The organism is Variovorax boronicumulans (genome assembly GCF_019352895.1).
Lineage (GTDB): Bacteria > Pseudomonadota > Gammaproteobacteria > Burkholderiales > Burkholderiaceae_C > Variovorax > Variovorax boronicumulans_A.
Genome location: NZ_JAAAFX010000005.1, coordinates 117288 through 172268, shown reverse-complemented (window position 1 = coordinate 172268; position 54981 = coordinate 117288). Strand labels below are relative to the sequence as shown.

General features: G+C 70.3%; 54 protein-coding genes, 1 tRNA gene and 1 pseudogene (2 of these 56 running past the window's edge). 21 read left to right on the top strand and 35 right to left on the bottom strand.

Translation table 11 applies throughout. The features are described from left to right. The 5 genes in view from K0H49_RS14540 to rbsD are tightly spaced (at most 15 nt apart) and all read left to right on the top strand, a layout consistent with a single transcriptional unit that may run on beyond the window. Positions 1–453, top strand: the 3' end of a protein-coding gene (locus K0H49_RS14540) for a sugar ABC transporter ATP-binding protein (RefSeq protein WP_219213721.1). It extends 1128 nt beyond the left edge of the window; only the last 453 of its 1581 coding nucleotides appear in the window; the start codon falls outside the window, past its left edge; its stop codon occupies positions 451–453. Beyond that, positions 450–1442 (top strand): ABC transporter permease, encoded by a 993-nt coding sequence (locus K0H49_RS14535; RefSeq protein ID WP_219213718.1) that lies wholly within the window; start codon positions 450–452, stop codon positions 1440–1442. The genes K0H49_RS14540 and K0H49_RS14535 overlap by 4 nt, the downstream gene beginning before the upstream one ends. A gap of 15 nt (positions 1443–1457) precedes the next feature. Then, on the top strand, positions 1458–2552 hold the full coding sequence (locus K0H49_RS14530; RefSeq protein ID WP_219213715.1) for a LacI family DNA-binding transcriptional regulator: 1095 nt from the start codon (positions 1458–1460) through the stop codon (positions 2550–2552). Next, positions 2549–3517: a ribokinase gene (gene rbsK, locus K0H49_RS14525; protein WP_219213712.1), complete on the top strand. Its 969-nt coding sequence runs from the start codon at positions 2549–2551 to the stop codon at positions 3515–3517. The genes K0H49_RS14530 and rbsK overlap by 4 nt, the downstream gene beginning before the upstream one ends. Continuing rightward, on the top strand, positions 3514–3909 hold the full coding sequence (gene rbsD / locus K0H49_RS14520) for a D-ribose pyranase (RefSeq protein ID WP_219213709.1): 396 nt from the start codon (positions 3514–3516) through the stop codon (positions 3907–3909). Before rbsK ends, rbsD begins: the two co-directional genes overlap by 4 nt. A gap of 102 nt (positions 3910–4011) precedes the next feature. Here the strand turns inward: rbsD and K0H49_RS14515 are convergent, their stop codons facing one another. Beyond that, positions 4012–4893 (bottom strand): MOSC domain-containing protein, encoded by an 882-nt coding sequence (locus tag K0H49_RS14515; protein ID WP_219213707.1) that lies wholly within the window; start codon positions 4891–4893, stop codon positions 4012–4014. A gap of 79 nt (positions 4894–4972) precedes the next feature. On the opposite strand from K0H49_RS14515, the gene K0H49_RS14510 reads away from it, so the two are divergent. Genes K0H49_RS14510 through K0H49_RS14500 form a run of 3 tightly spaced genes read left to right on the top strand, consistent with a single transcriptional unit; the run spans position 4973 to position 8666 of the window. After that, complete coding sequence (locus tag K0H49_RS14510; protein ID WP_219213704.1) at positions 4973–6109, top strand: FAD-dependent monooxygenase; 1137 nt, start codon at positions 4973–4975, stop codon at positions 6107–6109. A 53-nt stretch (positions 6110–6162) separates the two neighbouring features. Then, the gene (locus tag K0H49_RS14505; RefSeq protein ID WP_219213701.1) at positions 6163–6873 is read left to right on the top strand and encodes a DsbC family protein; all 711 of its coding nucleotides are present in this window, start codon (positions 6163–6165) and stop codon (positions 6871–6873) included. Then, positions 6873–8666 (top strand): M61 family metallopeptidase, encoded by a 1794-nt coding sequence (locus K0H49_RS14500; protein ID WP_219213699.1) that lies wholly within the window; start codon positions 6873–6875, stop codon positions 8664–8666. The genes K0H49_RS14505 and K0H49_RS14500 overlap by 1 nt, the downstream gene beginning before the upstream one ends. A gap of 199 nt (positions 8667–8865) precedes the next feature. Here the strand turns inward: K0H49_RS14500 and K0H49_RS14495 are convergent, their stop codons facing one another. Further along, complete coding sequence (locus tag K0H49_RS14495; protein WP_219213697.1) at positions 8866–9417, bottom strand: DUF2325 domain-containing protein; 552 nt, start codon at positions 9415–9417, stop codon at positions 8866–8868. Positions 9418–9544: 127 nt separating this feature from the next. Between K0H49_RS14495 and K0H49_RS14490 the strand changes: the two genes are divergently transcribed. Further along, entirely contained in the window at positions 9545–10324 is a 780-nt protein-coding gene (locus K0H49_RS14490; RefSeq protein WP_219213695.1) for an enoyl-CoA hydratase, read from the top strand. Positions 10325–10398: 74 nt separating this feature from the next. Here K0H49_RS14490 and K0H49_RS14485 read toward each other — a convergent pair whose 3' ends face one another. Then, complete coding sequence (locus tag K0H49_RS14485) at positions 10399–11649, bottom strand: hypothetical protein (RefSeq protein WP_219213691.1); 1251 nt, start codon at positions 11647–11649, stop codon at positions 10399–10401. Between the two features lie 61 nt (positions 11650–11710). Further along, on the bottom strand, positions 11711–12382 hold the full coding sequence (locus tag K0H49_RS14480; protein WP_219213689.1) for a sigma-70 family RNA polymerase sigma factor: 672 nt from the start codon (positions 12380–12382) through the stop codon (positions 11711–11713). Between the two features lie 135 nt (positions 12383–12517). On the opposite strand from K0H49_RS14480, the gene K0H49_RS14475 reads away from it, so the two are divergent. The 3 genes from K0H49_RS14475 to K0H49_RS14465 all read left to right on the top strand — a co-directional run bounded on the left by K0H49_RS14475 (position 12518) and on the right by K0H49_RS14465 (position 15315). Next, the gene (locus tag K0H49_RS14475) at positions 12518–14116 is read left to right on the top strand and encodes a vWA domain-containing protein (protein WP_219213685.1); all 1599 of its coding nucleotides are present in this window, start codon (positions 12518–12520) and stop codon (positions 14114–14116) included. A 36-nt stretch (positions 14117–14152) separates the two neighbouring features. Beyond that, positions 14153–14229: transfer RNA gene (locus tag K0H49_RS14470), tRNA-Met, on the top strand. Positions 14230–14289: 60 nt separating this feature from the next. Continuing rightward, a complete protein-coding gene (locus K0H49_RS14465) occupies positions 14290–15315 on the top strand; it encodes an RNA methyltransferase (protein WP_219213683.1) in 1026 nt (341 codons plus the stop codon). Between the two features lie 19 nt (positions 15316–15334). Here K0H49_RS14465 and K0H49_RS14460 read toward each other — a convergent pair whose 3' ends face one another. After that, positions 15335–15742 carry a hypothetical protein gene (locus tag K0H49_RS14460; protein ID WP_219213680.1) on the bottom strand — a complete coding sequence of 136 codons (408 nt, stop codon included), beginning with the start codon at positions 15740–15742 and terminating at the stop codon, positions 15335–15337. Further along, the gene (locus K0H49_RS14455) at positions 15742–16020 is read right to left on the bottom strand and encodes a hypothetical protein (protein WP_219213677.1); all 279 of its coding nucleotides are present in this window, start codon (positions 16018–16020) and stop codon (positions 15742–15744) included. The genes K0H49_RS14460 and K0H49_RS14455 overlap by 1 nt, the downstream gene beginning before the upstream one ends. Positions 16021–16111: 91 nt before the next feature. Between K0H49_RS14455 and K0H49_RS14450 the strand changes: the two genes are divergently transcribed. Next, on the top strand, positions 16112–16897 hold the full coding sequence (locus tag K0H49_RS14450) for an AraC family transcriptional regulator (protein ID WP_219213673.1): 786 nt from the start codon (positions 16112–16114) through the stop codon (positions 16895–16897). A gap of 31 nt (positions 16898–16928) precedes the next feature. Here the strand turns inward: K0H49_RS14450 and K0H49_RS14445 are convergent, their stop codons facing one another. Further along, entirely contained in the window at positions 16929–17747 is an 819-nt protein-coding gene (locus tag K0H49_RS14445; protein ID WP_219213670.1) for an NAD(P)H-dependent oxidoreductase, read from the bottom strand. A gap of 59 nt (positions 17748–17806) precedes the next feature. On the opposite strand from K0H49_RS14445, the gene K0H49_RS14440 reads away from it, so the two are divergent. Beyond that, positions 17807–18745, top strand: a complete 939-nt coding sequence (locus tag K0H49_RS14440; RefSeq protein ID WP_374122359.1) for a LysR family transcriptional regulator — start codon at positions 17807–17809, stop codon at positions 18743–18745. Between the two features lie 32 nt (positions 18746–18777). On the opposite strand, the gene K0H49_RS14435 is transcribed toward K0H49_RS14440, so the two are convergent. The 11 genes from K0H49_RS14435 to K0H49_RS14385 form a co-directional block, all read right to left on the bottom strand. Then, positions 18778–20457 (bottom strand): ABC transporter ATP-binding protein, encoded by a 1680-nt coding sequence (locus K0H49_RS14435; protein WP_219213666.1) that lies wholly within the window; start codon positions 20455–20457, stop codon positions 18778–18780. Beyond that, complete coding sequence (locus tag K0H49_RS14430) at positions 20454–21329, bottom strand: ABC transporter permease (RefSeq protein ID WP_219213663.1); 876 nt, start codon at positions 21327–21329, stop codon at positions 20454–20456. The genes K0H49_RS14435 and K0H49_RS14430 overlap by 4 nt, the downstream gene beginning before the upstream one ends. Positions 21330–21337: 8 nt before the next feature. Beyond that, positions 21338–22336 (bottom strand): ABC transporter permease, encoded by a 999-nt coding sequence (locus K0H49_RS14425; protein ID WP_219213660.1) that lies wholly within the window; start codon positions 22334–22336, stop codon positions 21338–21340. Between the two features lie 13 nt (positions 22337–22349). Then, entirely contained in the window at positions 22350–23939 is a 1590-nt protein-coding gene (locus K0H49_RS14420; RefSeq protein WP_219213658.1) for an ABC transporter substrate-binding protein, read from the bottom strand. A 41-nt stretch (positions 23940–23980) separates the two neighbouring features. Then, on the bottom strand, positions 23981–25360 hold the full coding sequence (locus K0H49_RS14415; RefSeq protein ID WP_219213655.1) for an LLM class flavin-dependent oxidoreductase: 1380 nt from the start codon (positions 25358–25360) through the stop codon (positions 23981–23983). A gap of 40 nt (positions 25361–25400) precedes the next feature. Further along, complete coding sequence (locus K0H49_RS14410) at positions 25401–26216, bottom strand: MetQ/NlpA family ABC transporter substrate-binding protein (RefSeq protein ID WP_257624867.1); 816 nt, start codon at positions 26214–26216, stop codon at positions 25401–25403. A gap of 258 nt (positions 26217–26474) precedes the next feature. Next, positions 26475–27677 (bottom strand): serine hydrolase domain-containing protein, encoded by a 1203-nt coding sequence (locus K0H49_RS14405; protein ID WP_219213654.1) that lies wholly within the window; start codon positions 27675–27677, stop codon positions 26475–26477. A 164-nt stretch (positions 27678–27841) separates the two neighbouring features. Next, on the bottom strand, positions 27842–29164 hold the full coding sequence (locus K0H49_RS14400) for an NAD(P)/FAD-dependent oxidoreductase (RefSeq protein ID WP_257624866.1): 1323 nt from the start codon (positions 29162–29164) through the stop codon (positions 27842–27844). A gap of 15 nt (positions 29165–29179) precedes the next feature. After that, positions 29180–30607 carry an efflux transporter outer membrane subunit gene (locus K0H49_RS14395; RefSeq protein WP_219213652.1) on the bottom strand — a complete coding sequence of 476 codons (1428 nt, stop codon included), beginning with the start codon at positions 30605–30607 and terminating at the stop codon, positions 29180–29182. After that, entirely contained in the window at positions 30600–33764 is a 3165-nt protein-coding gene (locus K0H49_RS14390) for an efflux RND transporter permease subunit (RefSeq protein WP_219213651.1), read from the bottom strand. Before K0H49_RS14390 ends, K0H49_RS14395 begins: the two co-directional genes overlap by 8 nt. A 13-nt stretch (positions 33765–33777) precedes the next feature. Further along, positions 33778–35016 (bottom strand): efflux RND transporter periplasmic adaptor subunit, encoded by a 1239-nt coding sequence (locus tag K0H49_RS14385; RefSeq protein ID WP_219213649.1) that lies wholly within the window; start codon positions 35014–35016, stop codon positions 33778–33780. 171 nt (positions 35017–35187) lie between these two features. Here K0H49_RS14385 and K0H49_RS14380 point away from each other — a divergent pair, with 171 nt between their 5' ends. Then, positions 35188–35799: a TetR/AcrR family transcriptional regulator gene (locus K0H49_RS14380; RefSeq protein WP_219213646.1), complete on the top strand. Its 612-nt coding sequence runs from the start codon at positions 35188–35190 to the stop codon at positions 35797–35799. A 4-nt stretch (positions 35800–35803) separates the two neighbouring features. Beyond that, positions 35804–36496, top strand: coding sequence for a TetR family transcriptional regulator (locus K0H49_RS14375; protein WP_219213644.1), 693 nt, complete (start codon positions 35804–35806; stop codon positions 36494–36496). A gap of 155 nt (positions 36497–36651) precedes the next feature. On the opposite strand, the gene K0H49_RS14370 is transcribed toward K0H49_RS14375, so the two are convergent. Further along, the gene (locus K0H49_RS14370; RefSeq protein WP_219213642.1) at positions 36652–37518 is read right to left on the bottom strand and encodes a restriction endonuclease; all 867 of its coding nucleotides are present in this window, start codon (positions 37516–37518) and stop codon (positions 36652–36654) included. Between the two features lie 179 nt (positions 37519–37697). Here K0H49_RS14370 and K0H49_RS14365 point away from each other — a divergent pair, with 179 nt between their 5' ends. Together K0H49_RS14365 and K0H49_RS14360 are read left to right on the top strand one after the other, a co-directional pair. Continuing rightward, complete coding sequence (locus tag K0H49_RS14365) at positions 37698–38612, top strand: LysR family transcriptional regulator (protein WP_219213640.1); 915 nt, start codon at positions 37698–37700, stop codon at positions 38610–38612. Between the two features lie 94 nt (positions 38613–38706). Then, positions 38707–39483: a sulfite exporter TauE/SafE family protein gene (locus K0H49_RS14360; RefSeq protein ID WP_374122358.1), complete on the top strand. Its 777-nt coding sequence runs from the start codon at positions 38707–38709 to the stop codon at positions 39481–39483. A gap of 9 nt (positions 39484–39492) precedes the next feature. Here K0H49_RS14360 and K0H49_RS14355 read toward each other — a convergent pair whose 3' ends face one another. Beyond that, on the bottom strand, positions 39493–40767 hold the full coding sequence (locus tag K0H49_RS14355; protein WP_219213637.1) for an MFS transporter: 1275 nt from the start codon (positions 40765–40767) through the stop codon (positions 39493–39495). Between the two features lie 83 nt (positions 40768–40850). Between K0H49_RS14355 and K0H49_RS14350 the strand changes: the two genes are divergently transcribed. Then, positions 40851–41813, top strand: a complete 963-nt coding sequence (locus K0H49_RS14350) for a LysR substrate-binding domain-containing protein (protein WP_219213636.1) — start codon at positions 40851–40853, stop codon at positions 41811–41813. Positions 41814–41826: 13 nt separating this feature from the next. Here the strand turns inward: K0H49_RS14350 and K0H49_RS14345 are convergent, their stop codons facing one another. From K0H49_RS14345 to K0H49_RS14330, 4 genes and pseudogenes are all read right to left on the bottom strand, one after another. Further along, a complete protein-coding gene (locus K0H49_RS14345; protein WP_219213634.1) occupies positions 41827–42771 on the bottom strand; it encodes a sugar kinase in 945 nt (314 codons plus the stop codon). Next, on the bottom strand, positions 42758–43408 hold the full coding sequence (locus K0H49_RS14340; RefSeq protein ID WP_219213631.1) for an RraA family protein: 651 nt from the start codon (positions 43406–43408) through the stop codon (positions 42758–42760). Before K0H49_RS14340 ends, K0H49_RS14345 begins: the two co-directional genes overlap by 14 nt. A 36-nt stretch (positions 43409–43444) precedes the next feature. Further along, positions 43445–44437 (bottom strand): TRAP transporter substrate-binding protein, encoded by a 993-nt coding sequence (locus tag K0H49_RS14335; RefSeq protein WP_219213627.1) that lies wholly within the window; start codon positions 44435–44437, stop codon positions 43445–43447. Between the two features lie 28 nt (positions 44438–44465). Continuing rightward, positions 44466–44696 (bottom strand): annotated as a pseudogene (locus K0H49_RS14330) (TRAP transporter large permease subunit); the annotation flags it as partial. A gap of 32 nt (positions 44697–44728) precedes the next feature. Here K0H49_RS14330 and K0H49_RS14325 point away from each other — a divergent pair. Beyond that, entirely contained in the window at positions 44729–44950 is a 222-nt protein-coding gene (locus K0H49_RS14325; protein ID WP_219213958.1) for a hypothetical protein, read from the top strand. 4 nt (positions 44951–44954) lie between these two features. Here the strand turns inward: K0H49_RS14325 and K0H49_RS14320 are convergent, their stop codons facing one another. Continuing rightward, complete coding sequence (locus K0H49_RS14320) at positions 44955–45566, bottom strand: DUF938 domain-containing protein (protein ID WP_219213622.1); 612 nt, start codon at positions 45564–45566, stop codon at positions 44955–44957. A 179-nt stretch (positions 45567–45745) separates the two neighbouring features. On the opposite strand from K0H49_RS14320, the gene K0H49_RS14315 reads away from it, so the two are divergent. Further along, a complete protein-coding gene (locus tag K0H49_RS14315) occupies positions 45746–46348 on the top strand; it encodes a TetR/AcrR family transcriptional regulator (RefSeq protein ID WP_374122357.1) in 603 nt (200 codons plus the stop codon). Between the two features lie 18 nt (positions 46349–46366). On the opposite strand, the gene K0H49_RS14310 is transcribed toward K0H49_RS14315, so the two are convergent. The 10 genes from K0H49_RS14310 to K0H49_RS14265 all read right to left on the bottom strand — a co-directional run. Further along, positions 46367–46999 carry an isochorismatase family protein gene (locus K0H49_RS14310; RefSeq protein WP_219213618.1) on the bottom strand — a complete coding sequence of 211 codons (633 nt, stop codon included), beginning with the start codon at positions 46997–46999 and terminating at the stop codon, positions 46367–46369. Continuing rightward, complete coding sequence (locus tag K0H49_RS14305; RefSeq protein ID WP_219213616.1) at positions 46992–48068, bottom strand: 2,5-dihydroxypyridine 5,6-dioxygenase; 1077 nt, start codon at positions 48066–48068, stop codon at positions 46992–46994. Before K0H49_RS14305 ends, K0H49_RS14310 begins: the two co-directional genes overlap by 8 nt. A gap of 60 nt (positions 48069–48128) precedes the next feature. Next, positions 48129–48959, bottom strand: a complete 831-nt coding sequence (locus tag K0H49_RS14300) for an alpha/beta fold hydrolase (protein ID WP_219213613.1) — start codon at positions 48957–48959, stop codon at positions 48129–48131. After that, complete coding sequence (locus K0H49_RS14295; RefSeq protein WP_307886059.1) at positions 48956–49723, bottom strand: maleate cis-trans isomerase family protein; 768 nt, start codon at positions 49721–49723, stop codon at positions 48956–48958. The genes K0H49_RS14300 and K0H49_RS14295 overlap by 4 nt, the downstream gene beginning before the upstream one ends. Positions 49724–49737: 14 nt before the next feature. Beyond that, positions 49738–50976, bottom strand: coding sequence for an FAD-dependent monooxygenase (locus K0H49_RS14290; protein WP_219213610.1), 1239 nt, complete (start codon positions 50974–50976; stop codon positions 49738–49740). A gap of 108 nt (positions 50977–51084) precedes the next feature. Further along, positions 51085–51846, bottom strand: a complete 762-nt coding sequence (locus K0H49_RS14285) for an ABC transporter ATP-binding protein (RefSeq protein WP_219213608.1) — start codon at positions 51844–51846, stop codon at positions 51085–51087. Further along, positions 51843–52640: an ABC transporter ATP-binding protein gene (locus tag K0H49_RS14280; RefSeq protein WP_219213606.1), complete on the bottom strand. Its 798-nt coding sequence runs from the start codon at positions 52638–52640 to the stop codon at positions 51843–51845. Before K0H49_RS14280 ends, K0H49_RS14285 begins: the two co-directional genes overlap by 4 nt. Next, positions 52637–53626, bottom strand: a complete 990-nt coding sequence (locus tag K0H49_RS14275; RefSeq protein WP_219213604.1) for a branched-chain amino acid ABC transporter permease — start codon at positions 53624–53626, stop codon at positions 52637–52639. The genes K0H49_RS14280 and K0H49_RS14275 overlap by 4 nt, the downstream gene beginning before the upstream one ends. After that, positions 53623–54495, bottom strand: a complete 873-nt coding sequence (locus tag K0H49_RS14270) for a branched-chain amino acid ABC transporter permease (protein ID WP_219213601.1) — start codon at positions 54493–54495, stop codon at positions 53623–53625. The genes K0H49_RS14275 and K0H49_RS14270 overlap by 4 nt, the downstream gene beginning before the upstream one ends. A 30-nt stretch (positions 54496–54525) precedes the next feature. Beyond that, positions 54526–54981, bottom strand: the end of a protein-coding gene (locus tag K0H49_RS14265; RefSeq protein ID WP_257624865.1) for an ABC transporter substrate-binding protein. It continues 681 nt past the right edge of the window; only the last 456 of its 1137 coding nucleotides appear in the window; its start codon lies off the right edge, out of view; its stop codon occupies positions 54526–54528.

Genomic DNA, 54981 nt, shown 5'->3' with positions numbered 1-54981 from the left:
CGCGGCGGCTGGCTGCTGCGCGCCAAAGAGCGCGGCATCGCCCAGCGCCTGGTCGACCTGCTGCGCGTGCGCTCGCGCAGCATCGAACAACCGGTGGCCACGCTCAGCGGCGGCAACCAGCAGAAGGTGGTGTTCGCGCGCTGGCTGCACCGCGAATGCAAGGTGCTGCTGCTCGACGAACCCACGCGCGGCGTGGACGTGGGCGCGCGCGCCGACCTGTACGCCGAACTCGACCGCATGACCGACGCCGGCAAGGCCCTGCTGATGGTCTCGAGCGACCTGCGCGAACTGATGGCCATGTGCGACCGCATCGGCGTGATGAGCGCCGGCCGGCTGGTCGCGGTGTTCGAGCGCGGCCAGTGGAGCGAGCAGTCGCTGCTGGCCGCCGCCTTCAGCGATGCCACCGGGCACGCTGCCTCCTCTTCTTCCTCGGCCACGGCCGACACACCATGACCGCTGCCTCCCCCGCCACCGCTTCGCCCGCCGCGCCGTCCGCCCTCCGGGGCCAGCTCGGCACCTACCTGGGCCTGACGGCCGTGCTCGTGGGCATGATCGCGCTGTTCGGCTCGATGAGCGAATACTTCCTCACGCGCGACACCTTCCTCTCGATCGCCAACGAGATCCCGGCGCTGGCCGTGATGGCGGTCGGCATGACCTTCGTGCTGATCATCGCGGGCATCGACCTGTCGGTGGGCTCGGTGCTGGCGCTGAGCGCGGCCGTCACTGCCGCCGCGATCCTCGAATGGAAGCTCTCGGTGCCCGTGGCCGCGGTGCTGGGCCTGCTCACCGGCCTGCTGTGCGGCACGGTCACGGGCGCGGTGTCGGTGGCCTGGCGGCTGCCGAGCTTCATCGTCTCGCTGGGCATGCTCGAGGCCGTGCGCGGCGGCGCCTACCTGGTGACCGACTCGCGCACCCAGTACGTGGGCGATGCGATCTCCGGCCTGGCCGCGCCCTGGATCGGCGGCATCTCCGCCGCCTTCGTGCTGGCGGTGGTGCTGGTCGTGGTGGGCCAGCTGGTGCTCACGCGCACGGTGTTCGGCCGCTACGTGGTCGGTATCGGCACCAACGAGGAAGCGATGCGCCTGGCGGGCGTGGACCCGCGCCCCATCCGCATCGTCGTGTTCGCCGTGACCGGGCTGCTGGCCGGGCTCGCGGGCCTGATGCAGTCGGCGCGGCTCGAGGCGGCCGACCCGAACGCCGGCGTGGGCATCGAGCTGCAGGTGATCGCGGCCGTGGTGATCGGCGGCACCAGCCTCATGGGCGGGCGCGGCTCGGTGATCAACACCTTCTTCGGCGTGCTGATCATCGCGGTGCTCGAGGCCGGGCTGGCCCAGGTGGGCGCCAGCGAGCCGAGCAAGCGCATCATCACCGGCGCGGTGATCGTGGTGGCCGTGATCATCGACACGCTGCGCCAGCGCCGCGCCGACCGCCGCCTGGCCTGAAGGAAGCGGCACGCCATGGCCACCCTCAAGGACGTCGCGCTCGAGGCGCGGGTATCCGTCACCACCGTGTCGCACGTGGTCAACGCCACGCGCCATGTGAGCCCCGCGGTGCGCGAGCGCGTGGAGCTCGCCATCCGCGCGCTGGGCTACGTGCCCAACGCGATGGCGCGCAGCCTGAAGAGCAACACCACCTCGACGCTGGGGATGCTGATCCCCAACTGCTCGAACCCCTATTTCGCCGAGATCGTGCGCATCGTGGAAGATCGCTGCTTCGGCGCCGGCTACACGCTGGTGCTGTGCAACACCGACGACGAGCCGAACCGCCAGAGCGTCTACCTGCAGGTGCTGGCCGAGCGCCGCATCGACGGGCTGATCGTGGTGTCGACCGGCCCGGCCGACGACGACTCGCTGGTGCGCCAGCTACACGGCCTGCGCGTGCCGACCGTGCTGCTGGACCGCGAGATCGCCGACCCGGCCTGCGACCTGGTGGAAACCGCGCACATGCAGGGCGGCCTGCTCGCGGCGCGGCACCTGCTGTCGCTGGGCCACCGGCGCATCGCCTGCATCGGCGGGCCGGTGGGCGTGGCGCCCAGCGAGCAGCGCATCGAAGGCTGGCGCCTGGCGCTGGCCGAGGCCGGCGCGACGCCCGACACGGCGCATGCCGACGCGCTGCTGTGGCGCGGCAGCTTCACCAGCCAGAGCGGCTACGAGGCCATGCACGCCATCCTGCGCACCGCCGACCGGCCCTCGGCCGTGTTCGCCTGCAACGACCTGATGGCCATCGGCGCGCTGCGTGCCGCGCACGAGAGCGGGGTGCACGTGCCCGACGAGATCTCGATCGTGGGCTTCGACGACATCGAACTCTCGGCCTACACCAGCCCGCCGCTCACCACCGTGGCCCAGCCCAAGGAGCGCATCGGCGCGCTGGCGGTCGACATGCTGCTCGAGCGCGTGGGCGGCCAGCGCCGCGACGCGCGCAAGGTGGTGCTGCAACCCGAGCTGTGCGTGCGCGGCTCGACCGCGCGCCATGCGAGTTTCCGCGAGGCGGCCGTGCCCGCGCCGGTCGCCGCCCCTTCCACCACCTCTTCCCGAAAGTCCCGCATCCCGTGAGTCCGTCGCCTTCTTCCCGCCCCAGCCACCCCGCACCGCGCATCGTGGTGCTCGGCAGCCTCAACATGGACCTGGTGCTGCGTGTGCCGCACGCGCCCGCCGCGGGCGAGACCCTGCAAGGCCATTCGATCGCCAGCATCCCCGGCGGCAAGGGCGCGAACCAGGCCGTGAGCTGCGCGCGCCAGGGCGGCCAGGTGCGGATGATCGGCTGCGTGGGCGATGACGCGCATGGCGCGGCGCTGCGCGAGGCGCTCGAAGGCGACGGCATCGACACCGCCGCGCTGCGCACCGTGGCCGGCGAGGCCACGGGCACCGCGCTGATCCTGGTCGAGGACAGCGGCCAGAACCGCATCGTGATCGTGCCCGGCGCCAACGCCCGGGTCGAACTCGACGAGGCCGCGCTGCAGCCGCAGCTGCAGGGCGCCGCCTTCCTGGTGACGCAGTTCGAGACGCCGATGGCGCCGGTGCTGCGCGCCGTCGCGCTGGCGCACGAGGCAGGCTGCAAGGTGATGCTCAACCCCTCGCCCATGCAGCCGATCCCCGACGCGCTGTGGTCGCGGATCGACACGCTGGTGGTCAACGAGCTCGAGGCCGAGGCGCTGTGCGGCCTGGCCGCCGACACGCCGCAGCAAGCCGCCGCCGCCGGCCGTTCGCTGCGTGCCAAGGGCATCGCGCGCGTGGTCGTCACGCTCGGCGCGCGCGGCGCGGTGGCGATCGATGCCGAGGGCGCACGCCACCATCCTGCGCCGACCGTGCAGGCAGTCGACACCACCGCCGCGGGCGACACCTTCCTGGGGGCGCTGGCGGTGGCGCTGGGCGAGGGCCAGGCCTTCGACGACGCGGTGCGCCTGGGCATCCGCGCCGCCGCGCTGTGCATCCAGCAGCCCGGCGCCCAACCCTCCATCCCGCGGCGCGACGCCGTGCTGCGGCAAAGCCCGCTGCCCCCCGACTGGAGCACGCTGTGAAACGCTCGCCCTTGCTGCATGCCGAACTGTCCCAGCTGATCGCCTCGATGGGCCACGGCGACATGCTGGTGCTCGGCGATGCCGGCCTGCCCATTCCCGCAGGCCCGCGCCGCATCGACCTGGCCGTGGCGCGCGGCGTGCCGCGGCTGGTCGACGTGCTGGACGCGGTGCTGTCCGAGCTGCAGGTCGAAGCCATCGTGGTGGCCGAGGAGGCGCTGGGCACCGACCGGCAGCTGCCCGGCTGGTATCCGCAGGCGCTGGGCATCGCACCGCAGACCGTGTCGCACGAGGAGTTCAAGCAGCGCAGCGCCAGGGCCCGCGCCATCGTGCGCACGGGCGAGTGCACGCCCTACGCCAACATCATCCTGATTGCCGGCGTGGCATTTGGCTAACCCCCAGGCTTGCCCACTTCGTGTGGCCTCCCTCCCCCTTGCAGGGGGCAATGCCCACGACCCGGCAAAGCCGGTTCCGTGGCATTCCTGGAAAAGACGAACTCATTCGAAGCGGTAGTTCGCGTCGACGGACTGCCCCACCTTGAGCAGGTGCTCCACCCCCTCGAGCACGATGCAGTTCATGCCGAAGGTGATCGCGCCATTGACCCGCGCATGGGCGCGGTAGGTGCGCAGCATGTCGTTGACCTCGGGGCTCGAGACGGCGGTGAGCGGATCGATGTCGGGGATCGGGCAGCGCGGGCAGGGCTTGGCCGGCTGCAGCCGCGCCTGGCCTTCGGCGGTCGCCACGTGCATCGTCTCGACCCGGTCCTCGTCCTGCGCCTCGATGCCGGCCAGCACGATGTTGGGCCGGAAGCGCGCCATCGTGACCGCAGCATGCCCCGCGGCCAGCAGCTTGTCGTTGAGTTCGGCCAGCGAGGCCTCGCTCGTGACCAGCAGCGGGAAGCCGTCGGCGAACTGGTTCTCGGCCTCGACGCCATCGGTCCAGGCCATGTTCGACAGGCGCTTCTGCTCGGGGTCGAAGCGCACCAGCCGCAGCACCTGCGGGCGGCCGGGCTCCGAGAGGAAGTCGCTGAACCACTGGGCCGCGATGTCGCCCATGTCGTAGGCGGCCACTTCGTCGCGCCACACTTTCACGCGCACCGGCTTCTCGACGCGGTCGAAGGCGATGTGCAGCGCCAGCATGCCGGGCGCGCGCAGCACCATCTCCATGTGCTTCAGGGTCGGCTGGATCAGCGCCATGCGCGGCAGCTCGCGCTGGGTCACGAACCCGCCCTGCGCGTCGACCACCATCCAGGCACGGTCGAACTCCAGCCCGGTCTCGGTCAGCAGCACCTCGGGCAGCTCGACCCCGGCGCAGGACTTGATGGGATAGACGAAGAGGCGCGCGATGGTGGCGCGCAGGTCGAAAGCGGTGTCGGTCACGGTCGGAACCTCAGGGCGGCGAAGCGGCGATTGTCCCCGGTTCCCGCGGGTGCGCAGGGCGCCTGCCTACAATGCCCCGATGGCCCTTTCCCCCGAGGTTTGCATTCGCGGCGCCGGCATCGTCGGACGCACATTGGCGCTGCTGCTGGCGCGCGAACGGGTGCGCGTCGCGCTCGTCGCGCCCGAGGCAGCCACTCTCCCCGAACACCCCGCCCAGGACGTGCGCGCCTACGCGCTCAATGCGGCGTCGAAGAACCTGCTCGAGTCGCTGCGGGCCTGGCCCGATGCGGCCCATGCCACGCCGGTGCGCGAGATGCGCGTCAACGGCGACGACGGCGGCCACGTGCGCTTCGATGCCGCGGCGCAGAAGGTCGAGGCGCTGGCCTGGATCGTCGACGTGCCCGCGCTCGAACGGCAGCTGGCCGATGCGGTGCGCTTCCAGCCGCTGATCGACGTGGTGTCCGCGCCCGTGAGCGCGGCCCTGACCGTGGTCTGCGAAGGCAAGGCCAGCGCCACGCGCGAGGCGCTGGGCGTGAGCTACGAGGTCACGCGCTACCCGCAGCACGCGATCGCCGCCCGGCTCGACGCCGAGCGCCCGCACGATGGCATCGCGCGCCAGTGGTTCAACGACCGGGGCGAGGTGCTGGCCCTGCTGCCGCTGGGCGGCGCCGACGGCCGCTCGCTCGCGCTGGTGTGGTCGGTCGAACAATTGCGCGCGCCGGCACTGCTGGCGCTCGGCGCCGAGGAATTCAATGCCGCAGTGCGCGAAGCCAGCCACGATGCGCTGGGCGCGCTCACGCTGAGCAGTGAACGCGCCGCCTGGCCGCTGCAGCGCGCCATCGCCGACCGCTGGACCGGGCGCTTCGCAGGCGCCGACGGCAAGGCCTGGGCGCTGGCCGGCGACGCGGCCCACACCGTGCATCCGCTGGCGGGCCAGGGCCTGAACCTCGGACTGGCCGACGTGGCCGCGCTGGCCGACGTGCTCAAGGGCCGCGAGTACTGGCGCAGCGTGGGCGATGCGCGCCTGCTGCGCCGCTACGAACGCACGCGCCGCACCGACGTGCTCTCGATGAGCCTGGCCACCGACGGCCTGCAGCAGCTGTTCGCGCACAGCACCGACCCGCTGCCGGCGCTGCGCAACTGGGGCATGCGCGGCTTCGATCGCACGCGCCTGCTCAAACACTGGATCGCCGGCCACGCCATGGGCGCACGGTGACGACGCCCGCGCCATCTCTCTGAACTTCCGCGAACAACCTCACTCGGTCAGGCATGAAAACTATCCGCATCCTCTTCGCCGCGCTCGCGCTGGGCAGCACGCTGGCGGCCGTCGCCGGTGAAGCCGACATCCGCAAGAACCTGGCCTCGCGCATTCCGCAGTTCGCCAACATCGACGAGGTGAGCAAGACGCCGGTCGCGGGCATCTACGAAGTCCGCATCAACGGCTTCGAGATCTACTACACCGACGAGCAGGGCAACTACCTGCTGCAGGGCAACCTGATCGACGTGCAGGCGCGCCGCAACCTGACCGAGGAACGGGTCGAGAAGCTCAGCACGGTCGACTTCGACAAGCTGCCGGTCAAGGACGCCTTCAAGATCGTGCGCGGCAACGGCAAGCGCAAGCTGGCGGTGTTCGAGGACCCGAACTGCGGCTACTGCAAGCAGTTCGAGCGCGAGATGAAGAACGTCGACAACGTCACGGTCTACCTGTTCCTCTACCCGGTGCTGGGGCCGGACTCGAACGTCAAGTCGCGCGACATCTGGTGCAGCAAGGACAAGGCCAAGACCTGGGACGACTGGATGAGCACCGGCGCCAAGCCCCCCACGGGCAGCTGCGACACCGCGGCCCTGCAGCGCAACATCGAGTTCGGCCGCAAGTACAACATCACGGGCACGCCGACCGTGATCTTCGCCGACGGCACCCGCGCTCCGGGCGCGATCCCGGCCGCCCAGGTCGAGAAGATGCTCGCAGCGGCCAAGTGATGGCCGGCACCGAGGCCATCCACTACCGCGTGGAATGCGCGGACCCGCACGCGCACCTGTTCGCCGTCACGCTGACCATCGCCTCGCCCGCCGCGCTGCAGCGCGTGGCGCTGCCGGTGTGGATCCCGGGCAGCTACCTGGTGCGCGAGTTCGCCAAGAACCTGCAGCAGCTGCGCGCCACCCAGGGCCGGCGCAAGGTGGCGCTGACGCAGCTCGACAAGCACAGCTGGCAGACCGACTGCGCCGCCGGCAAGCCGCTGGTGCTGCGCTACGAGGTCTGCGCCTATGACCACTCGGTGCGTACCGCCTGGCTCGATGCCGACCGCGGCTTCTTCAACGGCACCAGCCTGTGCCTGCAGGTCGACGGCCAGACCGGCCTGCCGCATGCGCTGGAGATCGTGGCGCCGCCGACGATCGCCGGGCGCGCGCGCTGGCAGTGCGCCACCGCGCTGCGCCCAGCGAAGGCCGACGCCCACGGCTTCGGCCTCTACCGCGCCGACAACTACGACGAGCTGGCCGACAGCCCGGTCGAGCTGGGCGACTTCTGGAGCGCCAGCTTCGAGGCCGGCGGCGTGCCGCACCGCTTCGTGGTGGCGGGCGCGACCGCCTCCTTCGACGGCGAACGGCTCATCGCCGACACGCGGGCGATCTGCGAGACGCAGATGCGCTTCTGGCACGGCGGCAAGGTCGGCAAGCGCGGGGGCGGCAAGCCGCCGCACGACCGCTACGTGTTCATGCTCAACGCGGTCGACGACGGCTACGGCGGGCTCGAGCACCGCCACTCGACCGCGCTGATCTGCACCCGCCACGACCTGCCGCAGCGCGGCGCCAAGAAGCAGCCCGAGGGCTACACCACGCTGCTGGGCCTGATCAGCCACGAGTACTTCCACACCTGGAACGTCAAGCGGCTGCGGCCTTCGGAGTTCGAGCGCTACGACTACGCGCAGGAGAACTACACGCGGCTGCTGTGGTTCTTCGAGGGCTTCACGAGCTACTACGACGACCTGCTGCTGCGCCGCGCCGGCCGCATCGACGACGCGACCTACCTCAAGCTGCTCAACAAGACCATCAACCAGGTGCTGCAGGCGCCCGGCCGGCAGGTGCAGTCGGTGGCCGAGGCCAGCTTCGACGCCTGGGTCAAGTACTACCGCCAGGACGAGCAGACCGCCAACCAGACCATCAGCTACTACACCAAGGGCGCGCTGGTCGCGCTGTGCCTGGACCTCACGCTGCGGCGCGAAGGCCATGGCACGCTCGACGACGTGATGCGCCTGCTGTGGACACGCAGCGGCGGCGGCCCGATCGACGAGGCCATGGTCGCGGCGGCGCTGGAAACCGTGGGCCGGCGCGCCTTCGCGACCGAGCTCGCGCAATGGGTGCACGGCACCGACGAGCTGCCCCTGTCGGAGCTGCTGCGCGCGCATGGCGTGGCCGCGCTGGACGACCCGGCGCAGCGCGCCCAGGCGCTGGGCCTGCGCGTGGCCGAAACCAACGGCAGCGTGCAGGTGAAGGTGGTGCTGCGCGGCAGTGCCGCGGAGAAGGCCGGTTTCTCGGCCGGCGACGAATGGATCGGCATCGAACTGCCCGCCAGCAAGGGCCGACACGCCCAAGGCTGGCGCCTGGCCAAGCTCGACGACCTGGCGCTCTACCTCGGCGATGCGCAGCAGAAGGCGACGGCCCTGGTGGCGCGCGACAAGCGCCTGCTGCGGCTGGCGCTCACGCTGCCGAGCGGCGAGACGACCTGGCGGCTGTTCGCCCAGGACGCCGCCAAACTCTCGGCCTGGTTGAGCTGACCCACCCCCCGATGCAGCGCACTTCGTGTCGCTGCCTCCCCTCCTCCCTGGGCCCACCCCCGATCCAGCGCACTTCGTGTCGCTGCCTCCCCCTCAAGGGGGCGACACCTGCAGCCCGGCGAAGCCGGTTCTGCGGTGTCTCTGGTATTCGGGCCCAGCGGTTTCACGCGGTGCGGCTCTGCACCCGCAGCTTGAGACCCTAGAAATCCACCGTCTCCCCGCGCCGCACGAAGCGGATCGGCTGCTCCTGCCCCACCAGCACGCAGGGCTTGCCGGTGCGCCGGCAATGGTCCTGCACGCGCCAGTAGGCGCCGTGGCTCATGCAACCGGTCTGGCAGATCACCAGGTCGGCCGCGCGCAGGCTGGCCTCGAGGGCCGCGGCGTCGACGTCGTCCTGGCCGTCGTGGTGCAGGTAGCGGCCGCCCGCGATCTCCACCAGCTGGCGTGCCATCGCCGAGGCCTCTTCCGCCCGCCCCACGCACAGCACCGCCTTCTCGCGCAGGTCGGCCTCGGGCAGCGGCGAGCGCATGGCGCGCCGCCGCGCGGGCAGCAGCAGGTTCTGCAGGCGCTTGGGCAGCGACACGCCGGTGGCGGGCGCCGTCAGGGCTTCGCGCACCATGGCCAGCGCCGAGTCGCGCACGATCAGCGCGGCGCGCAGCCGCACGATCTGGGCGGCCTGCTCGGCCAGCAGGCGCGAACAGCGCTCCTGCGCCCGGGCATAGGCGCGCAACAGGACGGCGTTTTCTTCCATGGGCAACTCCATATCGTTGGCGCATTCTAAATGCGAATTATTCTCAACAAAGTTGACATTCCATTCACACGCCGCTGGTTATAGTGACCCGCATCCCCCCCATTCCTTTACCTCTCACGGAGACAGCATGAGCTACGAAAACATCGAAGTGCGCACCGAGGCCGGCAAGGTCGGCGTCATCACCCTGAACCGCCCCAAGGCGCTGAACGCGCTCAACGACGCGCTGATGACCGAGCTGGGCACCGCGCTCAAGGCCTTCGACGCCGACGGCGCGATCGGCTGCATCGTCATCACCGGCAGCGAACGCGCCTTTGCCGCCGGCGCCGACATCAGCGCGATGGCCAAGTACAGCTTCATCGACGCCTACAAGGGCGACTACATCACGCGCAACTGGGAAACCATCCGCAGCATCCGCAAGCCGGTGATCGCGGCCGTGTCGGGCTTTGCGCTGGGCGGTGGCTGCGAGCTGGCCATGATGTGCGACTTCATCATCGCGGCCGACAACGCCAAGTTCGGCCAGCCCGAGATCAAGCTGGGCGTGATCCCCGGTGCCGGCGGCACGCAGCGCCTGCCGCGCGCGGTGGGCAAGAGCAAGGCCATGGACATGGCGCTCACCGGCCGCATGATGGACGCCGCCGAAGCCGAACGCGCGGGCCTGGTGAGCCGCGTGGTGCCCTTCGACAAGCTGGCCGACGAGGCCCTGGGCGCGGCGCTGCAGATCGCCGACTTCTCGCAGATCGCAGTGATGGCGGCCAAGGAATCGGTCAACCGCGCCTTCGAGAGCGGCCTGAGCGACGGCGTGATGTTCGAGCGCCGGCTGTTCCACGCGCTGTTCGCCACCCACGACCAGAAGGAAGGCATGGACGCCTTCGTGGCCAAGCGCAAGGCTGACTTCAAGCACGAGTGAAGCCGGGGCCTGGCTCAGCCCACGCGATCCCCGGAAACCGGGTGACCAGGCCCTGAGCCGTCACCGGCCGCGCCTCAGCGTGACGGTGACTGCGGTTGCGATGGCGCCGGGGCGCTCGCTTCTTCCAGTGCCGCGCGCAAGCCCTTCATCGCGCCGGCGCCCGGCGTCCCGATGCCCGGCGCCACACCTTCCTCGCGCCAGCGCACCTGGCCGCCGGCCAGTTCCATCACGGCCAGTGCCTCGCCATTGCGCTCCAGCGTGATGCGCCAATCGACCTTGGCGCGCAACGGCCGGGCACTCACGCCCGCCAAGGCCGCCGAGCCGATCAGCGCGCCCAGCTCGCGCGCCTCGGCCCGCTGCAAGGTGCGCGTTTCGCCGTCGGGGCGGGTGATGTGCAGCACGGTCCATTGCGACAGCGCGGCGAAGCTCGGCGGCGCGGCCGTTGCGGCCGGCTCGGTCGCTGTAGGCGCCGGTGCCACGGCCGCCGCGCGCGGTGGCGCGGCTGCGGGGGCGGCGTCCTGCGGGGCCGCGAAGGCCCGACGCTCGGCGATCGCCGCCTGCTTGCTCGCGCGGGCGGACTGCGCATCGGCCGTCGCCGTCGCCGGTGCAGCGGGCGGTGCCGGCGCTGGCGCCGGTGCCGGTGACCGCGCGGCCTCCTTCTTGAGGACACGGGCGCGCGCTGCGGCCGCGTCGCTGTCGGCCTGGCGTTCGCGCTTCACGCGGGCTTCTTCCTGGTCGAGCGCGCGCGTGGCGGCCGCGGTGGTCTCCCGGGACTCGGCCAACTGGGCGTCGAGCGCGCTGGGTGCTGGTGCTGGTGCTGGTGCTGGTGCTGGTGCTGGTGCGGGTGCGGGTGCGGGTGCGGGTGCGGCCGCAGGCTCGGGTGCAGCGGGTGCAGGGGCAGGCGCAGGTGCAGGTGCAGGTGCAGGTGCAGGTGCACTTTGTGCGATCTCGGCCGCCGGGGGTGCCGAGGCGGAGGCTGTGGGCGCCGCTTTTTCCTGCGGGCCATCGAGCCGTGCACCCGGCACCTCTTCGCGCTGCCACATCAGCGTGACCAGCACGCCGACCAGCACGGTCGCGAAGGCCGCGTTCCATGGCACACCGCCGCCCGCGCCGATGCCGAGCAGGCGCTGCCACCAAGAGCGCTCTGCAGGCACCGGCAGTTCGGGCAACGAGGGCGCCACGGCCTCGTGCGCCATCGCGCGGATCGATTGGCCCAGGCGCCAGTCGGGCGTGGCCGCCTGATCGGGCGCGTTCTCGAGCGCGCGCTGCAGCACGGGGTCGCGCAGATCGTCTGGGTCGTCGTGGATGAGGGTCGGATCGCTCACTGGGAAACCTCCGCGCGCTGCGCTGCGGTGCACGCTGGCCCGGGACGGCCCGGCACGGCGCTCATACGCCCTCCCCCAGCGCCGTCAGATAGCGCTCCATGCAGCCGCGCAGCTTCTTCATGCCATAGCGCAGCCGGCTGCGCACCGTCTCGAAGCCGATCTCGAGCGTGGCGGCCAGGGCTTCGACCGTGAAGCCGTCTTCGTGGTGCAGCAGGAAGGCCGCGCGCTGCTCGTCGGGCAGTTCGTCGAGGCAGTTCAGCAGCCGCCGGCCGGCCGAGCGCCAGAAGGCCATGTCCTCGGCCGAGGGATGCGCCGCATCGATCGGCTGCCCCAGGTCGTTGACCAGGGCCCGCCCGAACAGCTGCGCGGCCTCGACGCCGTCGCCGTCCTCGTCGTGCGCATGGAACACCACCTGGCGCCCGCTCGCGCGCAGCCGGTCCATCGCCAGGTTGTGCGCGATGGTGAAGGCCCAGGTGCGCCACGTGGCGCCCTGCGGCGAGAAGCTGGCGCGCGCCGTGATGACGCGCACCCAGGTCTCCTGGAACACCTCGTCGACCTCGGCCGCCAGCCGCACGCCCAGCAGCCGCCGCACGAAACGGTACAGCGCGCCTTCGTGGCGCGCATAGAGCACGTCGAAGGCCGCGGTGTCGCCGCCGGCATAGGCCAGCATCAGCTGGTCGTCCGGGAGGGTGGCGTGGATCGCGGAAGCCGCGACGCTGGGGGGGGACTGCATGGACAGATTCTCACCTCAGCTTGTACGCGCGGCGACGGCGTTCGGGGTTTGCACGCTGCGTTTTCTTTGGCGCAAGCCAACCCCGAACGCCGTGGCCGGCCGTATCAAGGACATCACTCACCCTCGGAGTCCTCGATGACCCTGCCTGCTTCCACCCCTCCCGCGGCCGCGCTTTCGGCCGTTTCGGTCCTGCCTTCCGGTGCGCGACGCACTTCACGCGGTACACGCGCCGTCGTCGTGCTGCTGTGCGCGCAGTTGCTGCTCGGCGCCTGCCAGGCCCGGAGCGTGGTGGTCGAAGGCCCCACCGCCTGGCCCGAGCCCACGCCCCAACCGCAACCGCCGCGGCCCACGCCAGGCACGCCACCGCAGTGGCCCAGCGGCGCGGCCGTGCTGCGCACGCCGAACTTCCAGGCGCCGTCGGCGCTGAGCTGCGCGCGTCCGATCCAGACGCGGGAGGTGCCCGGGCGCGATCCGCAGGCCAGCGCACGCGGCGACATGCGCGAGCGTGCAGGGGTCGCCAGCAAGCGGCGCAGCGATCGCGCGGAGGCCGGCGAGGCCGTGGCCGACGGTTCGGTCGCCGAATCGGAGATCCCCGCCGCCGCGCCGCCGCCCTCGCCGGCCATCACCGCGGCGCCCTCGGCCCGCCGCATGACCGAACCGGCACTCCTGCCCATGCCGCGCCAGACACCGCAGCAAGCTCAGCAGCCCGTGACCGCCGGCATGGTCGACGACAACGCCGACTTCGGCGAGTACCTGCGCTTCCGAGACCGCACCCAGGTCACGCACCGCGCCCGCGACGTGCGCCAGCGCTACCTGCTGCAGGTGCGCAACGCGCGCGGCGCCGTCGTACCCGATGCCGAGGTGGCGGTGCGCGCCCCCGGCGGCGCCGCGATGTGGGCCCGCACCGACGCCGGTGGCCGCGCCTGGCTGCACCCCGACGCCTTCGACCCGAACGCCAGCCAGGTCTACGAGATCGCGGTGCGCAAGAACGGCCGCCAGGCCGGCGGCTTCCTGCAGCGCGGCCAGAAGAGCGCGGTCGACATCGTGCTGGCCGACGACGCGGCGCCCGCACGCGCGCGGCTGGACCTGGTCTTCCTGATCGACGCCACCGGCTCGATGGCCGACGAGATCGGTCGCCTCAAGAGCACGCTGCGCACCATCGCCAGCGAAGTGGCGCAACTGCCCAGCCGCCCCGACACCTGCTTCGGCCTGGTGGCCTACCGCGACAAGGGCGACGCCTTCCTGCTGCGCAGCCACGACTTCACCAACGACCTCGACGCCTTCCAGGGCGTGCTGAACGCGCTGCAGGCCAACGGCGGCGGCGACTACCCGGAGGCGATGAACGAAGCGCTGCACGAAACGGTGCACACGTTGAGCTGGCGCGGCAGCGGCGCGACCCGCATGGTCGTGCTGCTGGCCGACGCGCCGCCGCACCTGGACTACGGCGGCCCGCAGTACGACGACGACATGCTGGTGGCGCTGGGCAAGGGCATCAAGGTGTTCAGCGTGGGCGCCAGCGGCCTCGACAAGCAGGGCGAGTACATCCAGCGGCAGATCGCGCAGTACACCGGCGGGCGCTTCGTGTTCCTGACCTACAAGGACGCCGAACGCCCTTCGAGCGGCCCGGGCCGCGAAACCGTGCACGACGTGGGCAACTACTCGGTCCAGACCCTGGACCGGCTGATCGTGCGGCTGGTGACCGAAGAACTCGACAAATTGCCACGAGGCAGTTGACGGGGCATACAAAGCTCGGGCTATAATCTCGGGCTCGGCTCTTTAGCTCAGTCGGTTAGAGCGATGGAATCATAATCCACAGGTCCGCGGTTCGAATCCGTGAAGAGCCACCAGTCAGAAAAAGCCTTGCAAGTCAACGACTTGCAAGGCTTTTTGTTTTCCAGGGCAGCCCCATGCACATCCACGAACTGAGGCAACGGCTGCAGGACGCCGGCGCCGGCCCGCTGCACGAACACCGGATCCTGCGCATGTGGTCGCATGCGCGGCCGCAGGACAGCGGCCGGCGCCGGCCGCACACCTTCTTCCCGTCGTCCCTGCTGGCCGCGATGCCGCGCATCGAAGCCGAGCTGGCGGGACTGGCGCGCATCGACGCCGTCCATCCCGGGGCCGACGGGTCCGAACGCCTGCTGGTGGCGCTGGCCGACGGCCAGACGGTGGAAAGCGTGCTGCTGCCGCGCGGCGGCCTGTGCGTGTCGTCGCAGGTGGGCTGCGCGGTCGGCTGCCAGTTCTGCATGACCGGGCGTGACGGGCTGCTGCGCCAGGTCGGCAGCGCCGAGATCGTGGCCCAGGTCGTGCTCGCGCGCCAGCGCCGCGCCGTGACCAAGGTGGTGTTCATGGGCATGGGCGAGCCGGCCCACAACCTGGACAACGTGATGGAGGCGATCGAACTGCTGGGCACGGCCGGCAACATCGGCCACAAGAACCTGGTGTTCTCCACCGTGGGCGATCCGCGCGCCTTCGAGCGTCTGCAACGGAGCACGGTGAAGCCCGCGCTGGCGCTCTCGCTGCACACGACCGACGCCGCGCTGCGCCGCACGCTGCTGCCGCGCGCACCGCACATGTCGCCCGCGGAACTGGTCGCGGCCAGCGAAGGCTACGCGCGCGCTTCGGGCTACCCGGTGCAGTACCAGTGGACGCTGCTGGAAGGCGTCAACGACAGCGATGAGGAGATCGAGGGCATCGTCGCGCTGCTGGGTGGCAAGTACGGCGTGCTCAACATGATCCCCTTCAACACGGTGGACGGCGTGGCCTTCCGCCGCCCGCAGCGGGAGCGCTGCGAACAGATCGCCCGCACGCTGCGCCAGCGCGGCATCCTCACCAAGCTGCGCTACTCGGCCGGGCAGGATGTCGATGGCGGCTGCGGCCAGCTGAGGGCGCGGGCGATCGAGGCGCGGGTGGTGCTGCATCGGGCGACCTGAAGAGGCCTGGCAGCGCCCATCAGCCTTCCTCGCCAACCCCTTCGGCCTTGGCCAGCCACTTCTCAGCCGCCTCGGCCGCTTCGCGCTCGGTCTCGACGAACGCAATCGCCAGGCCGAGCACTTTGCCCGCGCCCTGCGCGGCCAATCGAACCGCCGCCGGGATCGCGCGGTTTCCAGTGATGAGCACCATGCCTTGGCACAGCGCGCGCAGCCACGCCTTGTGGCGCTTGAAGAACAGCGCACGCTGCTTGCGGTCCTCATGGCTCTCGTCGGCATGGTCGCCGGGCAGGTGGTCGGTGAGCAGCACGAAGCGCTCGCCGCGGTCGAGCAACGCTTCCAGCGCCTGCTCCGGCGTGCCGACCGCCGACGGCTGCTGTTCCGCCTCGCGCATGAACACCAGCGGGAACCTCGTCGTGTCGAGCCGCATCACGCCTCCGCGGGCGATGCGGCGCCGATCCGCGCCTCGACGAAAGCGCGCAGCTGCGGGTCGCGGATCTCGAACACCTCGAACAGGCCCAGCGCGCGCAGCGCGGGCAGCAAGTCTTCGAGGTCCCGCAGCGCGGCCTCGCGCGCCGCGGGCGTGAGGGCCGGATTCGCGAAGGCCGCGGCGTTGACGAGGAAGGCGCCGACCGTGCCCTTGCGCACGGTGGTGCCCTGGATCTCGATCTCGTTCTGTGTGTCCGGAAGGACGTCCTTTGCGCGCATGGGCAATCTCCTGAAGGGTTGGCCTCCAGCGTACGAAGGAACAAGTCGGCGGCTGTAGACTGGATCGGCCAACCAATAGCTCGAATCCGCCATGCTCGACCCCCTGCTCCAACTCGCCGACCATGTCGACCGCGACGACGGCCCGGTCGTGATCGCGGCCGAGGGCAGCCAGGACGGCGAGCTGGCGTCCGGCGCGCACTCCCATGCGCGCGGCCAGCTGTTCGGCTCGCTGCGCGGCCTGCTGTCAGTGGGCGTGGAAGACGGCGTCTGGATCGTGCCCGCCATCCATGCGGTGTGGCTGCCGCCGCACCAGCGGCATTCGGGCCGGTCGCATGGGCCCTTCCACGGCTGGAGCGTCTATGTGGCGGAATCGGCCTGCGCCGACCTGCCGCCGCGGCCCTGCACGATCCGCACCTCGGGGCTGCTGCGCGAGGCCGTGCTGCGGGCGACCAGCTGGCCCCTGCAGTCGCAGCCGCTCGACGGTGCCCGCGCGCACGTCGCGGCCCTGATCCTGGACGAGATCCGCCACCTGCCGGTCGAGCCCTTCGGCTTGCCGCTGCCGGCCGATCCGCGCCTGCAGCGGATCGCGAAGGCGCTGATCGCGGAGCCGGCCGACGCGCGCGACCTCGAGGCCTGGGCGGCCTGGGCCGCGGTGAGTTCGCGCACGCTGAGCCGCCGCTTCGTGGCCGAGACCGGCTTCAACTTCACGGCCTGGCGGCAGCGGGCCCGCATGATGCGTTCGCTGGAAATGCTCGCGGCCGGCATGCCGGTGACCGCCATCGCGCTGGACCTGGGCTATGCGACCGCAAGTGCGTTCATCGGCCTGTTCCGGCGCACCTTCGGGGAGACGCCGGCGGTCTATCGGACGCGGCTCTGAGCGGGCCCGCATGCCAGCCTCCAGTCGCCCGTCAGGAGGCGTCGATGTGGCATACGACGGCGCTTTCGGCGGGCGCCGATACCGTCTCTGCGATGTGCGCCATCAATCCGGTCTGCCCGACCGCGACGTGCGCCGCCAGCACATGGCGGTCCGGATAGTCCCCGCCGTTCTGCGCCCTGAAGGGAATCGGCGCGTCGTCGAAGAGCGTCTCGAGACGTGCACACCAGGCAGCCTCTGCCAGGACCAGGCCCTGCGCATTCATGCGTCCGGCGTCGTAGACCGCGTGCGTGGGCAGCACGTCGAAGCCGGGGAAATAGAGCGTGCCGTGCGTGATCGGAAACAGCAGTTGCTCGAGCGGCCCGTTGATCCCTCGCGGCGAATAGTCTTTCTCCGGCCCGCCCACGGCGACGGCCAGCAGGGCACGCTTGCCCTTGAAGGCGCCGTCGCCGTAACGGTAGGTGTTGCCGCCATCCTTGTAGCCGTAGGCGAGTCCGTAGGCCCACACGCGGTCAATCCAACCTTTCATGATGGCCGGCATGCCGTACCACCACAGCGGAAACTGGAAGATCACCGCATCGGCGGCCAGCACCTTCGCCTGTTCCGTCGCCACATCGAGGGTCTGGCCGCCGTTGGCGTAGGCATGGCCTGATTCCGCGATGAAGGACAGCCGCTCGGGATCGGCGCGCACGGGGAAATCCTCGGCATCGAAGACCGCCTTCCAGTGCATGGCGTAGAGATCCGACTGCAGCACCTCATGGCCTTGGGCCTGAAGCGTGCGCACCGACTCGGCGACGAGGCGTCGCGTCAGCGACGTGGGTTCGGGGTGCGCGTGAACGATCAGGACTTTCATCTTCTTTCCCTCTGCGGCAGAGGCCTGTGGCTTGGAAGAAAGGAAGTCTGCGCCGCCCGATGCCATCCGTGAAATCGAACAACTGCTGGTCTACCATCCATGGCATGGATACCAGGCGACTCGATCTGAACCTTCTCGTGACGCTCGAGGCCTTGCTCTCGGAGCAGAACGTGACCAAGGCCGCGGCACGCTTGCACCTGAGCCAACCCGCGGTGAGTGCGCAGCTCAGCCGGCTGAGGGATCTGTTCGGCGACGCGCTGCTGATTCCGTCCCAGCGCGGCATGACGCCGACGTCCAAGGCGCTCGAGCTGCTCGCACCGCTTCGCCAGGCGCTGGACCATGTCCGGTCCACCGTGGTCGCACAGGCCTTCGATCCGGCCACGGCAGAACTGACGGTGACGATCGCTTGCACCGACTACCTGCAGGCCGCGGTGGTGCTGCCGCTGGTCATCGCGCTCAGGGCCAGGGCGCCAGCCGTGCGGGTGGCGCTGCGCCACCTCGACCTGTCGCAGCTGGAAGCACAGATGGCACGCGGCGATGTCGACCTGGCGCTCATGACGCCATCGGTGGCACCGCAGACGCTGCGCACGCGCCCTCTTTTCGACGAACGCTATGTGCTCATCGGCCGCCGCAAGCATCCGCACCTGCGCAAGGCGATGACGGTGGCCGCGTTCGTCGACCTGGAGCATGTGATCGTGTCCCTGCGCGGCGGCGAGTTCGACACCGCGGTGGACGACACCCTGGCCTTGCTGGGACACCGCCGGAAGGTGGTGCTGTCTGCGGCATCGTTCCTGTCCGTTCCCGAGATCGTCGCCCGATCGAACCTCGTCGCCCTCGTGCCGCAGCGGTTGGTGCGCGGCCGCGCCTACCAGCTCCGGTCCGTCGAGCCTCCGCTGCCGGTCGAAGGCTTTGCCGTGGGCATGGTGTGGCACGAGCGCAATCACGGGCACAGCGGCCAGCGCTGGTTCCGCGAGGCCCTCCTGGCCTCGGCGGATTGAGGCGCCGCGCGGCCGGCGTCAGGCCACCGCCTTCATGCGACTTGCGTGCGGACCTCGGCCGGCGGTGGCCGGCCACTCACCGACAGCGCCAGGCCCGGCACCGCGGCGATCAGCTGCTGCGTGTAGGCATGCACGGGTCGGGTCAGCAGTTCCTGCGCAGGGCCTTGCTCGACGATCTGCCCGCGCTGCATCACGGCGATCCGGTGGCACAGCTGGGCGGCCACGCGCAGGTCGTGGGTGATGAACACCATGGCCAGCGACAGCCGCTGCTGCAGCGCACGCAGCAGCTCCAGTATCTGGGCCTGCACCGTGACGTCGAGCGCGGACACCGGCTCGTCGGCCACCAGCAGCTGCGGGCGCAGCGCGAGCGCGCGCGCGATCACGATGCGCTGGCGCTGGCCGCCCGAGAACTGCGCGGGGTAGCGCGCGTAGGCATTGGCGTCGAGCCCCACGTCCTCGAGCCAGCCGCGCGCCTCCTGCTGCGCCTGGGCCCGGGACATGCCGCTCGCCAGCAGGCCGCGCTCGATGCCGTGCCCCACGGTGTGGTGCGGGTTGAGCGCCGACTGCGGGTCCTGGAACACCATCTGCCAGCGTGGCCGCAACGGCCTCAGCGCACGCTCGGGCAGTGCGCCGATGTCGGTGCCGGCGATCACGATGCGCCCGGCGTCGGGCCGAAGCAGCCGCAGCAGGCAGCGCCCGAGCGTGCTCTTGCCCGAGCCCGACTCGCCCACGATGCCCAGGGTTTCGCCGCGCCGCAGTTCGAAGGAGACGCCGTCGAGCGCCTGCACGCCCGAGGCGGGCCGGCGCGATTGGCGCCATGGCAGCAGCGGCCGCGTTGCGCCCAGCCGCACCGACAGCGCGTCGACCGTGAGCAGCGGCGGTGCCGAGCGATCGACGTCGGCCGGTGGCAGGTGCGTGGTGCGAAAGGCGGCGTCGATCAGGGCGCGCGTGTAGGGATGGGCCGGCGCGCGCAGCACCGCATCGACCGTGCCCTGCTCGACGATGCGGCCATGGCGCATCACCGCCACGCGGTCGGCCATCTCCGCGACCACGCCGAAGTCGTGCGTGACGAACAGCACCGCCATGCCCATGCGGCGCTGCAGGCCGCGGATCAACGCGAGGATTTGCGCCTGCGTGGTCACGTCCAGTGCGGTGGTGGGCTCGTCGGCGATCAGCAGCGCGGGCTCCAGCGCCAGCGCCATCGCGATCACCACCCGCTGCCGCTGCCCGCCCGACAGCTGGAAGGGCAGGCGCGCGCGCAGCGTGGCCGGCTCCGGCAGGCCGACCTGCGTGAGCAGTTCGTGCACGCGCGCGTCGACCTCGGCGCGCGGGCTCACGCCGTGCACCCGCAGCACTTCCGCGATCTGTTCGCCCACCGGCATCAGCGGGTTGAGCGCCGACATCGGTTCCTGGAACACCATGGCGACGCGGTTGCCGCGCAGCGCGCGCCGCTCGCCGGGCGCGAGCGCCAGGATGTCGCGGCCCTCCAGCAGCACCCGGCCGGACTGCACGCTCAAGGCTTCGGGCAACAGGCCCAGCGCCGCGTGGGCGCAGACGGTCTTGCCGCTGCCCGACTCGCCCACCAGGCACAACACTTCGCCGGGCGCGATCGACAGGTCGACGCCCTCGACGGCCCATGCGCGGTCCGCGCCGTCGGGCAGCGCGATGCGCAGGCCCTCGATGCGCAGCACCGGCGTCGGCGTCGCGCTCATGCGGGCCTCGCCGCGCGTCTGGGCGCGCCGGTGGCGGCCGCGCCGGGATGCAGCGCGCGATGCAGCGACTCGGTCGCGACATTGATCGACAGCACCGTGCACAGCAGCGCCAGCCCGGGCCAGACGCTGAGCCACCAGGCCTCGCGCACCATCGTGCGGCCGGCGCCCAGCATGAAGCCCCAGCTCATGAGTTTCGGGTCACCCAGGCCCAGGAAGGCCAGCGCGGATTCGGTGAGCATCGCGGTCGCGACCATGAACGAGGCGCACACCACGATCGGCGACATCGCATTCGGCAGGATCTGCCCGCTCAGGATGCGCCAGGGCCGTTCACCGGCCACGCGGGCCGCGGCGACGAAGTCGCGCTCGCGCAGGCTCATGATCTCGGCGCGCACCAGCCGCGCGACCGGCGGCCACGAAACGATGGCGATGGCGCCGATGATCACCGCGAGCGAGGGCCCGGCAATGGCCACCAGCACCACCGCCATCGCGAACTGCGGCACGGTCTGGAAGCACTCGATGAAGACCGACAGCACGCGGTCGGTGCGACCGCCGGCGTAGCCCGCCAGCGCGCCCAGCGGCACGCCGATGGCCAGCGCCAGCGCGGTCGACACGAAGCCCGCGAGCAAGGAGGCGCGGGCCCCGTGCGCCAGGCCCGCGGCGATGTCCCGCCCCAGCATGTCGCTGCCCAGCGGAAAGGCCCACTGCGACAGCGGTGGCAGCAGCGGCGCGGCAACCATGCGCCAGGGCGAGCGGGTGTAGAGCCACGGCGCCGCCAGCGCCAGCACGACGACCGCGCACAGGAACAGCAGCGCCGGCAAGGCGCCCGGCTGGCGCAGGAAACGGCGCCACAGCGGCGCGAGGAGCGAAGGCATCGAAACGATCAGTGGCCCTGCCGGGCGATGCGTGGGTCGGCCAGCCGGTACAGCAGGTCGGTCAACAGGTTGAAGAGCACCACCAGCACGGCGGTGGTCAGGAAGACGCCCAGCAGCAGCGGGTAGTCGCGCTGCGTGACGGCGTCGAACATCAGCCGGCCGATGCCGGGCCAGGCGAAGACGGTCTCGATCAGGATCGCGCCGCCGGCCAGCTGGCCCAGCTGCACGCCGGCCATGCTGAGCACCGGCAGCAGCGCGTTGCGCAGCACGTGCACCCGCATCACGCGGCCGGGCGGCACGCCCTTGGCATGCGCGGTCTTCACGAAGTCGTGGTGCATCACGTCGAGCATCGCGCCGCGCGTGAGCTGCACGTAGACCGCCATGTACAGGCTGCCCAGTGCCACCGTCGGCAGCACCAGGTGGGCGGCCACGTCGACAGCATTGGCCCAGGCGCTCGTGGCGGCGCCCGAGGCCATGGCCTGCATGCCGAAGGCCGGCAGCCAGTCGAGGCCTACCGAGAAGACGATCACCAGCATCAGCGACAGCCAGAAGGTCGGCGTGGCATACAGCACCATCGCGGCGGTGAAGATCGCGCCGTCGAGCCAGCGCGTGCGCCGCGCCTGGCGCGCCCAGGCCGCGAGTGCGCCCAACGCGATTCCCGCGAGCGCCGAGAACACGAAGGCGCTCGCCAGCAGCAGCAGGGTGGCGGGCAGCCGCTCGGCGATCAGCACCGCCACGTCTTCGTGGTTGCGCGCCGAATGGCCGAGCTCGCCGCGCAGCACGCCGCCCAGGTAGTGCGCGAGCTGCTGCGGCAGCGGCTGGTCGAGCCCGAGCTGCGTGCGCAGTTGCGCCAGGTAGGCCGGATCGTCCGATTGCACCTCGCCCGCGATCACCAGCGCCGGGTCGCCGGGCGCCAGGCGGATCAGGAAGAAGTTGGCCACCAGCACGATCAGCAGCACCAGCGCGCCACGTGCCGCACGCGCGGCCAGGAAGTTCAGCCAGCCCATCCGGAGATGCGCCTCAGGGCTTCTCGATCCAGACGTTGTCGAACGATTCGTTCAGCCCGATGGCCGTGGTCACCAGGTTCTTCACGTTGCGCCGGTACAGCGTCGGGTTCTCGATCTCGAAGAGGTTTGCCACCGCGACGTCGTTGGCGATGATGCGCTGCACCGCCGAGTAGGCCTGCTTCCGCTTGGCCGTGTCGGTGGTGCCACCGCCTTCGGCCCACAGTGCATCGGCGGCCGGATTCCGGTAGCCCTCGATGTTGCCGAAGATGGTGCCCTTGGCGATGTTCGACGACAGGTACAGCGGCGCCACGCCCAACTCCGGATCGCCGTGCTGGTAGTGGAAGTTCAGCGCCAGGTCGAAGTCCCAGTCGCTCGCGCGCTTGTACCAGCCGGCCGGGTCGAGCTGCACCACGTTGACCTGGAAGCCGATCTCCTCGAGCTGCTGCTTGGTGTACTCGATCAGCCGCACCCAGGCGCCGCCGTAGGCCGCGCCCAGCAAATTCAGCGGGCGCTTGCCCACGTCCACGCCCGACTCCTTGATCAGCTGGCGCGCCTTGTCCAGGTTGTAGTCGTAGGCCGGCAGCACCGAGGCGTCGTGGTAGAGCGTGCTCGAGGCGAAGGGGCCGGTGGTCGGCTTGCCGAAGCCGAAGAAGATGTGGTCGATGATGAAGCGGCGGTCCAGTGCGTGCTGGATCGCCTGGCGCACCTTCACGTTGTCCAGCGGCGCATTGCGCAGGTTGGGCTGCAGGAACAGCACCGAGCCGAACTTCTCCCAGCCCTTGGTGGTGAACTCCACGTCGGGCAATGCGCGCAGCCGCTTGATGTCGACGTTGTCGACGTCGCCGCTGCGCAGCGCCTGCACCTGGCCCTTCTCGAAGGCGATGGCGCGCGAGGCCGAATCCGGGATCACGTGGAAGACCACCTCGTCGAGGTAGGGCTGGCCCTTGCGCCAGTAGTCGGGGTTGCGGACGAGCCGGATCGACGCGCCCTTCTTCCATTCCTTGAACACGAAGGGCCCGGTGCCGATCGGCGTCTGGTTGGCCGGGTTGGTGCGGTAGTCGGTGCCTTCGTAGATGTGGCGCGGCAAGATGGGCAGCGTGCCGACCTCGAACACCAGCAGGAAGGCCGGGAACGGCGCCTTGAGCTTGACCTCGACCTGGTCATCGCCGATGGCGCGCAGGCTCTCGATGTGCTGCTCCTTGACCAGGCGCACGCGGCCGCTGAGCGCGGGCAATGCGGTGCCCAGCGAGAACACCACGTCGGCCGCGGTGAAGGGCTTGCCGTCGTGCCAGCGCACGCCTTTCTCCAGCTCGAAGGTATAGGTGCGGCCGTCGGCCGAGACCTTCCAGCTGCGCGCCAGCTCGGGCAACGGCTTCAGGTCGGGCGAGAAGCGCAGCAGGCCCTGGTAGATCTTGCCGGCGACGTACTGCGTCGGGCCCAGCGACTGGATCGCGCTGACCAGCAGCGGCGGCTCGGGTTGCACGATCAGGTTCAGCGTGCCGCCGCGCGTCTGGGCGGAGGCGCCCAGGCACAGGCCGGCGGCGAGCGAGACGGTCAGCGCGGCGGCGCGCAGCAGCCGGGGAAGGCGAGGCAGTGAAGTCATGGCGATGAACGGTGGAAGGGATGAAGGAAATCGCGGGCGCGTCAGGTCGATGCGCCGCCGGATGCCGCACGGCGCAGCGCACCGGCCGGATGCCGCCGCGGCAGGCGGTCGCCCGCGCCGAACAGCTTGTGGCGCAGGCTGCCCTCGGCGTAGGTGGTCTTGAAGCTGCCGCGTGATTGCAGCTCGGGGATCACCAGGTCGACGAAATCGGTGAAGCCCTCGGGCACCACGGTGCGCACGAGATTGAAGCCGTCGATGTCGGTCTCGCGCACCCACGACTCGAGCGCGTCCGCCACGCGCTGCGGCGAACCGATGAGGGGCGTGTGGCGGCTGCCGAGCGTCATCTGCTCGAGCAGCTTGCGCACGGTCCAGGCCTTGCCGGCGCTCTTGGAGGTGACCGACTCGACGAAGGACTGCACCGACTCGGTCTTCACCAGGCTGATCGGCTCGTCCAGCCCATAGCGCGAGAAGTCGATGCCGGTCTGGCTGGAGAAGTGCGCCAGGCCCGCCTGCGGGCTCGCGTAGCGGCGGTACTCGGCGTCGAGTTCCTGGGCCAGCGCGTCGGTCGGTGCGACCACCACCACCACGCCGAGGAAGAAACGCAGGTCGGCCGGATCGCGCCCGAACGCGGCGGCGCGCGCACGGATGGTGCCCACGATCTCGCGCGCCTGCGCCTTGTTGCCCGACACGAACACGCACTCGGCATGCCGCGCCGCGAAGTCGATGCCACGCGCCGACGCGCCGGCCTGGAAGATCACCGGCGTGCGCTGGATCGACGGCTCGGACAGGTGCGCGCCCTGCACGCGGTAGTAAGGGCCCCGGTGGTCGATCGCATGCACCTTCTCCGGCAGCGCATAGACGCCCGCCACCTTGTCGCGCGGCAGCGCATCGTCCTCCCAGCTGCCTTCCCAGAGCTTGTAGACCACGTCCATGAAGTCCTCGGCGCGCGCATAGCGTTCGTCGTGCGGCAGCTGGCGCTCCTGGCCCATGGCGCGCGCCGCGCTGTCGAGGAAGCCGGTGACCACGTTCCACGCGACCCGGCCGCGGCTCAGGTGGTCGAGCGTGGTGAAGCGGCGCGCGAACAGATAGGGCTGCTCGTAGCTCAGGTTGGCGGTGACGCCGAAGCCCAGGTGCCGCGTGGCGTGGGCCATGGCCGGCACCAGCAGCAGCGGGTCGTCGATGGGCATCTGAACCGCGGCGCGCAAGGCGGCGTCGGGGCGGCCTTCGTAGACGTCGTTGGCACCGACGATGTCGGCCAGGAACAGGCTGTCGAAGCAGCCGCGCTCCAGCGTGCGCGCGAGCTCGGCCCAGTAATCGAGGTCGGTGTAGCGCGAGGACTGGTCGCGCGGATGCGTCCACAGGCCGTGGGCGATGTCGCCCACGCAGCTCATGTGGACCGCGTTCATGAGAATCTGCTTCATGGAATGACCAACGCGCCGCAGCGCGCGAGAGGCAAGTCGATTACCAGGCGAAGCCGATGACGCCGTCGTACAGCGTGGTCAGCGACTCGCGCACTTCGGGCGACTTCTGGTAGATCGAGATGAACTGCAGGATGCGCGGATCGTTCCTGCGGTCCGGACGCACCACCCACTGGAAGGCGTACGGGGTCGAGTCCTTCTCGAACACGATCGCGCCCTTGGCCGAGAGGCCGCCGTTCTTGGCGAAGGTGGCATAGGTGGCGGCCGCGTCCACGTCATCGAAGGCGCGTGCGATCTGCGGGCCTTCGAGCTGCACGATGCGCAGCTTGCGCGGGTTGGCCGTGATGTCCTGCACCGTGGCCTTGTGGCCCAGGCCCGGCTTGAGCTGCAGCAGCCCGATCTCCTGCAGGAACTGCAGCGCACGGCCGGTGTTGACCGGGTCCGCCGAGACCGCGATGGACGCGCCGTCGCGCAGCTCGGCCAGGCTCTTGACCTTCTTCGAGTACAGGCCGATCACCGTGGTGTAGCCCGGCGCGATCGGCACCAGGTTCAGGCCGGCCTGCTGGTTGGAGTTCTCCAGGAAGGGGCGGTGCTGGAAGTAGTTGACGTCGACTTCGCCGTTGGCCACCGCGGTGTTGGGCGTGCGCCAGTCGCTGAACTCGACCAGCTCGACCTCCAGGCCCTGCTTGCGCGCCTGCTGCGCGGCGATCTCCACCGCCTTGTTGCCGATGCTCGTGCCCAGGCCGATGCGCAGCGGCTTGTCCGCGGCATGAAGAGACAGGGCAGCGGTCAGCGAAAGGGCGAACGCAAAGCTGGCGAGCACCGTGCGGCGCGCGCGCGAGAAGGACATCGGAGGCATGGGAGCGACGAAAAGAGAGAGAACGTAGGGAGCGCGATGCGCGCGGGATCGTGGACCCCGACACACGGCAGCATGGGCGACGCAGCAGTGCGACGCCGCGGGAATTCTCTCTACGACAGCGTTCGCGCAGAAGGACGAAATACGAGTTTCGAACGCCGGATTTCTTCTAAGCATTGCAGGCCGAACGTGCTGAGCGTTCGCCTGCAAAGGATGCAATGCGCGAGCCGAGGCGCACCGTCATCGCGTGGGACCTCCACCCTACTTCCCCGCACCCTCGCCATCAACGGCCTTCTGCACCGCCCGGTAGAAGTCCTCCCTCGCCGCGCCGTCGGCCCGGCTCGATGCCCCGCCGGCCCAGTCGCCGTTGGAGGCGATGACCAGCTGGCGCTTCGGGTCGATGAAGATGCCCTGGCCGAAGATGCCGCGCGCCGCGAAGCTGCCGTCGTCGTAGGTCCACCACTGGTAGCCGTAGCCGCGGCCCGGCTGACCGGTGTCGGCGCGCCGGGTGGTGGCCTGGGCCAGCCAGTCGTCCGGCACGATGGGCTGCCCGCCGACGCGCGCACCGTCGAGGATGAACTGGCCGAAGCGGGCGAAGTCGCGCGTGGCCGCCTGGATGCAGCAACCGCTGATCTCCTGGCCCGTGCGGCTCAGCATCCAGGTGGCTTGCTGCTCCATGCCGGCCGGCCGCCAGATCTTCTCCGAGAGGTAGTCGGCCAGCGGCTTGCCCGTGGCCCGCGCCACCAGCACCCCCACCAGGTTGGTCTCGCCGGTGCTGTAGTTCCAACGCGTGCCCGCCGGCGCCACCCGGGGCAGCTGGCGCAGATAGCTCACCAGCGCGTCGACGCCCGGCTCGGGCCGATGCTTGTTGAAGCGCGCCACGTCCGACTCCGGATCGGCGTAGTTCTCGTTCCAGCGGACGCCGGAGCTCATGGTCAGCAGATCGCGGATGCTGACGGCGTCGTAAGCCGAACCCTTCATCTCCTGGATGTAGTCGCTGACCTTGTCGTCGAGGCTGCGGATGCGGCCATCGCGCAAGGCGGCGCCGAGCAGCGTGGAAGTGAGAGATTTGGCCACCGAGAAACTGGTCCAGCGCCCCTGGGCGTCGAAGCCCAGGCCATAGCGCTCCAGGCGCAGCTTCCCGCCCTGCAGGATCACGAGCGCGGCACTGCGCTGTTGCGCCATGAAAGCGTCGACGTCCAGCGGCAGCGCCAGGGGCGGCCCGGGCGGCAAAGGAGATGGCGTGGTGCCCGCGGGCACCACGTGCGCCTTGGCCAGCACCGGCAGGCGGTCGAAGGCCCGGAAGCCCGCGTCGCGCTGCGCCTGGTTCCAGAACAGCACGTCGCCGTTGGTCGGCAACGTGGCGAGCAGGCCGCGCGTTTCCTTGTCCAGACTGAACCAACCCGCAGTACCGGCGATGGCCAGAACGGCGAGCCCTCCAAGAACGATCTTGCCAAGCTTCATGCTGCAGCCTCCCTCCGTGATGTTGTGATGTGCCGAGGCAGCACATTGGACACCAAGGCGGACCCTGCCTCCCGGCATATCAAGACACGATTTATTCGAAGTGTGCCACTACCCCTGTCCGGAAAAGACGCTGCGGGCGCAGGACCTGGCCAGGATGCCGAAGCTCAGTCCAGCCGGATCCTCGGCCGCAACCGGCCATTGATCCGATCGACGAGCCACATGAGCCCGCCGATCCAGAAGCCGTGCAGCCGCGACTGGTGCGCGCGGTACAGCAGCGCATGCCCGGCCTGCGCGGCCCAGCCGCGGAACGAGCCGCCGGCGATCAGGCCGTGCTGTTCGAGGTGGCCGTAGGCATCGAAGCGTGCGAGCGAGACCAGGCCGCCCGCATTGCGGTAGCCGAAAGCGGGAATGGCAATGCCCTGTGTGCTCCATGCAGGCAGATGGCGGGCCAGGTGCAAGGCCTGCTGGTGTGCGACCTGCGCGGTCGCGGGCAGCGCGCGCGCCATGCCGGGCAATTGGAGGCTGGCGCAATCGCCGATCGCGAAGACGGCCGGGTCGCTCACGGTCTGCAGGCTGGGCGTCACGCGCAGTTGGTGGTTGGCGTTCTTCTCGAAGCCATCGAAACGGCCCAGGAAGTCCGGCGCCTTGACGCCCGCGGCCCAGACGCGGATGGCACCCGGGACGGTCTCGCCCCCCACCAACACGAGGCCGTCTTCCGTGACCGACGTCACGCGTTCGCCGACGCGCACGCGCACGCCCAGCGACTCGAGCCGCCTGCGGGCGCCCTCCGCGACCGCCTCCGGAAAGGCCGCCAGCAATCGCGGGCCGCTCTCCACCAGCGTGATGCGCATGCGCGAGGCCAGCGCCGGTGCGCCATAGGTGCCGGCCTCCTGCGCCATCTGAACCAGTTCGGCCGCCAGTTCGACGCCCGTCGCACCGCCGCCGACGATGGCGATCGGCAGCTCGGTCGATTCGGCCAGGCATTGCAGCAGCCGGATGCGCACCTCCAGGTTGAAGCGCTCGGCTTCGCGCCGCGAATCGATCCGGTAGCAGAGCGCGCGGACACCGGGCGTGCCGAAGTCGTTGGCCTCGCTGCCCACCGCGATGACGAGTGCGTCGTAGCCGATGCGCCGCCGCTTCACGATCAAGCGCCCGTCGGGCGTGACCAGCGGCGCGATTTCGATTTCGCGCGTCGAGGCATGCAGCGCGCTCATGGCGCCCGGCTGGAACGCGAAGCCGGCGCGCTGGGCCTGCGCCGCATAGGCCACCTGCTGCTGGTGCACGTCGCGCGTGCCGGCCGCAATGGTGTGCAGCATGGGCTTCCAGATGTGCGAGCTTTCGGCGTCCACCAGCGTGACGCTGAAGCGACCGCCACGGCGCGCCTGGCGGCCCAGTGCGCTCGCCAGTTCGAGGCCGGCCACACCGCCGCCGACCACGACGATGTGCGGCGCGGGTGGCATCTGTTCCTCCTGCAAGGACTGCGTCATGACCCGGCCTCCGCGCTATGACCAGCCACCGCCCAGCGTCCTGTACAGCGTGACCTGGTTCTGCAACTGCAGCAGCCGGGCGGCCACGGCCGATTGCTGGGCCGCGAACAGCGCGCGCTGCGCGTCCAGCAGGTCCAGCGTGCTGGCCACGCCGTTGCGCTGGCGCAGGTCGGACAGCCTGAAGCGCACGCTCTCTGCTTCGGCCTGCGCGCGCTGCGCACGCACCTGCTCGCCCAGGGTGGCGCGGCCCGCGAGCGCGTCGGCCACCTCGCGGAAGGCCATCTGGATCGACTGCTCGTACTGCGCCACCGCGATCTCGCGGCCGGCCTGGGCCGATTCGAGGTTGGCGGCGTTGCGGCCCGCATCGAAGATCGGCAGCGTCACGGCGGGCGCGAAGGACCAGGCCTGGGTGCCGCTGTCGAACAGGCCCGAGAACGCGTTGCTGGCGGTCCCGAAGGCCCCGGTGAGCGTCACGCGCGGGAAGAAATTAGCGCGCGCCGCGCCGATGTTGGCGTTGGCCGCGATCAGCTGCTGCTCCGCGGCGCGGATGTCGGGCCGCGCGGCCAGCAGGTCCGAAGGCAGGCCGGCCGGCACGTCGGGCATCGGCGCGATGCCGTCCAGGTCGGCGGCGACACCGGCCGTGGCCTCGGGCGGCACCGGCGCGCCCAGCAGCAGCGCGAGCGCGTTCTCGTCCTGCTGGCGCGCACGGATCTGCTGCGCATGGGCCGCGCGCGCCGTTTCCAGCAGCGAGTTCGCGGCCTGGAATTCGAGCTCGGAAGCCACGCCGCTGTCGAAGCGCAGCCGGGTCAGGCGCACCGATTCTTCGCGCGTGTCCAGCGTCTGGCGCGTGATCTCGAGCATGGCGTTGTCGGCCAGCAGCGTGAGCCAGCCATTGGCGACCGAGGCGACCAGGCTGATCTGCACCGCCTTGCGGGCCTCGTCCGTGGCCAGGTACTGCGCCAGCGCCTGGTCCTTGAGTGCGCGGACGCGGCCGAAGAAATCCAGCTCCCAGGCGGTGACGCCCAGGTTGACGCTGTACTGCGAGGCCACGCTGCCCTGCCCCGGCACCAGGCCCTGGTAGGCGTTGGGGCTCGAGCGCGAGCCCGCGCCCGTCACGCCCAGCGCCGGGAAGAGCGCCGAGCGCTCGATCTGGAACTGCGCGCGCGCCTGCTCGATGCGCAGCACCGAGACGCGCAGGTCGCGGTTGTTGGCCAGCGCGGTACGGATCAGGCCCGCGAGCCGGGGATCGGTGAAGAAGTCCTGCCATGGCAGGCCGGCCGCAGCGGCGCCGGCCGCGTGCGCCGAGGCACCCGGATCGCCAGGATCGCCGGGATAGGCGAGGGGCACCGGTGCCACCGGCCGCTCGTAGGTCGGGATCAGCGAGCAGCCGCCGAGCACCAGCGCGCCGACCAGCGTCGTCAGCCTGAAAAACGAATCAACCATGGTTCTTCTCTCCCTCGATGCCTGCGGCATGGGCCTGCGCGGCGTAGATTTCCTGCTGGCGCGCGCTGCCCTTGAACAAGGTCCTCACGATGACGAAGAAGGTCGGGACGAAGACCACGGCCAGCACGGTGCCGGTGATCATTCCGCCGATCACGCCGGTGCCGATGGCACGCTGGCTCGCCGAACTCGCGCCGGAGGCGATGAACAGCGGCACCACGCCCAGCGTGAAGGCCAGCGAGGTCATGATGATCGGCCGGAAGCGCAGGTGCGCCGCTTCCAGCGCGGCCTGCACCACGGTGCGTCCCTCGGCCTGCAGGTCCTTGGCGAACTCGACGATCAGGATCGCGTTCTTCGCCGACAGGCCGATGATGGTGATCAGCCCGATCTGGAAGTAGACGTCGTTGGCCATGGAGCGTGTCATGACGGCCACCACCACGCCCAGCACCCCCAGCGGCACGACCAGGATCACGGCCAGCGGAATGGTCCAGCTCTCGTAGAGCGCGGCCAGGCACAGGAACACCGCCAGAATCGCGAAGGCATAGAGCACCATCGCCGCCGAACCGGCCAGGCGTTCCTCGCGCGACTGCCCGGTCCATTCGAAGGCGAAGCCCTTGGGCAACTCCGCGGCCAGCCGCTCCATCTCGTCCATCGCCTCGCCGGTGCTGCGCCCCGGCGCCGCATCGCCCGCGATCTTCATGGCCGGATAGCCGTTGTAGCGGACCATCTGCATGGCGCCGGTGTTCCACTTCGTCTTCACGAAAGCCGACAGCGGCACCGCCTGGCCTTCGTCATTGACCACGTTGAGCTGCAGCAGATCGTCCGGCTGCATGCGCGCGGCCGCCTCCGCCTGGACCAGCACCCGCTGGAGCCGGCCCTGGTTCGGGAAGTCGTTGACGTAGCTCGAGCCCAGCGATGTCGAGATCGCGCTGTTGATGGCCGCGTAGTTGACGCCCAGCGCATTCGCCTTGGCGCGGTCGATGTCCAGCTGCAGCTGTGGCGCGTCTTCCAGGCCGTCGGCCCGCACGCCGGCCAGCAGCGGGCTCTTGGCCGCCGCAGCCAGCAGCTGGTTGCGCGCCGCGGTCAGTGCCTCATGGCCGTGCGCACCGCGGTCCTGCAGGCGGAAGGTGAAGCCCGAGGCCTGGCCCAGTTCGGGAATCGGTGGCGGCGACAGCGGGATGATGAAGGCGTCGCGGATCTGCGAGAACTCCGCCCCCGCGCGCTGGGCGATGGCGGCCGCGGTGTGCGCCTCGCCCTTGCGTTCCTTGTAGTCCTTGAGCGTGGCGAAGGCGATGGCGGCGTTCTGCCCGCGCCCGGTGAAGCTGAAGCCCAGGATGCCGACGATCTCCTTGACCTCGGGCTGCTGGAGCATGTACTCCTCGACCTGCTTGACCGCGTCGAGCGTGCGCTGCTGCGTGGCACCCGGCGGCAGCTGGACGCTGACCAGCACGAAGCCCTGGTCCTCGTTCGGCAGGAAGGAGGTGGGCAGGCGCGTGTAGCACAGCGCCACCACGCCGATGATCGCCACGTACAGCACCGCCATCCGGCCGCCCCGGTTGAGGAAGCGTGCCACCCAGCCTTCATAGCCCTTGGCGGTCTTCGCGAAGCGCCGGTTGAACCAGCCGAAGAAGCCCTTCTTCTCGTGGTTGTGGCCGGCGGCCACCGGCTTGAGCAGCGTGGCGCAGAGCGCGGGGGTGAGCGACAGCGCCAGGAAGGCCGAGAACGCGATCGACACCACCATGGTGGCGGCGAACTGGCGGTAGATGTTGCCGACCGCGCCCGAGAAGAAGGCCAGCGGCACGAACACCGCGATCAGCACCAGCGTCACGCCGACGATCGCGCCCGAGATCTGGCCCATGGCCTTGCGCGTGGCGGCCAGCGGCGGCAGCCCTTCTTCGCTCATGATGCGTTCGACGTTCTCGACCACCACGATGGCATCGTCCACCACGATGCCGATCACCAGCACCATGCCGAACATGGTCAGCACGTTAATCGAGAATCCCAGCGCGAGCAGGGCCGCGAAGGTGCCCAGCAGGGCGATGGGCACGACGATGGTGGGAATCACCGTGTAGCGCCAGTTCTGCAGGAACAGGAACATCACCAGGAACACCAGCACGATCGCCTCGATCAGCGTGTGCGTCACCTGCTCGATCGAGATCGAGACGAAGGTCGAGCTGTCGTAGGGGATCTGCCACTTCACCGCATCCGGGAAGTAGGCCTGCAGCTGCTCCATGCGCTGGCGCACGGCGGTGGCGGTCGCCAGGGCGTTGCCGCTGGGCGAGAGCTGGATGCCGACCGCGATGGCCGGCTTGCCGTTCAGGCGCGAGGCATAGGCATAGGTCTCGATGCCCATCTCGATGCGGGCCACGTCCTTGAGCAGCACGGTCGAGCCGTCGCGGTTGGCGCGCAGCACGACGTTGCCGAACTCCTCGATGTTCGCCAGCTGGCCAGGCACCTGCACCGTCGCCGAGATCGCCTGCGCATCGAGGTTGGGCAGGTCGCCGATCGAGCCCGAGGCCACCTGTGCGTTCTGCGCGGCGATGGCCGCGTTGACGTCGTTGGTCGACAGGTTGAAGCCGATCAGCTTGGCCGGATCGATCCAGATCCGCATCGCGCGCTCGGAAGCGAACAGCTGCGCCTGGCCGACGCCCGGCAGGCGCTGGAGTTCGGGCAGCACGTTGCGCGAGACATAGTCACCCAGGTCGTAGACCGTGTAGCCCGGGTCCTCGGTGGTCAGGGCGACCATCATCAGGAAGTTGGTCGAGGCCTTCTCGACGCGCACGCCCTGCTGCGTGACCGCGGCCGGCAGGCGCGGCGTCGCGCGCGACAGGCGGTTCTGCACGTCGACCTGCGCCAGGTCTGGATCGGTGCCGGGCTCGAAGCTGATCGAGATCTGGCCCGTGCCGTTGGCCTCGCTGGACGATTCCATGTAGGCCAGGCCCGGCGACCCGTTCATCTCGCGCTCGATCACGGAGAGCACGCTTTGATCGAGCGTCTTGGCCGAGGCGCCGGGATAGCTCACGTTGATGGTGATGGTCGGCGGTGCCACCGGCGGGTACTGCGCGATCGGCAGTTGCGTGATCGCCACCAGGCCGAGCACGATGATGAACAGCGAGATCACCCAGGCGAAGATCGGGCGATCGATGAAGAATTTGGCCATGCGACGGGTCCTCTTATGGCTTGGGCATGGAGGCCGTGGCTGCAGGCGAGGCAGCAGGCGCATCGGCCTTCTTCACGGCCGGGTCCTGCCACGGCACCGCCTTCACGGGCGTGCCGGGCGGCATCATCTGGAGCTTCTGGAATCCGTCGACCATGACCTGCTCACCGGCCTGGAGGCCATCGAGCACCAGCCAGCGGTTGTCGCGCGCCATGCTGATCTTCACGTCGCGCGAACTGACCTTGCCTTGCGCATCGACCACCTTCAGCGTGTCGCCCTGGCCGGTGCGCGTGACGGCCTGCTGCGGCACGCTGATGGCATTGGCGGCCTGCGCCTGCTCGATGCGCACGCGCACGTACAGGCCCGGCAGCAATGTGCCATCGGGGTTGGGAATCTCCGCGCGCAGCGCGACCTGGCCGGTGCTCGCATCGACCGTGAGGTCGGAGAACAGCAGCTTGCCGGCCCGCGGAAACTCGGAGCCGTCCTCGAGCACGAGGCGCACGCTGGCGGCGGCGCTGCCATTCGCGCGCTTGAACTGCCCGTCCTCCATCGCGCGGCGCAGCCTGAGCACCTCGTTCGCCGACTGGGTGAAGTTGACGTACATGGGGTCGATCTGCTGGATCACCGCGAGCTCGGTGGCATCGCCCTGGCCGACCAGCGCGCCCTCGGTCACGAGGGCCCGGCCGATGCGGCCCGAGATCGGCGCCGTCACGCTGGCGTAGCCCAGGTTGATCCGTGCCGTGGCCACCGCGGCGCGGCCCACGGCCACATCGGCATCGGCCGACTTGGCCGCGGCCACGGCGTTGGCGTACTCCTGCTTGCTCACCGCATTGGCTTCGACCAGCGGCCGGTAGCGTTCGGCCAGCGCGCGCGCCTGCGCCGCGTTGGCCTCGGCCCGCGCCAGCCCGGCGGCAGCGCTCTGCGCGGCGGCGGCGTAGGGCGCGGGATCGATCCTGAAGAGCGGCTGCCCGGCCTTCACGTCGCTGCCCTCACGGAACACGCGCTCCTGCAGGATGCCGGCCGCGCGGGCACGCACCTGCGCCACGCGAGACGCTTCGAGCCGGCCGGGCAGCTCGGTCACCAGGCCGACGTCGCCCGGGGTCGCCACGATCACACCGACGGAAGCGGCGGGTGGGGCCGCGGCGGCGGCCGCCGGTGCGCCGTCCTTTCCGCCGCAGGCAGAAAGCGCCAGGAGCATCACCGCCGACAAGGCAAAGGGACGCACAAACAACAGGGGTTCGCGGAAGGAGTTCATGGGCAGATTCGCAGTGTTGGAGCGGGCAACGCCAAGGCGTTGACCAAAATAGAATGATCATTCTAGAATGAATATTCTATTTCTGTCCAATGCAAGGGATTGGCTCCGACGCCGGCCGCGCCGATGAACGCTGTACAAACGAGACATGCCCGACAACCAGAGGACCACGCCATGAGCGCCCCACCCCGTGCGCCGGAACCCGTGCGCGGCGAAGCACGCCGCCAGCAGGTGCTGGACGCAGCCAGCGCCTGCTTTCGCGATCACGGCTTTCATGGCACCAGCATCCAGCGCATCTCGCAGGCCGCGGGCATGAGCGCCGGCCACATCTATCACTACTTCGACAACAAGGAGGCGATCGTTGCCGGCATCGTCGAGCAATACCTGCACGAGACCCTCGAGCTGGTGCACCGCATCGGTGAGGCCGCCCGGTCGATCGGCATCATGGAGGCCGTGGTCGCCGAGGTCGCGGAAGGCATCAATGCGCGCGCCGACGAGCGGCGCAACGGGCTCGACCTGGAGATCCTGGCCGAGGCCTCGCGCAACCCGGTGATCGCCGCCGCGATCCAGCAGGTCGACCAGACCTTGCGCAACCGGATGCGCGATCTCTGGCTTCAATCGCCGGCGCTGAAGAAGCTGCCCCGCGCCGAACTCGAGGCTCGCATCACGGTGTTGAGCTCCTTGTTCGACGGGCTGGCGATCCGCGCGCTCTGCGATCCGTCGATGAACAAGGCGGCCACCACCGCCGTGGTGCAGCGGGTCTTTCGCATGCTGATGAGCGAGTAGGCGGGTGGCCCGCAGAACCCACGGGCAAGCGCAGCAGACGCGGCAACGCATCCTGGATGCGGCGTCTCTGGCCTTCTGCAGCAAGGGCGTGTCGAGCACCTCGCTGGAAGACGTGGCGCGCAAGGCGCTGGTGACGCGCGGTGCGGTCTACTGGCACTTCAAGGACAAGCACGCCCTGCTGGCGGCGTTGCTGGAGAGCATCCGGATGCCGACCGAGCACGTCACGTCGGGCGACTCGCTGAGGGAGGACTGCGACAGGCTGACCACCGCACTGCTCGAGACGGCTCGGAGTCAGTCCATCCGCCGGGTGCTGCGGATCATCCTGTGCAAGGTCGAGTGGACCGAGGCCCAGCCCTATGTCAAGCGCCGCGTCGTGCGGGCGCGTCGACAGATGGACGCCCATTTGTTGGCGGTGTTCTCCGGGGCCCTGGCGCGTGGAGAGCTCCGGCCCGGTATCGCGTCGGCCGACCTCGGCCTGCTCGCGGACGCCTTTCAGGCGGGCATGACGGGGCTGCTCTTCGAGCTGGCCCAGTCACGGCGCAGCCTGCGCGACGAACTGCATGTTCAATCGGTGATGCGCATCCTCTACGAGTCCTGCGCGAAGGCCGAAGGTGGTGCGACCGGGGCCTTGCGGCTGTGTGCTTCGGCGCACGCCACAGCGCCTTCGCGCATGACGCCGTCGACCTGCTCGCTGTAGAGATCCAGACTCTTGCGCAGGATTGCCACCCGCACGAACTTCAGGCAGCTGCTTTCCGGGCGTGCCGCTTCTTCACGCGCCGTCGCTTCCAGGGGAGGGCATCGCCCAGTGGCGGAAGTCGCACGTCGTTCGTTCGCCCGCGCGACCTGACGGCATCAAGCGCCATCGATCGAGCGCGTGCCCTTGCAGCCCGGATAGGCTTCGCATCCCCAGAATGCACGTCCCGCCGAGGCGCCACGCTTGGCGACCCTGCGCACCATGGATTGAGCGCAGACCGGGCAGGCAGGCGCGTCATGGACCGACGCGAAGGCCGGTGCAGCTTCACTTTTCAGTGGCCTATCCGAATGCCCCGGTGCCGCGCGCCCCTGCCGAATCCATTGCAGCAGCGCAGGCCCATCGACAAGGCGGATGTTCCGCCCTTCGGCGAAGGCCGTCGCTTCCTGCGTGAACCGACCCGATGTGACGACCACCCCGCCGGCAGCACCGCCTGCGGCCATGACACCGTACAGCTCGCGCACGACGGTGACGCCGACCTTGAAGGCCTTCCACTGCTTGCATTGGACGAAGACCTTCTCGCCGGCCTTGCCGAGCACCAGATCGATGCCGCCGTCGGCACCACCACCACCGCGCTCCTGGACCGTGTAGCCCTGTTGGCGGAAGGCCTCGCCGACGAGCAACTCGAACGCTTGCCATGTCATGCCTTCGAGCGCATCGGCGGCCTTGCTTTGCGAGACGGTGTTCAGCAGCGTGCGACGCCGGCGGCGCCGAAGCACCGAAGCCAATGCGCCCATGGCGCAGAGAAACGGCAGGATGAACTGCCCCGCATAGGCGAGGCCACGCCAGAGGCCGCGTACAGCCACTTGGCCCATGTCCTGAGCACTCTGGGCCAGGGGCACGGGCGCTGTCGCCAGGGCATGCAGCACGAGGTAGCTCAACACCGCCAATCCCAGGCCCGCCCACCACGGCAGGAGCGCCACCAGATCCATCAGATCGTCGGCACCGGTCTTCCTGCGTCTTGCCATCGTGCGTGCTCCTCGGGGGGGCGGCGATCTGCCATGCCCTCAAGAAACATTTTGCAATACTTTTGAGCAAACTGGATCGGCCTTCCCCGTGGTCGACCGTCACGGCGCCCTGGCGACGGTCGACCAGCAGCCTTTGCGCAGGTGCCGTTCGGCGCCGACCCGAATGCCAGAATCCCCCCATGCTCACCCATCGGCAACTGCGCTATTTCGTGGAGATAGTCGATGCGGGCGGCTTCAGTCCGGCGGCCGAGCGGCTGTTCGTCGCGCAGTCGGCGCTGAGCCGGCAGGTGCGCGAGATGGAGCGCGAACTGCAGGTGCCGCTGCTGTTGCGCGACGCGCGCAAGCTGGCCATGACGCCCGCGGGCCAGTCGCTCTATGCCGATGCGCGGCGCATTCTCGCGGCGCTCGAAAGCGCGGCGGCCAATGCCGCGCATGCGCAGCGCGGCACACAGGGCACCTTGCAGCTGCTGCATTCGAGTTCGGTCCCGCTGACAGCACCCCTGCTTGCGTTGCTCCGGCGCCATGCGGAGCAGAACCCGTCGATCACGATCGAGGTGGCGCAGGCCTCGTCGGAAAGCCAGGCGCTCGAGGTGCACGAGGGCCGCGCCGACATCGGCCTGGCGCGCGCGCCCATCCTGCGGCGCTACGAGGGCGTGCGCCATGTGGTGCTCTACGAGGAGCCGCTGGTGGCACTCGTGCCGGCCGGCCATGTGCTCGCGGGCCGTGAGCGGATCGCGCTGGCGGAACTGCGCGACCAGCGCTTCGTCGCGCTGCCGCACCGCGAACGCGGTGGCCTGAGCCATCGGGTGGCCGAGCTGTGTGCGGCGGCCGGCTTCCAGCCGCTGGCGGCGGCAGTGCGTTCGCGCAAGTGGGCGCAACTGGCACTGGTGCAGGGCGGCCTGGGCGTGGCCGTGGTGCCCGCCTCGATGGGCCGGTACGCGCCCGAGGGCGTGTGCGTGCTGGCACTGGAAGACCCGGCCTGCACGACCGAGCTGCTCGCGCTGTGGCGGCCCGACGCGCCGGCGCGCGTGCTGCGCTTTGCCGACGCCCTGGTGCGGGCCGTGGGCCGCGAGGACCGCAGCGCATCCAGCTGATTTCGAGATCACGCCGCGCCGCATTCGGTATTGGCGCCGCGATGCGCAGGCCTATAGATTCGGCTTCCTCTTCTTGTCATCGGAACCCCGCCGCGTGGACGCCCTCTTCTCTTCCGTGTCGGCCGCGTTGCCGCTCGCACCGCTGCACCTGCTTCTGGTCTGCGCCGGCGTCACGCTGGCCTATGTGATCTTCGGCCTGGCCGGCTTCGGCACCGCGCTGGTGGCCGGCCCGCTGCTCGCGCAGTTCGTGCCGGTGGCGGTGATCGTGCCGCTGCTCGCGCTGCTGGACTTCGCGGCGGCCACAGTGAACGTGCTGCGCGACGGCCGCTCGGCCGACACCGGCGAGTTGCGGCGCATCGTGCCCGCGATGGCGCTGGGAAGCCTGGTCGGCGCGGCGATCCTGCTGCACGGCCGGCCCGAGGTGCTGCTGGCTGCGCTGGGGTTCTTCGCGGTGGGCTACGGGCTCTACGCGCTCGCCGGCTTCAAGCAGAAGGCACGGCTGTCGCCGCGCGCGGCCTGGCCCTTCGGCGCGGTCGGCGGACTGTTCTCCGCGCTGTTCGGCAGCGGCGGCTTCATCTACGCGATCTACCTGGCCGGGCGCATCGAGGCCAGCGAGCGCATCCGCGTGACGCAGTCCACGCTGATCGGGCTGTCGACGCTGACGCGCGCCGTCCTGTTCCTGCTGGCGGGCGTCTATGCCGACCGGGCGCTGCTGCTGCTCGCGCTGTGGCTGGTGCCCGCGATGCTGGTCGGCACGGCCGTCGGCCGGCGCCTCACGCTCGGGATGCCACGGGCGCAGTTCATGCGCATCGTGAGCGTGGTCGTGCTGTGCTCGGGGCTGGCGCTGCTCTGGCGGTACTTCGCGGCTTAGGGCCGGCCCTCAGCGCCGCACCCGCGCGGGCAGCATCAAGGGCATGGCCGCCAGCGCGCACCCGCCCGCGACGAACCACACCAGCGGCCATCCCTGCAGCGTGAGCAGGTGCGGGATCAGCAGCGGCGTGACGAAGCAGAACAGGAAGACGCTGGTGTTCGCCATGCCCAGCGCGGTGCCGGCGCGCGCCGCACCGGCCAGGGTCGCGAGCTCGGTGTAGGCCACGCCGTGCCAGGCCGACACGCTGATGCCGGCCAGCGTCAGCAGCACCAGCAGGCCGATGCGTCCCGCCGAGGTCTGCGTGGCCATCGCGCCCGACAGCGTGAGCGCGCCGAGCGCCGCGAACAGCAGCAGGCTCAGCAGCGCGCAGCCGCGCAGGTAGGCCGGGCGGTTGCGCCGACGGTCGGTCCAGCGGCCGCTCCACACGCGCATGACCATCGCGCCGACCTGCACCGCGACCATCGCGGCGGTGATGGCCGCCCAACCCAGGTGGCCGAAGTCGTGCAGGAACACGGTGCCGAAGGACAGCACCGCGAACTGCGCCGAACACAGGATGCCGATGCCGGCCACGATGCGCCAGATGCGCGCATCGTGCAGCGGCCCGCGCTCGTGGGTGCCACCGGCCACGGGCGCCGGTGTGCGCATCGGCACCGCAGGCTCGTGCACCCAGGCCCAGGCCATCAGCGCCCCCAGCGCACACAGCCCGGCCAGCACCGCGTACAGCATGCGGAAGCCGCCGTGCAGCGCCAGCAGGGGCAACAGCAGCGCGCCGACGGCACCGCCCAGCGGCACGGCGGTCTGGCGGATGCTCATCGCCAGGCCGCGTTCGCTTTCGTCGAACCAGGTCATCACGGCCCGGCCGCTGGCGCCGTTGACGCTGCCGCCCAGCAGGCCCACGCTCAGCAGGCCGACGGCCAGCCAGCCCAGCCCCGGTATCTGGTCGCCATGCGGCGCGGCCCACAGCGCCATCGCCGCGAGTGCGGCTGCGGTGGCGCCCAGGCCGAGCAGCAGCACCGGGCGGTCGCCCCAGCGGTCGGTGAGCAGGCCCCAGGGCAGTTCGCTCAACGCGATGCCCAGGCCCATGAGGCCCAGCACCAGGCCCAGCGTGGCGTTGTCGAGCCGGTAGCCCGAGCGCATCAGCACGGCGGTCATGGGGATGCCGCTGAAGGCCACCGAGAAGGCCGCGTTGGCGGCCACGCCGGCGGCCAGCACCTTCCATCGATGGCGCGGACCGAGGGTGGAGGAAGCGGACGAAGGGAGGGACAGCGCGGCGTCGGAATGCATGGTGGGCGAAGTCTCGGGCGCCGCCAAGGTTTTGAAAATCAGAAAATAATGGCCACACCATCCCAAAATCCAGGACAGTCCAGATGAGCCATGTGATGTTCGATCTCGACGTGCTGCGCAGCTTCTCCACCGGCATCGCGCTGGGCAGCTATGCGCGCGCGGCCGACAAGCTGGGGCGCTCGACCTCGGCCGTGAGCGCGCAATTGAAGAAGCTCGAAGCGCAGGCCGGCACCGCGCTGTTCCGCAAGGCCGGCCGCGGCCTCGAGCTGACCGATGCCGGCCAGACCCTGCTGGCCTACGCGCACCGGCTGCTTGAGCTCAACGACGAAGCCGCGGCCGCGATGCGCGGCGCCGATCTCGAGGGCTGGGTACGGCTGGGCCTGCAGGAGGACTTCGGCGAGACGCTGCTGCCCACGGTGCTGGGCCGCTTCGCGCGCGCCCATCCCAAGGTGCGCATCGAGGCGTGCATGGTGCGCTGCGCCGAACTGCGCGAGCGGCTGACGCTGGGCAAGCTCGACCTCGCGCTGGTCTGGGACACGGGCGACCATCCGCCGATGCCCTACGGCGAGCGGCTGCTCAAGGCGCCGCTGCAATGGATCGGCACGGCCGCAGCCCCCGCAGGAGACCGGCCGTACTGGTGGCCCGAACGGCAGGCGCGCAGCGCCGAGGCGCTGCCGCTGGTGCTGCTCGACGCGCCCTGCCCGGTGCGCGACATCGCGACGAACGCGCTCGACCGCGCGGGCATCCCCTGGCGCCACGCCTTCAGCAGTTCGAGCCTGGGCGCGCTCTGGGCCGCGACCTCGGCCGGCCTGGGCCTGACCCTGCGCACGCCCTTCGGCCTGCCCCCGTCGGTGCGCGGCATCGATGCCGCGACCGCGGGCCTGCCCAAGCTGCCGCCGATGGGCCTGTGGCTCTACCGCGCGCAGGCCCGGCCCGAGGCGCCGGTGCTGCGGCTGGCCGAGCTGGTGCGCCAGGCCATCGAACCCCAGCCGCGGGTCGCGGCGCCGGGGCGCGCGCAGCGGGCGCGGGACGAAGTGCCGGCCTGAACCCGCAGCGCCGCTATGCCGCGGCGTGGCTCGCCAGGAAGGCCCGCACCGCCTCAGGCCGCGGGATCGGCGCCACCGCGCCGAAGCCGGTGGTGGTGAGCGCGGCGGCCGCGTTGGCATAGCGCGCCGCGCCGGCCAGCGCATCGCCTGCGACCAGGCGCGCCATCAGCGCACCGGCGAAGCAGTCCCCCGCGCCCGTGGCGTCGACCGCCTCGACCGTGTGGCCGGCGATGCGCACGCGCTCGTGCGCGGTGCCGATGACCGCGCCCTGCTTGCCCAGCTTGAGCACGACCGTGGGCGCACCCGCCTGCAGGCACCAGTCGATGATGGCCTCGGCGTCGTCCAGCCCGGTGAACAGTTCGGCATCCTCCAGGCTGGGCAGGAAGATGTCGCAGTGCGCCAGCGTCTCGCGGATCACCGCACGTGCGCGCGCCAGCGACCAGAGCTTGAGCCGCAGGTTGGCGTCGTAGACCACCTGCGTGCCGCCTTCGCGCGCGATCGCGATCGCATCGAAGACGGCATCGCAGGCGCTGGTGCTGATCGCCTGGCTGATGCCCGACACATGCAGGAAGCGCGCGTCTCGGATCAACGCGGCCGGCAGTTCGGCCCCGGTCATGCGGCTGGCCGCGCTGCCTGCGCGCAGGTAGCTGAAGGCATGGCCCTGCGCCGAGTGCGTGACGAAGTAGACGCCGGTGGGCGCGCCCGCATCGCGCACCACCGCCTGCGTGTCGACCTGTTCCGTGCGCCACAGGTCGAGCAGGCGGCTGCCGAACTCGTCGGCGCCCACGCGCGTCACGTAGGCCGTGCGCGCGCCCTGGCGGGCCGCCGCGATGATCGCGTTGGAGGTATCGCCGCCGAAGCCCTGCCGGAACTCGGGCGCGTCGGGACGCACCTGGTTGAACTCGATCATCGGCTCGCCGATCGAGACGATGTCGATGCCCATGTCAGATGCGCCCATATTTGGCCAGGCCCTTGCGCAGCGAGCGCTCCGCGATGATCAGCTTGGCCTGCTCGAGTTCGCGCGCGTCGATCTCCTGCGCCATCTCGAGCACCGCCTCGACATGCGCGCGTGGCACCACCACCACGCCATCGATGTCGGCCACGACGATGTCACCCGGATGGATCATCACGCCGCCGATCATGGCCGGTACCTGCGAGGCCACGGTCTTGTGGCGGCCCAGCGTGGTGCCGGGCGAGATGCTGCGCGAGAACACCGGGAAGTCGTAGTCGCGGCGGATCTCGGCGATGTCGCGCACGCCACCGTCGAGCACTGCGCCCACATGTTCGTTGGCAAAGGCGCCGGCCGTCATCAGGCCGCCCCACACCGCCACGTCGGCTTCGCCGCTGATGGCGATGCAGATCACGCTGCCGGCCTCGGCCTCGTCGATCAGGTCCAGCGCATGCTGCGGCGGCAGGAATTCGTCGGTCGCGACTTCGACCACGGTCACGGCCGGGCCGACGATGCGCTTGTCGTTGATGCGCGGCTTGATGGCCTCGTCGAGGTAGCCGCGCTTGCCGCAGACCTTGTCGACGGCATCGGCCACCGACGCGGTGGCAACGACCTGGAATGCGGAAACGATATCGGGAAGATTCATGGAGGATGTTCTCTGTCTGGGGAGTGGAGAGGGGTTTCAGTTGCCGCCGCCGGCCTTGGCGATCTCGGCCTTGGCCTGCGCCATCAGCGCGCTGCCGATCTGCGGCGTGAACTTGTCGTGCACGGGCTTGACCTTCTCGCGCATGCGCGCGATCTCCGCGGGCGCGACCTCGGTCACCTGCAGCCCATGCTTCTTCATCTCGCCGACCAGCATGGCCGACTGCTCGCGGTTGATCTTGCGTTGGTAGGCACCGGCCTCGACGGCCGCCTGGCGCACCGCCGCGCGGTCGGCCTCGGAGAGCTTGTCGAACCACTTCTTGCTGGCCAGCACGATGTAGGGCGTGTAGCTGTGGCCGGTCAGCGAGAGGAACTTCTGCACCTCGTAGAACTTGCCCGACTCGATCAGGCCCAGGCCGTTCTCCTGCGCGTCGACCGAGCGCGTCTCGAGCGCGCCGTACAGTTCGGTGCAGGGCATCGGAACCGGGTTGGTGCCGAGCTCCTTGAAGGTGTCGATGAACACCGGGTTCTGGATCACGCGGATCTTCAGGCCCTGCATGTCCTCCAGCTTGGTGACGGCCCGCTTGGAGTTGGTCAGGTGGCGAAAGCCGTTCTCCCAGTAGGCCAGGCCGACCAGGCCGTGGGCCTCGAGCTTCTGCGCCAGCGCCTGGCCCACGGGGCCGTCGAGCAGGCCGTCGGCCTCCTTGAAGTTCGACACCAGGAAGGGCAGGTCGAGCATCGCGTACTCCTTGATGATGCCCACCAGGTTCGAGGTCGGGCCCACCATCAGCTCCTGCACGCCGCCCTGCAGCGCCGACTGCATCTGCGGGTCGGTGCCGAGCTTGCCGCTGCCGTAGGTCGAGATGTTCACGCGGCCCGCGGTCTTGGCCTTGGCCAGTTCGGCCACGCGCTTGGCGCCCAGGCCCTGCGAGTTGTCGTCGCTCGCGCCGAAGCCGAACTTCGCCACCTGGGCCTGCGCGGCGCCGAGCGCGAGGGTGGCGGCCACGGCGATCAGGATGCGTTTGAATTTCACGGTATGTCTCCTTGGTGTTGCGGGTGAATCAGTGGAACCAGGCGGCCGGCACGGTGACCAGCGCGGGGAAGAGGATCAGCAGCAGCAGCACGATCAGCTGCGCGACCATGAAAGGCATGACGCCCTTGATCGCGTCGTCCATGCGGATGCGCGCGACGCCGCACACGACGTTGAGCACGGCCCCGACGGGTGGCGTGATCATTCCGATCGCGTTGTTGATGATGAAAAGCACGCCGAAATAGATCGGGTCGATGCCCGCGCGAGGGGGAGCGCACGCCCAAGACGGCCACCGTGGTGTGGATCGAGGAAGTGATCGTGCATTGCGGCAAGGCCATCCACCGCGCCGGGCTCTGGTCCGACGACGCACGGCGCGAGCGCCAGTCCCTGCCCACGGTCGGCCAGATGATGCGGGCCTTCGCGGCGCTCGGCACCGAAGCGCAGACGATCGGTGACGCGCAGATCACGCAGATCGATGCGCACTACGCGCACGCGGTCCGCCACAACCTGTACTGAACGCTCAGCGCGCGAACACCAGCAGCAGGTTGTTCGCCGGCATCGCGTGCCGCTCGCGCAGATGCAGCCCCGCGCGCGCGGCCTGTGCCGCCACATCGTCGAGGCGCCGAATGCCCCAGGCCGGATTGCGCGCACGCAGGTCCTCGTCGAAGGCCAGGTTGCTGGCCACCTCCAGGCCCTCTTCGAAGTAGGGCCCGTAGGTGAGCAGCAGGCCGCCCGGCCGCAGGTGGCGCGCCGCGCCGTCCATCAGCGCGGCGCAGGCCGGCCAGGGTGCGATGTGCAGCATGTTGGCGCAGAAGACCGCATCGAAGTCACAGCCGAAGGCCGGCCCCTGCGCGGGCCACTGCGGCGCCATCACGTCGAGCAGCACCGGTGCCTGCAGGTTCGGCAACGCGGCCTCCTCGACCCGGCGCGACAGCAGGGGCAGCATGCGTGCATCGGCCTCGCTCGGCTGCCAGAGCCAGGGGCTCAGCCCCGCGGCGAACCACACCGCATGCTGGCCCGTGCCGGCCGCGATCTCGAGGGCGCGGCCCTGCGGGCCGAGCGTGCGCTGCAGCACCTCGAGGATGGGTTGCTTGTTGCGCTCGGCGGCGGGGCTGGTGGGGAGATCGGGCATGGTGCGTGGGCTGGGATTCGGGTCCGGCGAAGGGTAGCAGGGCCCGGCATGCCGACGAGGCATGCCCGATAATCATTGATCAACCAATTAATTACAGGTTCGCGATGCCCGAGAAAAGACAAGATACCAAGCAGCATCGCAAGCCCAGAGGTCCGGGCCGGCCCGAAGGCACGAGCGTCGTGCGCGACGAGATCCTCGATGCGGCCGAGACGGTGTTCTCCACGCTGGGCTACGCCGGCACCTCGATGCGCGAGGTCGCCGAGAAGGCCCGGGTGACGCAGGCGTTGATCAGCTACTACTTCGGCTCGAAGTTCGGCCTCTTCGAGCAGGCCTTCCTGCGCCGCAGCGAACCGGTGTCGCTCGAGCGCATCGAGCGCCTGGAGGCGCTGCAGCGCGCGGGCACGGCCACGGCGCGCGAAGTCGTGCGGGCCTTCCTTCTGCCCACGGTCTCGTTGCGCGCCTCGCCGCAGGGCCGCGCCTTCCTGCGGCTGCAGGCACGGCTGCACACCGAGCCGCCGGAGATCTCGTACGAGCTGCGCACGCTGGCCTACGGCAGCTCCACGCTGCGTTATGTGGAGGCGCTGCGCGCCGCGCTGCCGGGCCTGAGCGAGCTCGATGCGCACTGGCGCGTCACGATGATGATCGGCACCTACCTCTATGCCTTCTCGGACACGCACCGGATGGAAGAGATGACACGGCCCGGCGTCTACGACCCCGCCGACACGGAGTCGCTGATCGAACAGGTCACGCGCTTCGTGGTCGGCGGCTTCGAGGCGGCCTGAGGCGAGGCGCCCCGCACGTCAGCCCGCCAGCGCCAGCCTCGAACGCAGCCCCTCGAGCGGCAGCACCTCGGCGTACTTCTGCGCCAGGTCGAACAGGCTCGCATCGTGCGGCCCGATGGCGCGGTCGCCCACGCAATCGCTCACCACGACCGGCGCGAAGCCCCAGCACATCGCATCCACCACGCTGGCCCGCACGCAGCCGCTGGTCACGCACCCGGCCACCACCAGCGTGCGCACGCCGCGCTGCGTGAGCCAGGGCGCGAGCGTGGTGCCGAAGAAGGCCGAGGGGACGTTCTTGCGCACCACCAGTTCGCCCGCGCGCGGCGCCAGCGAGGCCACGATCGCGCTCGCGGGCGAGTGTTCCTTGAGCGTCAGCATGCCCGGCACCTTGTCGGAGAACACGTTCGCATCGCCGTCGTCGTCGGCATAGACGATCCGGCTGTGCGCCACCGGCCAGCCCTGCGCACGCGCCAGCGCGAGCAAGCCGTGGGTGCGCGCGATCGCCTGCGGGATGTTGCCGCCGCCGAAGACCGCCGGGTCGGCGAAGCCTTCGACGAAGTCGACGATCAGCAGGCCGAAGGGCGGCGCCAGGCGCAGCGATGCACCGAAGCCCTGCTGCCGGTAGACGGCGGTGTCCGGCGCGTCATGCATGGGCGGCCTCCTGTGCGGCCGGGGGCGCGGGCATCAGCGACTCCACCACGCGCCCGTCGCGCACGACCTCGCGGCCGTCCACCGTGACCGTGCAGCGGCGCATCGGCACGTCGATGTGGCAGGCCGTGGTGCGGCTGCCGCCCGCTTCGTTGTTCGGGCCGAGCGAGAACAGGAAGTTGCCGCTGACCGCGCGCGCGTCCATGCCGATCGTGCCCTCGCGGTCGTAGAGGCCCAGCGTCGACCAGTAGGCGCGCTGCTGGAGGCCCCAGCCGATGTGCGAGATCGCATACGCCTCGGGGTCGGCGAAGGACTCGATGTATTCGCTGAGCATCTCGGCCTCCTGGCCGCCGTCGATGCGCGTCACGAAGCCCTTCTCGACCGTGAGCGTGATGGCCTCGCCCACATAGGATTTCATGGGCAGCAGCACGTCGCCCTTGGCCAGCACGATGCGTCCGTGCGCCTGGCCCTCGTTGGGCCAGGTGAACGCGAAGCCGCTGGGCCAGTGGTCCCAGCGTCCGGGTGCGTCGACGAAGCCGTACTCGGCAGTCAGCGGGTACTCGCCGTAGGGGCAGCGCAGGTCGGTGCCCGCGGCCGAGGTCACGCGCATCTCGCGGCCGCCCTTGAGCAGGGCCACGCCGGCCAGCACGCGTTCGCGGTCGGCGGCGGTCGGCACCATGCGCAGCAGCACCTCGGGCGGTTCGACGGCGAGCAGGATCCTGGTCCCGCCCTGCAGGATCTCGTGCTGCTCGGGCGAGAACAGCAGCGTCATCAGGTCGAGCACCAGGTCGGAGGCCTTGAGCGCGGCGATCGCCGGCCGGTTGCCGGTCAGCGGCGTGGTGCCGAGGTAGGCCAGCGGATCGCGGCTCAGCGCCTTGTCGCCGTTGACCGGCGGCAGGTCGAGCCGGCTCACGCTGGCGCCCATCATGCTCGCGGCGGTGATCGCGCAGCGCAGCGTCTGCGGGTGGGTCTGCTCGCTGGTGAGCACGGTGACGGCCGCGCCCGGTTCGAGGTTGGACAGGGTGAGCACCTGGGTCCAGGCGCGGATGAGGTCGGTGTCGCTGACAGCCATGAGGGGTCTCCGGGCAGTGAGGGTTGGGAAGGAAGTCGGAAGCAGGAGCGACGCGGCCGCTCAGTCCAGGGCCTGGCCGAGGAAGTCGCCGAAGGCGGCGTGGAAGCCGGCCTCGTTGTCCCACGGGATCATGTGGCCCGCATCGGGGACGCGCCGCTCCAGCAGCGCGGGCAGCAGGCCGCGCAGTTCGTCGACGTCGGCCGGGCGCACCACGTCGCCGCGCTCCGCGGTGAGCAGCAGCGTCGGCACCGCGATGCGCGCGAGGCCGGCATGGATGTCGTCGGTCTGGAAGGCCTCGAAGCTGGTCACGATGGCGCCCTCGTTGCAGGTGTGCAGCCACTGCGCGCGCAGGCGCAGCTGCGCCTCGCTCCAGCTCGGGCAGAAGGCACGCATCTGCTCGAGCGAGATGCCACGCTGCGCCAGGCGGATGGAGTCCACGTACCAGGGCAGCTGCGCGGGATACGGCCGCCGGCCCGGGCCCGAGACGGGCGGATCGACCGCCACCAGCCGCGTGAGCCCTGCGGGCCGCAGCGACGCGGCCCGCAGGCCGATGCGCCCGCCCATCGAGTGGCCGACGATCGCGTAGCGCGGCAACTCGAGCGCCTGCGCGAAGGCGATCACGTCGGCCACTTGCGCGTCGAGGCTGTAGTCGAGCGTGTCGGTGGCTTCGCTCAAGCCGCGGCCGCGCACGTCGAGCACGTAGGTGTCGAAGTGGCGGCCGAAGCGCTCGGCCACGAAGCCCCAGGTCACGGCCGGGCTGGTGATGCCCGGAATCAGCACGATGGCATCGCGCTGCGCGCGCGCGCCTTCCGCGCCGCCGTAGCGCAAGTAGTGCTGGCGGATGCCGTTGGCGTGGACCTGCGCGCCGTACAGGAAAGTGCTTTCGCTCATGCCGCCGCCTTCGTGTAGGCGCCGGAAAGCAGCGCACCCGCGCCGGGCACGACGGGCTCGAGGCCGAGCTGGCACAGCATCGCGTAGACGGTCGCGGCCGCGGCGGTCACGACCGGCTTGCCCGTACGCGCCTCGACCTGCGCGATGGCCTGCAGCGAGGGCATCTGCACGCAGGCCGACAGCACGATCACGTCGACGTCGTCGGTCGGCATGCCCGCGACGATGCCCGGCAGCTTCGCCGGATCGTGGCGCCCCACCTCGAGGTTGTCGGGGATCTCGAGCGCGCGCCAGTGCACGACCTCGAAGCCTTCGTGTGCGATGTAGTCGACCACCAGCTTCGTGAGCGGCAGCATGTAGGGCGCCACCAGCGCGATGCGCTTCGCACCCAGCACGCGCAGTCCGTCGACCAGCGCGCCGGCGCTGCTGACCACCGGCGCCGCGCCCTGGTTGGCCGCGGTCACGCCCGCGAGCCGCTGCTGCGAGGCCCGGTGGTAGCCGTGGCCCATGGCCATGATGGCCACCAGGCAGGCGTAGCCGAGCACATCGACGCGCGCGTCGCTGAGCTCCAGCGCGCAGCGGTCGGACTCGGCGTCCATGGCCGCGAGCTCTTCCTTGGTCACATGCTTCATGCGCATGCGTGAGGAATGGAAGGTGAAGCGCTCGGGCCGGATCTGCTCGCGCAGGTGCAGCATCGCCGGGATCTCGGTCTCCATGGTGGTGTTCGAGCTGGGCACGATCTGCCCGATGCGGTAGTTCGTCTTCATCTGTTTTCTCCGGTTCAGGCCGACACGACCTCGGCATCGAAACGCTCGACGCAGCGCGTCGCGTCGTACTCGTAGACCCACTCGGCCTTGATGCCCACGGCGTTGGGGTTCTGTGCCTGCTGGCGCTGCATCTCCAGGTCGCGCTGCTTGAGTTCCTCGGGCGTGGAGAGGTGGTAGGTCCGGCCGCGTTCGCGCGCCTCCAGTTGCACGCGCGCGGTGCGCGGGCGGCGCTCCGCCTCGTAGGCCTGCAGCGCCGCCTCGATATCGCCCGCGCGGTGCGCGAGCGCGGCGGCCAGCACGTAGGCGTCCTCGATCGCCATCGCCGCGCCCTGCGACAGGAAGGGCAGCATCGGATGCGCGGCATCGCCCAGCAGCGTGACCCGACCCTGCGACCACTGGGCCATCGGGTCGCGGTCGAACAGTCCCCACTTGAAGGTCTGCGCGCTGTCCACGCGCTCGAACAGGTCGACGATGTCGCGGTGCCAGCCCTGGTAGGCGCCCAGCAGTTCCTCGCGGGTGCTGGGCTCGGTCCACGACTCCGCCACCCAGTCGGCGCTCTCGTTGACCGCGACGATGTTCACGGCCGCGCCGCCCTTGACGTAGTAGGTCACGATGTGCGCCTTCGGGCCCATCCAGAACGAGGCGTCCGGGCTCACGAAGGGCAAGGGATGCCGCTCGACCGGCACCAGCGCGCGCCAGCACATGTGGCCGGTGAAGCGCGCGGCGGTTTTGCCCCAGAGGCCGTCGCGCACCACCGAATGGATGCCGTCGGCGCCGACGATCAGGTCGGCCTCGAAGGACGTGCCGTCGGCGAAGCGCGCGGTCGCGCCCTGCGCGCCCTGCGCGCCCTGTTCGATGCCCACGCACTGCACGTTGAAGCGGACCTTGTCGGCCGGAATGCCCTCGCACAGGATGGCGTGCAGGTCGGCCCGGTGCACGTGATAAAAGCCGGCGCCGAACAGCCGCGGGCAGGTCTCGCGCAGCGGCGTGCGGAACAGTTCGCGCGCCGTGTCCCAGCTGCGCCCGACCATCGCCTCGGGCAGGAAGCCGATGCGTTCGAGCGCCTCGCCCAGGCCCAGTGCCTGCAGCACCTTGGCCGCGTTGGGGGTCATCTGCACGCCCGCGCCGATCTCGCCGAAGGCGGGCGCCCGCTCGAACAGGTGCGCGTCGATGCCGCGCAGGCGCAGGGCCCGCGCCAATGCCACGCCGCCGATGCCGGCGCCCACGATCCCTACACGCAAGGGCTTGCTCATCACGATCTCCTTCGTACCGGACACTTCCGGCGCTTAATAAATAAACACACAATTAATTAATGGTGACGAAGAAGGCCGACCTTCGCCGGCCGGCCTCTTCCGCCCGACTCAGCCGCCCAGATACGCGCTCAGCAAGGCGGTGTCCTCGAGCAGCTCGGCCGCCGGCCGCTCCGCCACGATGCGGCCGGTCTCGTAGACGTAGGCCCGCGCCGCAACCGACAGCGCGTTGTGCACGTTCTGCTCCACCAGCAGCACCGTCACGCCGTGCGCGTGGATCTCGCGCACGAAGTCGAACACCTCCTCGGCCATGCGCGGGCTCAGGCCCAGGCTGGGCTCGTCGAGCAGCAGCAGCGTGGGCTCCGACATCAGCGCGCGGCCGATCGCCAGCATCTGCTGCTCGCCGCCGCTGAGCGTGCCGGCCAGCTGCCGGTAGCGCTCCTTGAGCCGCGGGAAGCGGGCGTAGACCTTGGCGGCGCGCTCCTCCACCACCGTGGCCGACTTGCAGAGGTAGGCGCCGAGGGCCAGGTTCTCGTGCACCGTCATGGCGGGCCAGACGTGGCGCTCCTCGGGCGACTGGGCGATGCCCTGCCCCACGATGCGGTCGGCCGGCATGCCGCCGATGGCGTGGCCCTTGAACAGGATCTCGCCGCGCGTCGGCTTGAGCAGGCCCGAGATCGCGCGCAGCGTCGTGCTCTTGCCCGCGCCGTTGGCGCCGATCAGCGCCACCACCTCGCCCGGCGCGATGCGCAGGTCGACGCCGTGCAGGGCCGCGGTCTTGCCATAGCTCACATGCAGCTGGCGCAGCGCCAGCAGCGGCTCGCCCGCAGGCGCGGCACCGGCCGGCGGCGATCGTTCGAGGACGGCGCTCATGCCTTCTTCCCTCCGCCCAGGTAGGCCTCGACCACGCGCGGGTCGCCCTGCACCTGGGCCGGCGTGCCCTCGGCCAGCTTCTCTCCGAAATGCATCACGACCACGCGGTCGGACACCGCCATCACCAGTCCCATGTTGTGCTCCACGATGAGGACCGACTGCACCAGCCGGCCCGGAAGGGTCTTGAGGATGTCGCCGAAGACGCGCGCCTCCTGGCTGTTGAGCCCGGCCGCGGGTTCGTCGAGCATCAGCACCTGCGGCTTGGCGGCCAGCGCGAGCGCGACCTCCAGCAGGCGCAGCTCGCCGCAGGACAGCACCGAGGCAGAAGTGTCCATGCGCTGCGACAGGCCCATGGTCTCGACGATGCGCGCGGCGCTGTCGCGCACCGCCTGCTCGGTCTCGCGCACCCGTCTGCCCGGGAAGAAGGTCTGCCACAGCGACTGGCGCGCTTCCAGGTAATGGCCAGTGAGCACGTTCTCGAACACCGTCAGCGACTTCAGGATGTTGGTCTTCTGGAAGCTGCGCACGATGCCGCGGCGCGCCATGCGGAAAGGTTTCTCGCCGGTGACGTCGGCGCCGCCATAGCGGACCTGGCCGGTGCTCGGCGTGTAGAAGCCGGTGATCAGATTGAAGCAGGTGGTCTTGCCGGCGCCGTTGGGGCCGATCAGGCCCACGATCTCGCCCGGGCGCACGTCGAAGCTGATGTCCTTGACGGCCTTGATGCCGCCGAAGGACTTGCCCAGGCCGCGCACTTCGAGCGTCGCGCCGGCCGGCAGGCTCAGGGCGGCGTTCATGCGGCTCTCCCGGTGGCCGGCGTCGCCAGCTTGGTCGATGCGGGTGTCGGCAGGCGCCGCTCGCGCCGCCGCTGCGCGAAACCCATCAGGCCCTGCGGAAGGAACAGCACGATGGCGATCACGGCCAGGCCGAAGATCGACAGCCGCAGCTCCTTGGTCTCGCGCAGGTACTCCTCGAGCAGCGTCACCAGCAGCGCGCCGATCAGCGGCCCGACCAGCGTGCCCTTGCCACCGATCAGCACCATGATGATCATGCTGATCATGAAGGCGAAGCGGAACATCTCCGGCCCGACGAAGGAGATGTAGTGCGCATAGAAGCCACCGGCCATGCCCGACAGGAAGGCTCCGAGCACCAGCGCCAGCATCGAGTAGGTCAGCGGGCGCACGCCGATCGACTGCGCGACGAAGCGGTTCTCGCGGATCGCCACGGCCGCGCGTCCCGCGTTGGAATGCACGAAGCGGTACGAGAGATACAGCGCGATGGCCAGCACGCCCCAGGCCACGGCGTAGTAGAACTGCTTGGCCCCAAGGTTGCCGGCTTCGGCCAGCATCGCGGGCTGCGGGATGCCCGCGATGCCCATCGGGCCGTTGGTCAGGCCGATCCAGTTGTCGGCGACCAGTCGCAGCACCTCGGCGAAGGACAGCGTCACGATCACGAAGAACGGGCCCTGCAGGCGCAGCGTGATGGCGCCGATCACCACGCCCATCGCCGCGGCCAGCACGCCGGCGACCGGCACGGTGGCCCACATCGGCCAGCCGTACTGCGTCGAGAGGATGGCCGCGGCATAGGCGCCGGTGCCCAGGAAGGCCGTGTGACCGAGCGAGAACTCGCCGACGTAGCCGACCACCAGGTTCAGGCTGGTGGCCAGCACCGCGTAGAACAGCACGATGATGGCGATGTGCAGCAGGTACTGGTCCCGCACCACGAAGGGCACCAGCGCGGCCAGCGCCAGGAAGCCGAAGAGGAAGTTGCGTTCGAATTTCATGCTCGCTCCGCGCGCTTGGAGAACAGGCCGTAGGGCCTGAAGACGAGGGTCAGGATCACCAGCGCGAAGCCGATGATGTCGACCCAGCCGGTCGCGACGTACCCGCCCCAGAGGGCCTCGGCCACGCCCAGCAGCAGGCCGCCCGCGATCGCGCCGGCGAAGCTGCCCATGCCGCCGAGGATCACCACCACGAAGGCCTTCATGCTCACCAGCCCGCCCACCGACACCTGGGCCGAATAGATCGAGCCCAGCAGCATGCCGGCCATCGAGGCGATCACGGTGCCCATCGCGAAGGTCGCGGCGTAGACGTTGGCGGTGCGGATGCCCACCAGCCGCGCGGCCATCGGGTCCTGGAAGGTGGCGCGCATCGAGCGCCCCAGGCGGGTCTTGTGGATCGTGAGCCAGGCCACGACGATCATCAGCGCGCACACCGCCACCGCGAACAGGCGCAGCTTGGTCAGCACGATCGGGCCGAGGAAGGCCGGACCGGCGGAGATCGGTGCCTCGACCTTCAGCGGCGCGGTGCCGACCGCAAGTAGCGCGGTGTTGGCCAGGAAGATCGACAGGCCGATGGTCAGCAGGATGCCGGCCTCCTCGCCCTGGTCGCGGATGCGCTCGATCAGGAAGCGGTCGATGAGCCAGCCGAAGGCGCCCATCGCCACGGCCACCAGCAGCAGCCCGGTGAAGAAGTCGAGGCCGAGCCGCGTGGTGGCCCACCAGCCCATGACGCCGCCGAGCATGTAGAGCTCGCCGTGGGCGAAGTTCACCACCCGCATGAGGCCCAGGATCAGGGTCAGGCCCAGCGCCGACAGCGCATAGAACGACCCGGTCACGAGGCCGTTGGCGAGGTATTGCAGGAGCAGTTCCATCTGCGTTCCGATCTGCGGGTGCGCCGCGGCTCAGGGCTTCTCGGTGGGGGACTCGGCCACGACCTTCGGCTCCTTGCCGACGATCTGCACCAGCACCACGTCGAAGCCGTAGCCCTCGCCCTTTTCGGTGAAGCGGTAGCGGCCGTTGGGCGCCTGGTAGTCGGTCTTGCGCAGCGCGTCGCGGATCGCCTCGGGCTCGGCCTTGCCCGCGCGGGCGGCCGCTTCCATCAGGATGTTCAGCGCGTTGAAGCCGGCCGCGCCGTACTTGCCCGGCTTCTCCTTGTAAGCGGCGGCGTACTGGTCGACGAAGGCCTTGTTGCGCTCGCCGGGCATGCTCGAGGCATAGGGCACGGCGGCGTAGACGCCTTCGGAGGCCGCGCCCGTGAGGCCGATGAAGTCGGCGGTGGCCCAGGAGCCGACGCCGAAGATCTTGGTGTTGAGGCCGAACTCCTTGAACTGCTTGACGAGGATCGAGCCGTCCTGCGT

What these genes read in the sequence shown, in the direction of transcription:
- K0H49_RS14475 (WP_219213685.1), top strand. Translation starts at nt 12,518, where the DNA reads ATGACCCTGCCTGCTTCCACCCCTCCCGCGGCCGCGCTTTCGGCCGTT.
- K0H49_RS14275 (WP_219213604.1), bottom strand. Translation starts at nt 53,626, where the DNA reads ATGAAATTCGAACGCAACTTCCTCTTCGGCTTCCTGGCGCTGGCCGCG.
- K0H49_RS14505 (WP_219213701.1), top strand. Translation starts at nt 6,163, where the DNA reads ATGAAAACTATCCGCATCCTCTTCGCCGCGCTCGCGCTGGGCAGCACG.
- K0H49_RS14305 (WP_219213616.1), bottom strand. Translation starts at nt 48,068, where the DNA reads ATGGCTGTCAGCGACACCGACCTCATCCGCGCCTGGACCCAGGTGCTC.
- K0H49_RS14370 (WP_219213642.1), bottom strand. Translation starts at nt 37,518, where the DNA reads ATGGCAAGACGCAGGAAGACCGGTGCCGACGATCTGATGGATCTGGTG.
- K0H49_RS14490 (WP_219213695.1), top strand. Translation starts at nt 9,545, where the DNA reads ATGAGCTACGAAAACATCGAAGTGCGCACCGAGGCCGGCAAGGTCGGC.
- K0H49_RS14400 (WP_257624866.1), bottom strand. Translation starts at nt 29,164, where the DNA reads ATGACGCAGTCCTTGCAGGAGGAACAGATGCCACCCGCGCCGCACATC.
- K0H49_RS14460 (WP_219213680.1), bottom strand. Translation starts at nt 15,742, where the DNA reads ATGCGGCTCGACACGACGAGGTTCCCGCTGGTGTTCATGCGCGAGGCG.
- K0H49_RS14495 (WP_219213697.1), bottom strand. Translation starts at nt 9,417, where the DNA reads ATGGAAGAAAACGCCGTCCTGTTGCGCGCCTATGCCCGGGCGCAGGAG.
- K0H49_RS14345 (WP_219213634.1), bottom strand. Translation starts at nt 42,771, where the DNA reads ATGGGCGCATCTGACATGGGCATCGACATCGTCTCGATCGGCGAGCCG.
- K0H49_RS14420 (WP_219213658.1), bottom strand. Translation starts at nt 23,939, where the DNA reads ATGACTTCACTGCCTCGCCTTCCCCGGCTGCTGCGCGCCGCCGCGCTG.
- K0H49_RS14480 (WP_219213689.1), bottom strand. Translation starts at nt 12,382, where the DNA reads ATGCAGTCCCCCCCCAGCGTCGCGGCTTCCGCGATCCACGCCACCCTC.
- K0H49_RS14385 (WP_219213649.1), bottom strand. Translation starts at nt 35,016, where the DNA reads ATGAACTCCTTCCGCGAACCCCTGTTGTTTGTGCGTCCCTTTGCCTTG.
- K0H49_RS14465 (WP_219213683.1), top strand. Translation starts at nt 14,290, where the DNA reads ATGCACATCCACGAACTGAGGCAACGGCTGCAGGACGCCGGCGCCGGC.
- K0H49_RS14405 (WP_219213654.1), bottom strand. Translation starts at nt 27,677, where the DNA reads ATGAAGCTTGGCAAGATCGTTCTTGGAGGGCTCGCCGTTCTGGCCATC.
- K0H49_RS14455 (WP_219213677.1), bottom strand. Translation starts at nt 16,020, where the DNA reads ATGCGCGCAAAGGACGTCCTTCCGGACACACAGAACGAGATCGAGATC.
- K0H49_RS14380 (WP_219213646.1), top strand. Translation starts at nt 35,188, where the DNA reads ATGAGCGCCCCACCCCGTGCGCCGGAACCCGTGCGCGGCGAAGCACGC.
- K0H49_RS14270 (WP_219213601.1), bottom strand. Translation starts at nt 54,495, where the DNA reads ATGGAACTGCTCCTGCAATACCTCGCCAACGGCCTCGTGACCGGGTCG.
- K0H49_RS14440 (WP_374122359.1), top strand. Translation starts at nt 17,807, where the DNA reads ATGCCATCCGTGAAATCGAACAACTGCTGGTCTACCATCCATGGCATG.
- K0H49_RS14510 (WP_219213704.1), top strand. Translation starts at nt 4,973, where the DNA reads ATGGCCCTTTCCCCCGAGGTTTGCATTCGCGGCGCCGGCATCGTCGGA.
- K0H49_RS14300 (WP_219213613.1), bottom strand. Translation starts at nt 48,959, where the DNA reads ATGAGCGAAAGCACTTTCCTGTACGGCGCGCAGGTCCACGCCAACGGC.
- K0H49_RS14395 (WP_219213652.1), bottom strand. Translation starts at nt 30,607, where the DNA reads ATGGTTGATTCGTTTTTCAGGCTGACGACGCTGGTCGGCGCGCTGGTG.
- K0H49_RS14445 (WP_219213670.1), bottom strand. Translation starts at nt 17,747, where the DNA reads ATGAAAGTCCTGATCGTTCACGCGCACCCCGAACCCACGTCGCTGACG.
- K0H49_RS14285 (WP_219213608.1), bottom strand. Translation starts at nt 51,846, where the DNA reads ATGAGCGCCGTCCTCGAACGATCGCCGCCGGCCGGTGCCGCGCCTGCG.
- K0H49_RS14435 (WP_219213666.1), bottom strand. Translation starts at nt 20,457, where the DNA reads ATGAGCGCGACGCCGACGCCGGTGCTGCGCATCGAGGGCCTGCGCATC.
- K0H49_RS14295 (WP_307886059.1), bottom strand. Translation starts at nt 49,723, where the DNA reads ATGAAGACGAACTACCGCATCGGGCAGATCGTGCCCAGCTCGAACACC.
- K0H49_RS14320 (WP_219213622.1), bottom strand. Translation starts at nt 45,566, where the DNA reads ATGCCCGATCTCCCCACCAGCCCCGCCGCCGAGCGCAACAAGCAACCC.
- K0H49_RS14310 (WP_219213618.1), bottom strand. Translation starts at nt 46,999, where the DNA reads ATGCATGACGCGCCGGACACCGCCGTCTACCGGCAGCAGGGCTTCGGT.
- K0H49_RS14410 (WP_257624867.1), bottom strand. Translation starts at nt 26,216, where the DNA reads ATGCCTCCGATGTCCTTCTCGCGCGCGCGCCGCACGGTGCTCGCCAGC.
- K0H49_RS14290 (WP_219213610.1), bottom strand. Translation starts at nt 50,976, where the DNA reads ATGAGCAAGCCCTTGCGTGTAGGGATCGTGGGCGCCGGCATCGGCGGC.
- K0H49_RS14390 (WP_219213651.1), bottom strand. Translation starts at nt 33,764, where the DNA reads ATGGCCAAATTCTTCATCGATCGCCCGATCTTCGCCTGGGTGATCTCG.
- K0H49_RS14365 (WP_219213640.1), top strand. Translation starts at nt 37,698, where the DNA reads ATGCTCACCCATCGGCAACTGCGCTATTTCGTGGAGATAGTCGATGCG.
- K0H49_RS14415 (WP_219213655.1), bottom strand. Translation starts at nt 25,360, where the DNA reads ATGAAGCAGATTCTCATGAACGCGGTCCACATGAGCTGCGTGGGCGAC.
- K0H49_RS14500 (WP_219213699.1), top strand. Translation starts at nt 6,873, where the DNA reads ATGGCCGGCACCGAGGCCATCCACTACCGCGTGGAATGCGCGGACCCG.
- K0H49_RS14425 (WP_219213660.1), bottom strand. Translation starts at nt 22,336, where the DNA reads ATGGGCTGGCTGAACTTCCTGGCCGCGCGTGCGGCACGTGGCGCGCTG.
- K0H49_RS14355 (WP_219213637.1), bottom strand. Translation starts at nt 40,767, where the DNA reads ATGCATTCCGACGCCGCGCTGTCCCTCCCTTCGTCCGCTTCCTCCACC.
- K0H49_RS14450 (WP_219213673.1), top strand. Translation starts at nt 16,112, where the DNA reads ATGCTCGACCCCCTGCTCCAACTCGCCGACCATGTCGACCGCGACGAC.
- K0H49_RS14280 (WP_219213606.1), bottom strand. Translation starts at nt 52,640, where the DNA reads ATGAACGCCGCCCTGAGCCTGCCGGCCGGCGCGACGCTCGAAGTGCGC.
- K0H49_RS14350 (WP_219213636.1), top strand. Translation starts at nt 40,851, where the DNA reads ATGAGCCATGTGATGTTCGATCTCGACGTGCTGCGCAGCTTCTCCACC.
- K0H49_RS14535 (WP_219213718.1), top strand. Translation starts at nt 450, where the DNA reads ATGACCGCTGCCTCCCCCGCCACCGCTTCGCCCGCCGCGCCGTCCGCC.
- K0H49_RS14430 (WP_219213663.1), bottom strand. Translation starts at nt 21,329, where the DNA reads ATGCCTTCGCTCCTCGCGCCGCTGTGGCGCCGTTTCCTGCGCCAGCCG.
- K0H49_RS14530 (WP_219213715.1), top strand. Translation starts at nt 1,458, where the DNA reads ATGGCCACCCTCAAGGACGTCGCGCTCGAGGCGCGGGTATCCGTCACC.
- K0H49_RS14340 (WP_219213631.1), bottom strand. Translation starts at nt 43,408, where the DNA reads ATGAATCTTCCCGATATCGTTTCCGCATTCCAGGTCGTTGCCACCGCG.